Origin of the sequence: Pseudoalteromonas sp. EB27 (assembly GCF_001974875.1) — a bacterium.
GTDB lineage: Bacteria > Pseudomonadota > Gammaproteobacteria > Enterobacterales > Alteromonadaceae > Pseudoalteromonas.
Map to the genome: position 1 here is coordinate 1 of NZ_MTQD01000001.1, position 57,671 is coordinate 57,671.

The 57,671-nt window shown below is 39.2% G+C and carries 52 protein-coding genes (1 of these 52 running past the window's edge); 10 read left to right on the top strand and 42 right to left on the bottom strand.

Going from position 1 to position 57,671, the window contains the following annotated elements; genetic code table 11:
- Window positions 1–110: 110 nt before the first annotated feature.
- Genes BW142_RS00010 through BW142_RS00025 form a run of 4 tightly spaced genes read right to left on the bottom strand, consistent with a single transcriptional unit; the run spans window position 111 to window position 7,425 of the window.
- The gene (locus BW142_RS00010) at window positions 111–935 is read right to left on the bottom strand and encodes a hypothetical protein (RefSeq protein ID WP_076923482.1); all 825 of its coding nucleotides are present in this window, start codon (window positions 933–935) and stop codon (window positions 111–113) included.
- A 10-nt stretch (window positions 936–945) separates the two neighbouring features.
- The gene (locus BW142_RS00015; RefSeq protein WP_076923483.1) at window positions 946–1,710 is read right to left on the bottom strand and encodes a DNA topoisomerase; all 765 of its coding nucleotides are present in this window, start codon (window positions 1,708–1,710) and stop codon (window positions 946–948) included.
- On the bottom strand, window positions 1,707–5,771 hold the full coding sequence (locus BW142_RS00020) for an AAA domain-containing protein (RefSeq protein WP_076923484.1): 4,065 nt from the start codon (window positions 5,769–5,771) through the stop codon (window positions 1,707–1,709). The genes BW142_RS00015 and BW142_RS00020 overlap by 4 nt, the downstream gene beginning before the upstream one ends.
- Window positions 5,772–5,775: 4 nt before the next feature.
- Complete coding sequence (locus BW142_RS00025; protein WP_076923485.1) at window positions 5,776–7,425, bottom strand: hypothetical protein; 1,650 nt, start codon at window positions 7,423–7,425, stop codon at window positions 5,776–5,778.
- Window positions 7,426–8,989: 1,564 nt separating this feature from the next.
- Between BW142_RS00025 and BW142_RS00030 the strand changes: the two genes are divergently transcribed.
- From BW142_RS00030 to BW142_RS00045, 4 genes are read left to right on the top strand one after another with little or no spacing between them, the layout of a single operon-like run.
- Window positions 8,990–9,586, top strand: a complete 597-nt coding sequence (locus BW142_RS00030; protein WP_143475890.1) for a hypothetical protein — start codon at window positions 8,990–8,992, stop codon at window positions 9,584–9,586.
- Between the two features lie 5 nt (window positions 9,587–9,591).
- Window positions 9,592–11,571: a DDE-type integrase/transposase/recombinase gene (locus BW142_RS00035; protein ID WP_076923487.1), complete on the top strand. Its 1,980-nt coding sequence runs from the start codon at window positions 9,592–9,594 to the stop codon at window positions 11,569–11,571.
- Window positions 11,565–12,515, top strand: coding sequence for an ATP-binding protein (locus tag BW142_RS00040; RefSeq protein WP_076923488.1), 951 nt, complete (start codon window positions 11,565–11,567; stop codon window positions 12,513–12,515). Before BW142_RS00035 ends, BW142_RS00040 begins: the two co-directional genes overlap by 7 nt.
- The gene (locus BW142_RS00045; protein WP_076923489.1) at window positions 12,508–13,872 is read left to right on the top strand and encodes a TniQ family protein; all 1,365 of its coding nucleotides are present in this window, start codon (window positions 12,508–12,510) and stop codon (window positions 13,870–13,872) included. Before BW142_RS00040 ends, BW142_RS00045 begins: the two co-directional genes overlap by 8 nt.
- Window positions 13,873–13,933: 61 nt before the next feature.
- On the opposite strand, the gene BW142_RS00050 is transcribed toward BW142_RS00045, so the two are convergent.
- From BW142_RS00050 to BW142_RS00060, 3 genes are read right to left on the bottom strand one after another with little or no spacing between them, the layout of a single operon-like run.
- Window positions 13,934–16,123, bottom strand: coding sequence for a DEAD/DEAH box helicase (locus tag BW142_RS00050; RefSeq protein ID WP_076923490.1), 2,190 nt, complete (start codon window positions 16,121–16,123; stop codon window positions 13,934–13,936).
- On the bottom strand, window positions 16,120–17,427 hold the full coding sequence (locus BW142_RS00055; RefSeq protein WP_076918251.1) for an ATP-binding protein: 1,308 nt from the start codon (window positions 17,425–17,427) through the stop codon (window positions 16,120–16,122). The genes BW142_RS00050 and BW142_RS00055 overlap by 4 nt, the downstream gene beginning before the upstream one ends.
- A 2-nt stretch (window positions 17,428–17,429) precedes the next feature.
- On the bottom strand, window positions 17,430–19,862 hold the full coding sequence (locus BW142_RS00060; RefSeq protein WP_076923491.1) for a TerB N-terminal domain-containing protein: 2,433 nt from the start codon (window positions 19,860–19,862) through the stop codon (window positions 17,430–17,432).
- A 694-nt stretch (window positions 19,863–20,556) separates the two neighbouring features.
- Between BW142_RS00060 and dsbB the strand changes: the two genes are divergently transcribed.
- Window positions 20,557–21,075 carry a disulfide bond formation protein DsbB gene (gene dsbB / locus BW142_RS00065; RefSeq protein WP_076923492.1) on the top strand — a complete coding sequence of 173 codons (519 nt, stop codon included), beginning with the start codon at window positions 20,557–20,559 and terminating at the stop codon, window positions 21,073–21,075.
- A gap of 1 nt (window position 21,076) precedes the next feature.
- Complete coding sequence (locus BW142_RS00070; RefSeq protein WP_076923493.1) at window positions 21,077–21,379, top strand: DUF6170 family protein; 303 nt, start codon at window positions 21,077–21,079, stop codon at window positions 21,377–21,379.
- Window positions 21,380–21,403: 24 nt separating this feature from the next.
- Here BW142_RS00070 and BW142_RS00075 read toward each other — a convergent pair whose 3' ends face one another.
- Entirely contained in the window at window positions 21,404–21,700 is a 297-nt protein-coding gene (locus BW142_RS00075) for a helix-hairpin-helix domain-containing protein (RefSeq protein ID WP_076923494.1), read from the bottom strand.
- Between the two features lie 314 nt (window positions 21,701–22,014).
- On the opposite strand from BW142_RS00075, the gene BW142_RS00080 reads away from it, so the two are divergent.
- Window positions 22,015–22,332, top strand: a complete 318-nt coding sequence (locus BW142_RS00080) for a YebG family protein (protein ID WP_007584105.1) — start codon at window positions 22,015–22,017, stop codon at window positions 22,330–22,332.
- Between the two features lie 276 nt (window positions 22,333–22,608).
- Here BW142_RS00080 and putP read toward each other — a convergent pair whose 3' ends face one another.
- Complete coding sequence (gene putP / locus BW142_RS00085; RefSeq protein ID WP_076923495.1) at window positions 22,609–24,087, bottom strand: sodium/proline symporter PutP; 1,479 nt, start codon at window positions 24,085–24,087, stop codon at window positions 22,609–22,611.
- A gap of 332 nt (window positions 24,088–24,419) precedes the next feature.
- Between putP and BW142_RS00090 the strand changes: the two genes are divergently transcribed.
- Complete coding sequence (locus BW142_RS00090; RefSeq protein WP_076923496.1) at window positions 24,420–25,646, top strand: HDOD domain-containing protein; 1,227 nt, start codon at window positions 24,420–24,422, stop codon at window positions 25,644–25,646.
- A 62-nt stretch (window positions 25,647–25,708) separates the two neighbouring features.
- Here BW142_RS00090 and BW142_RS00095 read toward each other — a convergent pair whose 3' ends face one another.
- From BW142_RS00095 to ccmA, 10 genes are read right to left on the bottom strand one after another with little or no spacing between them, the layout of a single operon-like run.
- Window positions 25,709–26,440 carry a VacJ family lipoprotein gene (locus BW142_RS00095; RefSeq protein ID WP_007585858.1) on the bottom strand — a complete coding sequence of 244 codons (732 nt, stop codon included), beginning with the start codon at window positions 26,438–26,440 and terminating at the stop codon, window positions 25,709–25,711.
- A gap of 9 nt (window positions 26,441–26,449) precedes the next feature.
- Window positions 26,450–27,703 carry a c-type cytochrome biogenesis protein CcmI gene (ccmI, locus tag BW142_RS00100; protein WP_024599188.1) on the bottom strand — a complete coding sequence of 418 codons (1,254 nt, stop codon included), beginning with the start codon at window positions 27,701–27,703 and terminating at the stop codon, window positions 26,450–26,452.
- A complete protein-coding gene (locus tag BW142_RS00105) occupies window positions 27,704–28,165 on the bottom strand; it encodes a cytochrome c-type biogenesis protein (protein ID WP_024599189.1) in 462 nt (153 codons plus the stop codon).
- Window positions 28,165–28,734 carry a redoxin family protein gene (locus BW142_RS00110; RefSeq protein WP_024599190.1) on the bottom strand — a complete coding sequence of 190 codons (570 nt, stop codon included), beginning with the start codon at window positions 28,732–28,734 and terminating at the stop codon, window positions 28,165–28,167. The genes BW142_RS00105 and BW142_RS00110 overlap by 1 nt, the downstream gene beginning before the upstream one ends.
- Window positions 28,731–30,701 carry a heme lyase CcmF/NrfE family subunit gene (locus tag BW142_RS00115; RefSeq protein ID WP_076923497.1) on the bottom strand — a complete coding sequence of 657 codons (1,971 nt, stop codon included), beginning with the start codon at window positions 30,699–30,701 and terminating at the stop codon, window positions 28,731–28,733. The genes BW142_RS00110 and BW142_RS00115 overlap by 4 nt, the downstream gene beginning before the upstream one ends.
- Before the next feature lie 2 nt (window positions 30,702–30,703).
- Window positions 30,704–31,183 (bottom strand): cytochrome c maturation protein CcmE, encoded by a 480-nt coding sequence (gene ccmE, locus BW142_RS00120; protein WP_024599192.1) that lies wholly within the window; start codon window positions 31,181–31,183, stop codon window positions 30,704–30,706.
- Complete coding sequence (gene ccmD / locus BW142_RS00125) at window positions 31,180–31,383, bottom strand: heme exporter protein CcmD (RefSeq protein WP_024599193.1); 204 nt, start codon at window positions 31,381–31,383, stop codon at window positions 31,180–31,182. Before ccmD ends, ccmE begins: the two co-directional genes overlap by 4 nt.
- A 2-nt stretch (window positions 31,384–31,385) precedes the next feature.
- Window positions 31,386–32,123 carry a heme ABC transporter permease gene (locus tag BW142_RS00130; protein ID WP_024599194.1) on the bottom strand — a complete coding sequence of 246 codons (738 nt, stop codon included), beginning with the start codon at window positions 32,121–32,123 and terminating at the stop codon, window positions 31,386–31,388.
- Window positions 32,123–32,809, bottom strand: a complete 687-nt coding sequence (ccmB, locus tag BW142_RS00135; RefSeq protein ID WP_024599195.1) for a heme exporter protein CcmB — start codon at window positions 32,807–32,809, stop codon at window positions 32,123–32,125. Before ccmB ends, BW142_RS00130 begins: the two co-directional genes overlap by 1 nt.
- Window positions 32,809–33,429 carry a cytochrome c biogenesis heme-transporting ATPase CcmA gene (gene ccmA / locus BW142_RS00140; RefSeq protein ID WP_076915766.1) on the bottom strand — a complete coding sequence of 207 codons (621 nt, stop codon included), beginning with the start codon at window positions 33,427–33,429 and terminating at the stop codon, window positions 32,809–32,811. Before ccmA ends, ccmB begins: the two co-directional genes overlap by 1 nt.
- Before the next feature lie 113 nt (window positions 33,430–33,542).
- Between ccmA and BW142_RS00145 the strand changes: the two genes are divergently transcribed.
- Both BW142_RS00145 and BW142_RS00150 read left to right on the top strand, forming a co-directional pair.
- Entirely contained in the window at window positions 33,543–35,996 is a 2,454-nt protein-coding gene (locus BW142_RS00145; RefSeq protein WP_076923498.1) for a flagellar hook-length control protein FliK, read from the top strand.
- A 2-nt stretch (window positions 35,997–35,998) separates the two neighbouring features.
- Window positions 35,999–36,307, top strand: coding sequence for an EscU/YscU/HrcU family type III secretion system export apparatus switch protein (locus BW142_RS00150; RefSeq protein WP_076923499.1), 309 nt, complete (start codon window positions 35,999–36,001; stop codon window positions 36,305–36,307).
- A 31-nt stretch (window positions 36,308–36,338) separates the two neighbouring features.
- Here BW142_RS00150 and BW142_RS00155 read toward each other — a convergent pair whose 3' ends face one another.
- The 23 genes from BW142_RS00155 to BW142_RS00265 all read right to left on the bottom strand — a co-directional run.
- The gene (locus BW142_RS00155) at window positions 36,339–36,740 is read right to left on the bottom strand and encodes a DUF2802 domain-containing protein (protein WP_076923500.1); all 402 of its coding nucleotides are present in this window, start codon (window positions 36,738–36,740) and stop codon (window positions 36,339–36,341) included.
- A gap of 17 nt (window positions 36,741–36,757) precedes the next feature.
- Window positions 36,758–37,255, bottom strand: a complete 498-nt coding sequence (locus tag BW142_RS00160; protein WP_002959294.1) for a chemotaxis protein CheW — start codon at window positions 37,253–37,255, stop codon at window positions 36,758–36,760.
- 24 nt (window positions 37,256–37,279) lie between these two features.
- The gene (locus BW142_RS00165) at window positions 37,280–38,080 is read right to left on the bottom strand and encodes a chemotaxis protein CheW (protein ID WP_076923501.1); all 801 of its coding nucleotides are present in this window, start codon (window positions 38,078–38,080) and stop codon (window positions 37,280–37,282) included.
- Window positions 38,081–38,083: 3 nt separating this feature from the next.
- Window positions 38,084–38,854 (bottom strand): ParA family protein, encoded by a 771-nt coding sequence (locus tag BW142_RS00170; RefSeq protein ID WP_007585827.1) that lies wholly within the window; start codon window positions 38,852–38,854, stop codon window positions 38,084–38,086.
- A 12-nt stretch (window positions 38,855–38,866) separates the two neighbouring features.
- Complete coding sequence (locus BW142_RS00175; RefSeq protein ID WP_076923502.1) at window positions 38,867–39,826, bottom strand: flagellar motor protein MotB; 960 nt, start codon at window positions 39,824–39,826, stop codon at window positions 38,867–38,869.
- A gap of 1 nt (window position 39,827) precedes the next feature.
- Window positions 39,828–40,592 (bottom strand): flagellar motor protein, encoded by a 765-nt coding sequence (locus BW142_RS00180; RefSeq protein WP_024599203.1) that lies wholly within the window; start codon window positions 40,590–40,592, stop codon window positions 39,828–39,830.
- The gene (locus BW142_RS00185; RefSeq protein ID WP_024599204.1) at window positions 40,585–41,751 is read right to left on the bottom strand and encodes a chemotaxis response regulator protein-glutamate methylesterase; all 1,167 of its coding nucleotides are present in this window, start codon (window positions 41,749–41,751) and stop codon (window positions 40,585–40,587) included. Before BW142_RS00185 ends, BW142_RS00180 begins: the two co-directional genes overlap by 8 nt.
- Window positions 41,752–41,809: 58 nt before the next feature.
- Window positions 41,810–44,017 (bottom strand): chemotaxis protein CheA, encoded by a 2,208-nt coding sequence (locus BW142_RS00190; protein ID WP_076923503.1) that lies wholly within the window; start codon window positions 44,015–44,017, stop codon window positions 41,810–41,812.
- A 15-nt stretch (window positions 44,018–44,032) separates the two neighbouring features.
- Window positions 44,033–44,806: a protein phosphatase CheZ gene (locus BW142_RS00195; RefSeq protein WP_024599206.1), complete on the bottom strand. Its 774-nt coding sequence runs from the start codon at window positions 44,804–44,806 to the stop codon at window positions 44,033–44,035.
- 17 nt (window positions 44,807–44,823) lie between these two features.
- Window positions 44,824–45,207, bottom strand: a complete 384-nt coding sequence (gene cheY / locus BW142_RS00200; RefSeq protein WP_008132609.1) for a chemotaxis response regulator CheY — start codon at window positions 45,205–45,207, stop codon at window positions 44,824–44,826.
- A gap of 40 nt (window positions 45,208–45,247) precedes the next feature.
- Complete coding sequence (locus BW142_RS00205) at window positions 45,248–45,958, bottom strand: RNA polymerase sigma factor FliA (protein WP_024599207.1); 711 nt, start codon at window positions 45,956–45,958, stop codon at window positions 45,248–45,250.
- 26 nt (window positions 45,959–45,984) lie between these two features.
- The gene (locus BW142_RS00210; RefSeq protein ID WP_002959312.1) at window positions 45,985–46,845 is read right to left on the bottom strand and encodes a MinD/ParA family protein; all 861 of its coding nucleotides are present in this window, start codon (window positions 46,843–46,845) and stop codon (window positions 45,985–45,987) included.
- Window positions 46,838–48,322, bottom strand: coding sequence for a flagellar biosynthesis protein FlhF (flhF, locus tag BW142_RS00215; protein WP_076923504.1), 1,485 nt, complete (start codon window positions 48,320–48,322; stop codon window positions 46,838–46,840). Before flhF ends, BW142_RS00210 begins: the two co-directional genes overlap by 8 nt.
- Window positions 48,323–48,343: 21 nt before the next feature.
- Window positions 48,344–50,455: a flagellar biosynthesis protein FlhA gene (gene flhA, locus BW142_RS00220; protein WP_024599209.1), complete on the bottom strand. Its 2,112-nt coding sequence runs from the start codon at window positions 50,453–50,455 to the stop codon at window positions 48,344–48,346.
- A gap of 72 nt (window positions 50,456–50,527) precedes the next feature.
- On the bottom strand, window positions 50,528–51,658 hold the full coding sequence (gene flhB, locus BW142_RS00225) for a flagellar biosynthesis protein FlhB (protein ID WP_010553902.1): 1,131 nt from the start codon (window positions 51,656–51,658) through the stop codon (window positions 50,528–50,530).
- A 9-nt stretch (window positions 51,659–51,667) separates the two neighbouring features.
- Window positions 51,668–52,447, bottom strand: a complete 780-nt coding sequence (fliR, locus tag BW142_RS00230; protein WP_007585805.1) for a flagellar biosynthetic protein FliR — start codon at window positions 52,445–52,447, stop codon at window positions 51,668–51,670.
- A 2-nt stretch (window positions 52,448–52,449) separates the two neighbouring features.
- Entirely contained in the window at window positions 52,450–52,719 is a 270-nt protein-coding gene (gene fliQ / locus BW142_RS00235) for a flagellar biosynthesis protein FliQ (protein WP_002959325.1), read from the bottom strand.
- 40 nt (window positions 52,720–52,759) lie between these two features.
- A complete protein-coding gene (fliP, locus tag BW142_RS00240; RefSeq protein ID WP_076923505.1) occupies window positions 52,760–53,500 on the bottom strand; it encodes a flagellar type III secretion system pore protein FliP in 741 nt (246 codons plus the stop codon).
- A 4-nt stretch (window positions 53,501–53,504) separates the two neighbouring features.
- Window positions 53,505–53,888 (bottom strand): flagellar biosynthetic protein FliO, encoded by a 384-nt coding sequence (gene fliO, locus BW142_RS00245; RefSeq protein WP_007377952.1) that lies wholly within the window; start codon window positions 53,886–53,888, stop codon window positions 53,505–53,507.
- Complete coding sequence (fliN, locus tag BW142_RS00250; protein WP_024599211.1) at window positions 53,885–54,283, bottom strand: flagellar motor switch protein FliN; 399 nt, start codon at window positions 54,281–54,283, stop codon at window positions 53,885–53,887. The genes fliO and fliN overlap by 4 nt, the downstream gene beginning before the upstream one ends.
- Window positions 54,284–54,303: 20 nt before the next feature.
- Window positions 54,304–55,395 carry a flagellar motor switch protein FliM gene (fliM, locus tag BW142_RS00255; RefSeq protein WP_024599212.1) on the bottom strand — a complete coding sequence of 364 codons (1,092 nt, stop codon included), beginning with the start codon at window positions 55,393–55,395 and terminating at the stop codon, window positions 54,304–54,306.
- A 9-nt stretch (window positions 55,396–55,404) separates the two neighbouring features.
- The gene (gene fliL / locus BW142_RS00260) at window positions 55,405–55,938 is read right to left on the bottom strand and encodes a flagellar basal body-associated protein FliL (protein WP_076923506.1); all 534 of its coding nucleotides are present in this window, start codon (window positions 55,936–55,938) and stop codon (window positions 55,405–55,407) included.
- 57 nt (window positions 55,939–55,995) lie between these two features.
- Window positions 55,996–57,671 carry the 3' portion of a flagellar hook-length control protein FliK gene (locus tag BW142_RS00265; protein ID WP_083707532.1) on the bottom strand. Its footprint extends 421 nt past the window's final position, so only the last 1,676 of its 2,097 coding nucleotides appear in the window; the start codon falls outside the window, past its right edge; it ends in the stop codon at window positions 55,996–55,998.

The following is a 57,671-nucleotide window of genomic DNA, read 5'->3' on the forward strand; positions in this document are numbered from 1 at the left end:
GAAAACGAATACACCCTACGATGAATCGACGTATTTAGCGGCCTTAAAACGCAGAGGCTCACCACTTTTAAAATTTGCAGTTAATAGCTAAATTTTACTAGTCGTCCACCTCAGGGCGTGTTGTTAGTATCTTTTAGTTCTTCAAACTCGTTATCAAGATGAGTAATTCCACCTTTCATCCACCCATCAAAAATTGCTTTCCGTGCGTCGATAGATAAAGTGTTGAGGTTATCCACTTCACTTTCTAACTGTGACCGTTCAGCTTCCGAAATTAACTTATCCCTGTTGATATTTTTAGCACGTTCTTCGTGCTGTGTTATATCAACTTGTTCCAAGTCGGTCTCACGTAATATCTCACCGTACTGGTCGTGATAGTATTTAGAACCATTAGTATCAACTAACTCTTTAAAATTGTAGGGCTTAAAAGAAGAGTCATCTTCAAGCGGCTGATTTAGTTTATCCGCAATCGAACGCACGTCGTGACTAGACGTCAACAGCAATGTTGCAGTTTGGATTTCTAGCTTCAGTTCATTCGTGTCATTAATGAAATCATTATGTAGGGCGATACTGTGCAGCAGCGATGTTAACTGTGCAGCTAACATATTAACTTCGTTTCCAGCCTCGATAGCTGCTTTTCGTTGCTCTTCTAACTCAGCTTGTTTTTGGTAATAGGCATCTAGTTCTTGTTTAAATCGTTCCTCTTGCTCGCGTAATACCCTTTGACGTAAATCGTGTATCCGCCTAAGAGCTTTAAGTCTGTAGCTTCGAGCACCATAGGCCCAATTGATGTGACCAATTAGGGCAATTAACTCTTCGATCTCTGCTTCGGTTAAATGACCTTTTGAAAGCAAAGACTCGATACGTTTAATCAACTCACGACACTTACTCTGATTTGCACTTTTTGTTTGCGTACGTGGGTAGCTGATCTTACTCACAAACTATCCCCTAATACACTTCAATACTAATATCAGACAAGGTATGCCACGCGTTCTCTCTGAAGTCATCGCTCTCATTTTCATCCGCTACAAGAGGAAGGTACTTTATCAGGACATCCAGCGGCGACATTTTTCCTTGTTCGATTTTTTCTAAATCTTGACCAAGTATTAAACTGAAAGTCGGTGAAAACTCGTCTAACGTCTCACTGGCAAGATGTTCAGCTATCGACAGTCCTAAAGTCGTTAATCTAACGTTATCGCCATCAATATTTAACAAATTACTCTCTTCTGTAAGATCGCAAATAACATCGGCATAAGTCGATGGACGACCAATCATGTACTTGTCCATTAATGACAATAAGTCTTCAACTGTCAGATTCGATATTGCTTGTGGCTTGGAGATCTCAACACTAAAGTTTCCTTGCTTAAATGCCGCAAGATCAGCCTTGGTAATTCCGACGTCAACTGCGTTCTCTATGTCAATGGACAAATGTTCAGTCCAACCTGGCTCTACCAAAACATGAGTTTCAAGCTCAACTACAACAGAACCGCTTTTATTTGACTGTAAGACCACACGAGCAGTCTGATATTCACAATCACCTGTGTTGTTAGCTTTCTCAAAAGCTTCAAGAGTATTAAGTGTTTTACTCATATGTAGATATGAGTCGTTTGAACTAGATTTATGTTTTTGCGCAAGTAATTTATATGTTTCAGCTAACTCATTTTCATCTACAATAATTTCGATTGGTTCATGCGCACTATTTGACTGGATCATAAATCATTTCCCTCATAGAGCCCGGTTAATGCTTTATAGCTCTCAACGGGTTTGACTTGTTGTTCAATGGCATTCTGACGCATCACGTTAAGTGTTGATGCATCCGGCGGGCTTACCGTCCTTTCCTCAAATTCAGATTCGACTACGGTCCAGCCTGAACCTTCAGACTCGAATGGCGCTTTACTTCGAATATATTCTATGGACTTACCTACCTCTTGGGTCTCACTCATTGGTCTCTGCTGAATCAACCTTCCTCGAAGTTTCTTCCCGTTTACGATCACAGTTACTGGCGCTTCCGTGGGGTGAGTAATTGATGCTAGTTGTTCTTTAAGATGACCATAAGCGAGAGATAAAATAGCAGCCTTCACTCGCCCCATCCCCTTGACTTGAGATTCATCAACTTCGTGAATTAGTCGTTTCTCTAAAGCTAATCGAACACTTTCTCCTTGACCAACCGGGGGACACATTTTCGCAATTGCACTTAATTTTCTCCCTAGAATTAAATCCAGTGACTCTCTGACCATCTCAGCAGAAGCTCGCGCAATATCTAATGACTCTCGATTATCTACATCGAATGCCTCTTTAACAGCTTTAGGTGATAGACCACGAAGCCTAACGCGCTGAAGCTTTTCAAGAGAGCCTGGTTGGTGCTGCCTAAATAGTTCTTGTAAATGCCATGCGATGTGTTCACCAACATTGTCATCATCCGTTGCCAAAATAATTTCATCAATATCTGCACCACCACAGAGCTGTAAAATATCGCTAACCGCTTTACGAGCTGCGTTACCTTTGTCATTACTTTTTTTCTTTGGGTTTTTTTTGACGTTGTACTGGTATTTAGGGTGTAATCCGTTCTTTACCAGTAAAGCCTCTTCATCACTAAAGGGTAAACCTAATACTTTTCCTTTAGTGCTAACCACTATGTAGCGCTTACCAAGCAATGCTTCGAGCTTCTTTATCTTGTTGTCGGATTCAATGATAACAACGCTTCTTGGGAACAATCGCTCTCCACGTTTGCCGATGTAGTAACCTAAATACCTTACTGAATCAGATTTTGGGTCGGTGGGCAGTATTAACCCTTCTTTTACCGTGGGGATCCCAAATGTCTTTTCGCAAATAAATGCCACAAAGCATTCTTTCGCACGGGAAACCGCAACGTTTAAGATATATGCAGCAGCACGGTAATGAACATCTCCGCCAAACTTAATACTTTTAGTTCCGCTAAATAAAATAATTGGCTTTTCAGCACCTTGCAGTGCATTGACGGTACCGATCTTCATTTTATCTACATCATCAACCGTGATTTCATATTCAGTACCTTTAAACTTTTCAATTAGAAGGTTATGTAACATGCCCTGCGTTTTACCTTTACTCCCACTATCATCCTCGTCGTGACCAATAAAAACTAAGCTTTGTTTTTTGTATGGACTGATAATACCCACTAGGTCAGGTAAACGCTTTTCAGGCTTGCCTGGCTTATTATAGTGGTCATGAATCCTTGGCCATTGGTCAATAAGCCACTCTACAATTGTCCGAGCTTCTTTTTCATTCTTATGCGATGTACCTACCTTTTGAGTTTCCGATGCTGATGAAACCCAAGTAAGTGGTCGAAATGGTCCCCTCTCTTTAAAAAGAGGTGGGATAATAAAAATACTATTGTCATAGACCAATTCATTACAAAACTGACTCAAGACTTCTTGGCATCGATAATGACCACGCAGTGACATGCCTTGCCCTTGGTGGTTAAAACATGAGATCTGTCGAAGCACATGCAAAATGCTACCGCTGATACTAGGCAGTAGCTGGTTTTTAAATGCATGGACAAAACAACGCTTTGTATGAGCTTCGTTCACTCCCATACCCAATATCTGAAACAACCCTTGTTCTTGTATCGGAGTAACGTCTTGTATTACCGGAGGAATTTGAGCTATATCCCCGACTGCGATGGTTTTCTTTGCCAACGCAAGTAATGGTAACGTACTCCTTATATCTGCCTGCCCAGCTTCATCAATAATCAATAAGTCTGCTTTCCCGTATAAATATGGCTGCTCAGATATCCCTGAAGGCTTCTGATAAGCAAAAATTTTGGGCGCAGATTGTACAGTTGAGACCAGTATTGGCGTAATCATGCACATTCTTCGAAGCGCAGTTTCAAGGTTAGACGGAGATGCGTAGATTAAGAAATGTTCCGAACAAGAAAGCAGATAGCGCCCTTCCCAATAACGGGCTGCGTAATGGAACAGCTCTGAACGTATTAGAAGGTCTACCGCGCGATCAGCAAGAATGACTTTTGCCATACCGGAAAGAACGCCAAAGTTCTCTAATATAGCCGGATTGTTACCTTCCAAGTCATTATCTCGCAGGTACTCTCGACATACGTCTGAAATAATTTGAATTTTTTTCGAATCATCACCATGCAGTAAATCGTACATGGTTTCAATTTGGGCCGCCCCCTGACTATTACTGTGTTTTTCGTCAAAAAGTTTTGAAAATGATTTGTGAATATTAGGGTGTGTCTCAAAACCTTTGTCAAACTCTTCAACAAGCTGATAATACAAGGTATTAATCGCTTTAGAGTAAGCTGTGAGTGTATGATGCAATTGTGCAACGCAGCTTTCTAAATCACTAAATGTTGTAGCGTAATGTTGTTCACAGTAGTTCGTAAATTGACCGATGAGTTGATCTAACTTTGAAGGGTTATTTAAATTGGCGAGCTCTCCACTCCAACGTACCACCCCGCCTTTATTTGATTTATCTATCTCCCCTAACACCGCTGATTTGAGCAGTTCAGGAGACATATTATTTTTGATACTAGTTGATGGAAAGTATGTACCGTAATTAGTAGGCCCATCAATCCATCGTCTCATGTGCAACAGTGTTTTACTGTCCCCTTGATACAACACGTTAGGAAATGCATTAACAATGTTAGTAACAGACTGATTTGTTCCACCGACACCAATAACGATCGGGCAATCACCTTTAGCCAAAGCAGCTTCTACATATTGATGACTAATGATGGCTTTGAGCATCGCTGTTTTACCAGACCCTGGTGGTCCATTTACCGCCAAAACATCACCTTCACGCATGAACGTTGCAACACTAGCTGCTCCACGTTGTGTGTTATCTAGAGCAAACAGCTCCCTGTGTCTATAATCGCCTGTATCAGTACCGGTGCATTCGTCCATATGAGCCAGAAATGGCTTTTCACGAGATTGGAGCAAACGGATAAGGTAATCATCATTTAGTTTTTTTACGTTGCCATTCTCTTTATAAGCAGAATCTGTTTTACATACAGATGTTCCTTTCAATGAATCGTCACTGACAGTAAAGAGATCACGATAGAGGTTAATGATGTGTTGATTCGCGGAATTATCAGCCATCACACGACGCAACGTCACTGTGACATCTGGGTTATCAAGACTGAATGATTCATGGTGTTCCATGGAACCAAGTGTTGTATCACAGATTTTGTCAAACATTGCTTCAGAAACTGTAAACAGCTCATGCAAGTCTTCTGTCGGTTCTTTGAATACTGAATAATCAAATTTATCAAAGTTTTCCATTTTCCCGATACAATGTGGCGGTACATTTCCTTCTACCTCCAAAAGTTCTGGATTGATTATCGGAAATGAAGATGTATCTGGATAAAATACAAAACGATTATAGTTCCCACTAAGGTTTTTTATTCTCACAGGAATAGTCATTACCGTGATCGTTTTTCGCCCATATGCAGGATTGACGTCAATTGCTAAAACATATCTATTACCGCTGAAAGTGGGTAGTTTTTTGTCTGAACTTTGATTATCACCACCAGCGCCATCACTTTCTTTAGATTTAGAGGCCTTGACGTCATTTAACGTTTTCAATAAGTCTTTATTGTCTGTTTCAAACCCCTTATAAGGGTAAAGGCAGCTTAATTTTGAAAGTGCACCAAAAGCATTGGGTTTGATGTCGCCATGAGCTGCGATTAAAGTATCCTTATTACTCAATAATGGCTTACTGAGCTGACCAAATGGATGACCTTGTAATAAGTTATAATGCAGGGCTAGAGCTTTTTTCATATATTTACATCTCTATTAAATCGATACGTTTCACATGCAAAGTGTCATTAATTTGGAAGGCAGTAACATGACAATATTTATCAGTTACATCGATAAGATTCATTGCTTCCAAATAAGACAAGGGACGAGAAAACTCTTTTACTGTTATAGATTTAGATGTGGGATCAGAAAAAATTATTTTCAACATCTCATTGTTATTCTTGCTCATTGATTCTTCAACACTCTCAATTTTCAAACGGCGAGTCCTCGAGGTTGAAGGCGTTCTTTTTTCAATATCGACACAAATACTTGCACACCATATTTCGAAAACACCTTCTTCATTGATATCTTCAAAACCGCAACGTTGTGCGACACGTAACTCAATTTCTACTTGGCTGCCTGAAGGTATGAATGAGTGTGACTTTAGCATTGAAGGGTTGACTTGAATGGCGACCTTTCCGACTCCTTTAGCCTCTACAGTCACCCAACACTGAGACTGCGTAGATGGGACTAAACGGCACAAATGGTCATCATCTAGATCATGTTCGGCACCAATAGACGACCAATCGAATAACACTTCACCATTGAACTCCTTTCCATCAAGTGCCAAGACTCGCTGTTCATTGGGCTGTATATGCTTAATACGCCAGCGGTTATTGTAGTTATAAAATATCTCTGTTCCTTCGTCCGTTTCTCTTTGTTGCTTTTCCCAAACGTCTTCGAGCTGAAACTGAACAGATGTATTGATCTCTATATCTCTAAAACCATGAAGCATCATTTCATTGTGCTGAATACTTACGTCATATCTAACGCCCTCAGGGCGAAACCATGTAGAAGGAGCCTTTGCTTCGATGTCGGCTTCTATAGCAACACATGTTTGTTTTGAAAAGATTCTACGAATATGTGCCTTATTTAAATCAATACGGTTCTGCTCGTTTTTCCATAACTTGTAAACAACCGGGAAAGTGAACTCATTGTGTTGGGGGATATTCAAACGCAACCGATAATAATCTAATGAGTCTTTGAATTTGTGCCACAATTGGCCACTAAGTGGTGTGCAAATGCTCAATGTTCCAAATTGAAAAGTGACTTCATCAAAACCTTCATCTGGCACATGCGTTGTCTTTGGAAAGGTTAACTGTGGACATTCAATTAAATTGCCTACACATCCACCCACTAATTGGATGGCACTAAACGGCCACTCACTCTTTGAATTGTATTTAACAACAGCATGAACGCCATCCGAAGCGGACTTTTGGGATGGGAGAGTAAATGTATTTGTCCCTAGATCTATATTGATATAGCACCTAATTCCAGGCTTGCTATCTTGAGAAATAGTTACCCTACCTTTTACTTTATTATCATTCTTTGTGTCAGCGACAAGGTTAGTAACTGTCGTTGAAAACTTGTTTTCAACTTCAAAGTCTACTGTCTCAACTTCAAAATCGTATTCATAGTCATCGCTTTTTTGCACTCTTACCAGAGACACTGGTATTTCTGCTTCAGCTTCAAGTTCAAAAACCTTCCACTTGTTTAACAATGATGAATCCAGCATTCCGCTATATATCATATCGTCATCTGGAAAATGAATATCACCGACTATCTCATCTTCATTCTTATGGCTTTTAGTCCATGCCTCTATGGCAACAAACGTGCCTTTGTATTTTAGATCCATCTTTCTATTTCACTTTATATAAACAGATTAACCCATATAAGACCGCATGCAAAGGTCACTCTAGATTCTACAAGAGCACAATTAAAGCATGCCATGACTCACATTAATCGAATAAAAGTTCAGTAATGTAGCCTGGGATTATTAACGCAACACTATGTCTAAAATGATAATCTTTTTCAATAATCTAATTAGTAGTAGTTTGCTTAATTTTACCAAGCTCACCAGAGTCAAGCAGCGCGTAATAGGCTTCATTGATAAATAGTTAATGGCTTTTATAAACTCAAGTAATTAGTCATAAGTCAACAATGCTTAGTTAGTGACTTTTGCCGTTTCGAAAGCTTTGCCAATGCAAGTCTACTTGTAGTGTTCAACAATCCCCGGTACTTACAGCAAAGGTCATTGTTTCATTCAAATTACAGCACAGGCGCCCCATCGTTTTTAACTTACGTTGATTCGCAATTGGTTTAATCGTTTGAGGGGCTCATATATCACAAGTGGAGGCTTGTGATACCTGATAAAAAGTTGCTATACATTATTTCAACTTTTTATGGGCCGCACTTTAACATTTGTTTTCTTAACTTAAAGTCAATCATAAAACATCACTTTACAGTTCTACCCTACAGTAGAACATTGATTTTGGCATCCCCTGTAGAGATTCGTTATTAGGCATAATAGGAAAGTAATATCCTCATGGGTAGCCACATCAATCAAATTGACAAGACTGACATTTATAGTTTTGTCAATTTTCACTATTACATACCTAGCACTTAACATCATGAAAGAAAATTATTAACTGTATTCATTGCATTAAAAAACATCGAAAAGAAATCAATGAGAACCATGCTGGCTATCTTAACACCATTTTTACCGAGGCCTCTTATAGTTCCAATAAGCACTGGAGTAAATTTCATCTTGGCACTCCCTGAAAAACCAAATGAACGAAGGCTAAGGTCAGTTATGCTATTGACCAATAGCAACACAAAGCCATTCGTATCAATAAACAAAGTTATGGCTAGCGCTGATATTAGATATGAGTTTTATTAGGGAAAGCTTCATCAGCTAAACCCTGTGCTATCGTTGAGCGAAACTAACAATGGGGCAAATACGAGTTAGACGATAGCCGGCTTTGCAGAATAAAACTAATTACATAAAATTATCGTGACCGTCTCTTCATCATTCATAGTAGAGCTCCGCAAAGGCGCTAATAATGGAAATGTTAATACTCTAGATACCAATATTCGAATACAACAAGTTTTTCAAAAAGATTATCAACACCAAAAATTTCTCACTATTTAGACTAGTTAGCTGATTTATCAAAGAAAGTGCTTATTCATCTTTGTTTACTGCTTGGTTATATTATTTAAAGCATTGTTTTATTTGATTTTATTTCATACCAACGAAATCCATCTGGAAATTATCTGCTATGATCGTTAATGAAGGCTGAGTGCAATACGGAAATTAAATAGGTTAACTTAGCTAGTCTCAAGTATGCATCTTCAAATGATGACTTGCTCATCAATCACAAGGAATGACGCTGCTATAAACAGGATGTTTGGAGAATTTTATGCAACAGCGAACACTTCGTAGGATCAGGCGAGATAGGCCCGTAGACTACTTTTACAGTTTAAAGAACAATTGCCATGTATGGGTTGAATCAACATTAGAGCTAGATTTTTTGTATTGGCTTGAATTTGACGTGCGAGTGTCTGCTTATACAACCCAACCAGAGAGTGCGGATACACCAGCAGGTCGCTACACGCCAGATGTATTAGTTGAGCTTCAAAATGGTTCTAGTATTTACTTTGACCCGCATCCATACAAGTACGTGCATTCTAAAACTTTTATAAACAAGTTTACTGAAAAGGCGCAGTACATTGAGCGCTTAACTGGGCGTCCTGTTCGTATTGTCACTGAAAAGGATTTAAACCCAATTACTATTGGCAACTTTAAAACACTTTACCCTTACCTAAGAACAGAGACAAACGAAGTTCACAAATTATTACTTATAGGTAACTCATTCCCAGCTACTTTTGGTGATTTGAGGAAACAAGCTGAATCTATTGGCATTAGTCCATTTGTCCCTTTTGCTCTACTCGCTCACTCACACATAGTGTTCGACAATACTGTAAAGCTTTCTGATAGCACTCAATTGAGAAGTTAAGCTCGATGAATATATTTCCTTATTCTCAATTATTCGACGATCAAGCTCGCAAATTCGATATCTTGCTATGCGATCAATTAAACGTAGTTATTAGAGATATTAAAACCAAAGAGCTGCAAACTTTTACTCGTAATGAGTTTGCATTTGCCTTAAAAACTTACTTGATACCAATTACCCCTAATTCACCTCATTCAGTCTTAGATCCACTCCAAAAACTCATGATAGAAAAGCAAGCACCTTATCTTTCTGTAATGAAGAAGGTTTTTGAAGAAGAACACGCACATATGACCACGTTATCAATTTATAAACGGGTTATAGCTGAAGTGGAAGAGCAGCAAACAATAAATAACAAACCAGGGACAGTTGTTAAGGTAAAGCACCCAAGCCGATCAAGCTTATCAAGGTGGTGGAAGAAGTTTAAGGACACTGGGTTTAGTTATATTGACTCTCTCCCAAAACGTAAGTCTAAGAGAAATACAACAGACCCTCGCTCTGAACAAATCATGTGGATGGGTTACGAAAGGTTCATGATGGGAAAAATAACTCCCAGTATTGCTGTAGGACATGCAAAGTATGAAAAATGGGTCAACGAGATGAATGACCCCACCATTACCATTGTAAGTAGAGAAAAATTTAGAAAGCATCATCACAGTTTCAATGACCTAGATCGTGCCTTAGCTTCAGGCAACAGTGCTGAAGTAAATAAGCTAATGAGAACATACAAAGCTCGCATCAAAACAGATCGAGTACTAATGCGTATAGAAGCAGATAGATTAGCGCTTAATCTTCGCCTAATTGACGATACTACTGGAAAAGTTACTGGAAAAGTCGCTTTATATACTGCCATTGATTGTTACTCCCGTTATCCGATTGCAGTCACTGTGGAGCTTGGTGAAGCCGAAAAGGCTATCGGTGGCGTTAACCTACTTCGCAATATTGTTATACCCGCGAGTGAACAACTCGACGCATTTGGCATACCTATCAGGATAGTTTGCGATAATGGTCCGGGGTTCAATAATGAAACATTTGCGAAAACAGCTGAATCATTGAAGTGTGAACTGATTTACGCACCAAGCAATCAGCCCTACAGAAAACCTTTTGTAGAATCATTTAATAAAACGATCCGAAGTGAGTTTTTAGAAAGCGCTGAGCTTAAAGTTGGCAATAAAATCGTACATGGCGTGCCTGGATACAAAGGTAAGCGTTATGAAGGGAAAAGCACTAACATGAACCCTACAGATGAAACGCTCAAACAAGCTGCCTCCATGACTGTAGATAGTTTCGTTCAGAACCTTCACGACTTTTTAGTGCATTTTGTAAGTCAGCCACACAATGAACTCAGTGGCAAAACTCCCCAGGAAGTATGGAGCGCCTCTTGCCTAGAGTACCCATTGATTCCGTGCCACTATGAACATCTAAAAACCAGTTTCCATGTTTTTCTGGGAGAGACAACTTTAAACGAGACTGGTAAATTCAGATTTAACAAACAGGACTTTTTTGGTGAAGAGGTTCAAAACCTATATTGGCAGCTTAAAACTGGCAAAGGCTCAGGGAAAAACCCTAAAGTATCGGTATTGCATGATACACAAGATTGCAGGGCTGTAACCCTTGCGGTCACATTACCTGGCGACACTCATGTTACAAAAATCATTTCTTACAACATCGATTTGGTTGATGAACAGGTGCCAATTTCATTTGAGGTCGCCAACATGAATCACAGTACACCTATTCGTCGCTCAATATATTTTGGCGAAGCTGAGCTTATAAAACGCAAACGTCGAAAAATACGTAATGGCAAGCAAACGCAAAATATGGAGCAAAACTTCATAGATGAATGCTCAACTAAAGATATCATTAAGCAATCTAACAGCTCTATCCACGAACGCCAATCTAAACACAAAGATCCGTTACAAGGTACGGATATCTCACAAGGGAATCAGGATGATTCTCAATTCAGAAACAAGGAAGGTTATGAAAAATGGTAAGCACTACTCTTAATACATCACCAAGTTCGTTATATGTACCGCAAAGTGGCACATTTTATTGCCATACGTCTACAACGGAAGCATGGGAATACATTAGCAAGATTCATCAGAATAAAAACTACTCAGGCTTATTGACGGGTGTTTCTGGTGTTGGCAAATCATATTTGGCTAAGACGTATACCCAACAATTCCCTCAATCTGAGTTAGATGAAAAAAATATTATTCCAGTGCTTTACGTTAAGTTAGGTGCAACATCAACTCCAACTGACTTGCTTCATCAAATTTTAATGGCTTTAGGGTGCACTGTAATGAACAGCAAAGAAAGGCCTTATACTGCACTTGAGCGTTTGTTACATCTACTCAATGAACAAAGTGTTGAGCTTATTATTATTGATGAGGTACAAGAGTGCTTACCTGATACCGACGGCATCAGAGCTCAGCAAATGGCAAAGCAGTTTGCAGGTCTAGTAGACAAAGCTAGTATTCCTGTAATTTTAATGGGAACGCCATTGGCCAAAAGAATTATCGAACTCGCCTACAAAGGTGGAGATAAAGAAGAGCAATTAAGCCGGCGTTTTCTAGCCCCACATCAACTTAGTCCCTGTCCAAGCCAGTGCCAAGCTTGGATAAACATGGTTAATTTTTACCAACTTAAATATGGCTTTAATAGGCTAACGGCTCAGTCACATAAAGACTTACTTAACCGCATTTATATTGCAACAAATGGCATGCATGGGCTCCTTAATAAGCTTTATGCACAGATGTTACCCGCTGATTATAAGAATACAGCTCAGTACATTAGAGCATTCGAAGAAGCGTATAAATTTGCTATCAGAAATAGCGAAGACAACCCGTTTAATGCTGACATGATTAATGCACAGCAAACTGAACGAAATATTGAAGATTTAGATCGCAAGTTAAAGGAAACGTTCACACATGGCTAGGCTACCAATTCGAGTTAGGCCTTTCGTTGGAGAAAGCCAGGCTGGCTACATTCTTCGTCTTGCAATGCGAAATGGTTTTATGAAACCAGAAGACATTGTTAATAAGAAAGTATTTAACTTAGCAAAACGCAATAATCTAAAAAAAGCTGATATCAACAATATCAGCTCACTCATACAACGCCCTATTTCATTTTCAGAAACGGAGGGAAGTCCTTTTCCAAAAGTGTGTTCCAGTGCTCGAATTCTCCACGCTAGAGCATGTCTAAAATGCTTGAATGAAAACCCTATTCATAGAGATAATTGGCAAGACCCAAGATATACGCACTGTGCAAAGCACCAGGTCATGCTTATTGATGTATGCCCTCACTGCGAACACGAATTGGAATTTAACGCAAGTTTACTTCAAGGGTATTGCAGCAATGAATATTGTGGAAGAAAACTTCTTCAGCTTTCGGTAGATGAAAAGATCAAAAGGCTCACAACCGGTAATATAGAAGACTGTATTATTGCAGGTTTGTATGTTCTTGAAATTTCAGAGCTTAAAAGAAAAGCCTATTTTAATTATAAAGACATACCAACAATCCTAACCGCAGGAATTGACTTGTTAACTAATAATGAAGCATTAGGGCATTGGCTAGCAAAAATATCTAGCAAAGGGCTGCCAGCTGGTTATCCTAAAAACCTGGCATATCCTGAGCTTTATTCCTTATCATGTCATATACATAGAGATTGGAACTTGATAAAGCGCGCTCAAATCGGCAATAGAAAGCCTTCTCTCCAGCTTACTTCCACAAGCAAGCCTTTGGAAATAAGGATACTCGCATCTTGTCTAGGGCTCAACGCAGCTGATTTAAAGCCTCTGTGGTACAAAAATATTCTACGATTCAGCAATACAAACCGATATCAAGTCGATGGTTTAATTGATGCCAAGCAGTTAATAGAAGAGCTGGTAACTAAATCAACCTCTGAAGTCATAAATGAAGTCGATTTCATGGAAGCCACAAAGTTTGTCGAGCAATACCTGATGGAAAAATCAGATCTTTTATTAGCAATATTTTTGAAAGATTTACCTTTTTATTATCAAGGTAAGAATAACCTCCTTGATTCAATTTACTTCAACCGTGATGAGCTGATAAAAGTAGGCGAACGTCATTTGAAATCGTCTAAAGCCAGAACAATCAGTATTGATACATGTGCAAAAATTGCCAAAATATCACCCAACATCATCAAAAATGCAATTAGTAGCGGATTAATCAAATCCTCTGACTGGAAAGCAGATAACTCAACTTTAAAGCTAATTGAGCTGAAGAAGTTGCAAGAGCTGCATAAAAACAGACAACTCAACCTCCCTCTGTGAAGAGGGGGGGCATTGTTTTACAAATAATCTAAGAGGTTGCTATTAATAGCTTTCTACTGTCTTAGAGTAATTCTTTAACTAATACCTGTGCTTTCTCAACATCAAAAGTTCTTGCAGCATACCCTTGTGCAAGAATTTCTTGAGGTAAATACTCATCAAACTTATCTATAGTTTTTTCTGCAATAGCATCAGCTAAATCAATTGCTGATATGGTTTTATCATCTCGAAAGCTTTTAAGAGCCCCGATAACATGATCAATTAAGGTATTCTCAACTTCTATAATTCCTGCAAATGCACCCGCTCCAAACCCTTTGTGTATAAGTACTGCAACAAGTGTATTTACAACTTTATCACCGGCCCAAGGCAAAACAACGGCTGTATTGCCATGCTGTAAGAAATATGTACTTTCAAGTTTTGCAGTTTTAAAAAAGTCTGCCCCCTCTTTAAAAAGTGCTTGGGCAACTGCATCACCAAATTCAATTCTTTGTTCACCAACTTGAACTCTGTAGTCACTTTCTTTCAGAATTTTAAGCATTTCTTGTCTCACTACATCATGTACAGCCATCCCTGAACCACCAAATTTAGGTGGTTTCCCTCCTTTTGCATGCTGTACTGAAATCACTTTTTTGTCTGTATCGACTAGCTCAACCACCCAACGTTTACCCGCAAATACAATATGTTGGCCCTCTAAAATAAGGCTATCTACGGGTAATGTCCCTAGTGTTTTACTACCCGTTACAATTCTAAATTCTTCAGGGGTTTTAAAGACGGCATAAAACGTATAATGATTTGTTACTTTTTCACCCATAAAACCTAAAACCAGTTCACCACTTCCTAACTGGGTAATAAGATCTACCTTACCCATGTGAGATAGCAAATCTTTAAAATGAGTAACAGTAACTTGTTGGAATGGCCCGTCTTTACAAAGTAATACGTAGATTTGATCTGCTCTTATACCACCCCATTGCGCGATGAGAGCTAAAACTTGATGAAGTAATGTTGAAAAGTGATAGAGCGAAGTGTCTGCTGGTTCATACCATTTACTTGCAACCAATAACCGTATCATCGCTAGCGATTGAACCAATTCAAGCCGCAGTTTATCTACAATACTCGATTTTTCTGTAAGGTCAGCCTCAGTTATCAGCATTCGCAAAATACTAGCGCCACCACGCCTACCTGAACGACCCATGCGCTGCCGTAAACTTGCAATAGAATGCGGCGCAGTAACTTGCACGACAGAGTTAACCTTGCCTATATCAATGCCTAACTCCAAAGTCATAGTACACACTGCTGTCGTGGGAATTTGATCTTGCTGAAGCCGAGCCTCAAGTGATTCTCGCATTTCTTTGGCTAACGAGCCGTGATGTGGAAAAAACTCGTTAGGCACAGTGTTGCTCTCACACATCTCTGCAAGAGTGGTCGCAATACTTTCGGTGCGACTTCTGCTATTTGCAAACACTAGGTGGTTTCCACCACGGCAAAGACCATATAAATCGTTACATACGGTTTGCTCCGCAGTAACCGTCTCATCTGCCACAACAGCGCTCTCAATATATCCCTTCACTTGCATTTTTAACGATGATGAAGACTGCGTTTGCTTTATTATTTTACAAGACAGTGATTTATTAGGTCTTAAAGATGCTGGGACACTTTCTAAGTTACCTAAAGTGGCACTTAAAGCCGTTCTGGGTATTGGTGAGTTTACACGGCCTACAAGGTGTTCTAAGCGGTGCAGTAAGCTCAACAAGTGATGGCCTCGCTCTGTGCCAATAAATGCGTGAAATTCGTCTATAACTATGTGCTTTAAATTCTGAAAAGCAGACTTTACCCAGCCACTGTCTCTTATTAATAATGACTCTAGGGACTCTGGCGTTATTAACATAATGCCTGATGGATTTCGTTTCAGCTTATTTTTTCGACTTTGAGGACTATCACCATGCCAAGGTGTAACTTGTATGTTTAACAAATCTGACAAGCTTTCTAGCCTTCGGTCTTGATCGTTTATTAACGCCTTTAGTGGGCTGATATATAAAATGCCCACACCACTTACTTCATCTGCGATACTACTTATTGCAGGTAAAAAAAATGCTTCGGTTTTACCTGCGGCAGTAGAGGCACTAATAAGCACATCAGTATTGCCTGATAGGATAGGGTCAATTGCTAAACATTGAATCTCTCTGAGCCGATCCCAGCCTTGTTTAAAAATCCACTGCTGAATGCGCAAATCGAGCTTTTCGTGTGCGTCAATCATAATTTGAAGTCAGCTAGCTCATCGTCTTCAGATTCAATGTCTAGCTCTACATCGGAAGGTTTTTCCTCTGCAATATCAACATTTTTTATTAAGCTGTCCCACGAAATATTTGGATTTTGATCAATCACGGCAAGCATATCTAAAAACGCTTTGATCGTATTTCTTGGCGTTCTGAAGTAAGCGTCTCCAATTGTTTTACTGCAATGGACTAAAAATGCTTTGAGGGACTCGTCAGGTACTAAATATAACGATTCATCGCCTGATGCAAAAACATGTCTAAGGTTTTTAAGTAGTATAAATAACTCTTCTGGCGTTAAACTTGCCAAGTGTAATGCAGGGGATGAGTAATCAATAACACCGGCTTGTTTTGCAAATGTGTTGCCAGCTAGGCGAGATTGCAGCGCCTCATAGCTATATAACCCTTTTCTTGGATCAAGTAAAAACTCGGGTGTACCACCTAGTAAAAACCCTAAGTACTCAGCCGATCCTTGTAAGCAGTCGTTGAGTATTCTAAGAATTTGCTCGTAATTTGATAATCGTGCTTGGGTGCTATTGAGTTTGTATAAATTTACCATTTCATCGAGGTTAACTAATAACCCTTCGTAGCCAGCTTGCCTTACAAATAAACTCATAAGCTTTAGAGAGTCATAAAACGACGCATCTGAGATAATACTTCTTATACCAAGATCTTTGCGAGCATCTGTTTTTGTTGCATATTCTGCTCTTAACCATTTTACAGCGTTGTTCTTAAGTTGCTCGTTATCTGTTTCATGGCCAGTCCAGTATGCTTCTATAACTTTTGCAAAGTCGTAACCACCTACAAGCTCAGAGAGAGACGCGAGCCTTTCGTGAATCACTGTGGTTATTTCTTTGCTTGTATTATCTGCTTCTTTTCGTGCCTCGGTAATAAACTTTTCAACCACACTGGTCAATGCATTACCATCAGGCTTATTACGAGTAGACATGTTTCTCATTAACTCAGAATACAAGTTTCTGGCTTGTCCAGATGATGCATGAATACGACGATCGGGAGATAAATCTGCATTAACAGTAACTAACTTTCGCTCTAATGCGATCGCTCTTACAACACTTAAAAAGAATGTTTTACCTGAGCCGTATTCGCCAATAATTAACCGAAAAGCAGAGCCGCCCTCTGTCACTCTGTCGATATCTTTAATGAGCGCTTTAAGCTCATTACCACGACCTACTTGTATATGCTGTATGCCGACTTTTGGGGTAACACCCGATTTAAGAGACTGTATAATTGCATCGCGCTCTTTTGATCTAATTTTTTTTGCTGCCATTGTTATAACTCCCTTATCTCTTTGACTATTTCTTCATCAATGTATATATCACCGTCGTCATCAATTACTGGTGCATCCACTAAATCAAATGACCAGTCATTAATGGTTTCTATAGCACCATCGACCATTAATTTTAGCTCACTACACATTTGGGCTACCTCTTCGCGACCCCATTGCGCTTTAGCGCATAGCTTTTCAAACAACTGACTATGAGCCTGATCTAATCCATCAACTTCGTTTGTCAGCTCTGGGACTTCAATATAATCGCTTTCATCTTCATCTGAGGTAAAGATCTGTTCCAGCATGTTTTTAGCTTCTGTTGTTTGGCTTTCATGAAGGGCTAATATTGTTTCATCTAAGCTAAACTCTGATGAGCTTTGACTACGTGGCGCTGGCTGGTGACTACTTGTAGTAAGCTGATGAATATCACTCGTAACAGACTCTTTATCCAGTCCTAAATTTGTGTAGAGTTTTTCGATTTGCTTTACTTCTCTGTTATCGACATTGCCATCTGCTAGCGCAATAGACAGAATAAACCTTTTCACAAATTCTATTTCTTTTACACCTAAATTATTAAGTCTATTTTTTAAACCCGTATTATCCGATGGTGTAACTAGTCGCCATGTAAGATAAGCCTTTAGAGATCGCTTTTCTATATCCGTTAATTTTTCATCATGAGCAATTAGCTTTTCTAGCTCAGAACTTTCTGATTCATCCACAACCCCATCTATATTTGCAACCATAGCACCTAAACGCAGTGCGACACCCACTTGGTTAAACGCATGACTAGGGACGAATTCTTCCTCATGCCCTGGAGTAAATAGTACAAGTTTGCCATCTAATTTGGGTTTTGTATGGTGGTAACGTAAGTCAGGCGCAATACCAATATCAGCAAAGTTCGCTAAGTTATAAATGAGCTCACCTTCTTTTTTATTTATCGCTTTCGGTGTTGGTAAGCCTGTTTGCAACCAAAATTCAGATACATCTGTTACCCCATCATTTTCTAAAATGATGGCCTTAGCCCACGCTTTAAACTTTTCGATTAATGGTGACGGTTGACTGCTAGCAATGACACGAGGCAACAGCATTAATGCAGCTAAATCATCTTTGCTTGTATCAGCCTTAGCTAAATAACGGCTATAACTAGCTAGCTCCTCAGTGACTTTATCTGCTATTGGAATAAGCTTTTTTATAGGTGCTTTTAATATGCTCGGATCAGGCAAACCGTCGAGTAAAATTTTAATACTAGGGATACCACCGCTGGCGGCAAAGTACTCTGCGTTTAATTTGGTTTTATTGGGCTTCACTTGCATTCCCTCTGGGAATTTTTGCTTGTAGTAAAGTTTAAAAAGTGAATCAAACTCTATATCGCAGCGCCTAGCTGCGGTTTTTAAATTGTATTGGTCTGTATTTTTAATCCACTCAAGTGCTAACTCATCACTCACTCTTTCTGTAGCAACGATTTGCTCTGAAAGACGTAATTTAAAAAGTAGTGAATGACGTGTCTTTGGTAATTTATGCTTTCTACATTCAAATAATTTAGGTTTAACTAAATACATAAACTCTAAGAGATTTGCTGAATAACCAGCAAAAGAGCGATTTGAAGCAAACACTTTATGTAAACGAAGTACTTCATCAAAAATATCTTCAAATTGTTCCTCTTCAATTTTATTATCTTGACCATTCTCAACAACAAATCTTTCAAATCCGTAAAAGTACAAAAATACAAAGCCTATTGGGGTGTTGCCCGCACTTCTATCGGTTGCTAACCAATCAAGGTAGGCACCTCTAGACTCTTTAGATAATAAACCGTAGCTTGGCCAGTAGCCTAAAGATTCATCAGTTGGGAATTCGTTTGAATTAGTCCGTGGTGATATTACTGGTAAGTCTGCACAAATTAATGCTGGTTCAGAGCGATAACCAACCAATGATTCCATCACCCCACCTACGTACAGAAACCCTTTTAACTTTCGACTGTGAATAGTAACTTCTTGACCCTTGCTTAACCATTGAGCTTGTTTACCCTTATTGATATAGGTGTCTTCAGATACATTACTCTCAAAAATATTAAATGTGGCTAAATCGTCTTCAGAATTTCTCGAACTATCAGCACGCTCTATAATTGTGGGAGGTGTATTAACAACAGTGATGCGAGGTTTTGGACTAAGCTGCTTTGAAGTTGTTAATTCATTTGTTTGTTTGTGTAGCTCAACACTTACTGATGCATTATTAATTTTAATAGACTTTATTGGGCTGCTTTCGTCATTTGGAAGATCAGATATAGAAGACTTAGAGGCTGACTTATCAAGAGTGTCTTTTATGTTCGGGCTTGGATTACCTAGTGATCCAGATTTTGCTTTATTTGAATTTGAGCGTGGACTGGTAATTAACCAAATTATCAATATAACAACTGCGATTATAAAAATGAATTCCATGTAATATCCCTTTAAAAATGGTTGGTACCATTTTGGTATTTAAAACTCCATATGCTACTAACATACCACTAATAAATTCAGAAATGTATAATACTGCTGCTAAGTAGTTTCAATTATTCTTAATCAAAAAAATTGTCTTTAATGAAACCTCTTTTGTATAAGGTTCCTCGAACATCCCTATAGGATGTTAAGTTTGCGAAATATGAAACTAACATGGGCTTGGTTCATAATTAGTAACTGAACGCACATTAGGTCACCGCTATATCGTCTAAAAAAATCTCAACTTATACGTGTATATATAAAAAAAATCTCACGTTATGCGTGGTGTGAGATTCTCACATGGCTAATTAAAAGCTATAAATTGGCCTTTTTCAGTGTGTGAGATTCTTATGTGATGTATGTATGATCATAAGCAAATGAGTAGAAATTAAAGATTAATAAATAATAAAATTTATATTTTTATAATTTAGCTAAACTGCACAGTTCTACTGGTAATATTCATCGTAGGTACATTGTTATTTGTTATGTATTAATGAGGCCTAATAGATCATCATGTCGCCCCTATTGGGGCATTACCGAGTAGTCACTAATTTCATCTTAAAAAAAGTGACTTCGGTAGCTTTTTTTTCCTTTTTGTTGCTGCATACTTTATCCTGCGTCATAATCTAACGTCTTATTAAAACGCGGAATTTTTATGAACTGGCTTGCGCAATTACCCACCCAACGTACCCCATGGCTTTTATTTACAGCCATCGTTTTTTTACTGGAAGTGACCGCTCTTTTCTTTCAATACCAAATGGGGTTAGCGCCTTGCATAATGTGCATATACCAACGCACCGCTGTACTAGGCTTATTAGGTGCAGGAATTATAGGTTCGACTAAACCACAGAGCAAAACAGTTCGTATACTTGCGTATGTAATTTGGGGGGTATCGAGTGTTTGGGGATATTTAATTGCTCGCGAACATATTGATATGCAAACCACCACAGATCCTTTTGCATTCAGCTGTGAGTTTGAGCCAAACTTCCCGTCATTTATGCCGTTACATGAATGGATACCTAGCTTTTTTCAAGCGACCGGGGATTGTGGAAATATAGATTGGCAATTTGTTGGTTTGAGCATGCCTGCTTGGATGGAACTTATATTTGGGGTTTTCTCACTAACACTATTTATTATAGTTATTGGCCGTTTATTAATTAAAAAGTCGATTTGATATGTTTACATTTTTTTCAAGCCAATTAGATGAGCTTAAACATCTAAAAGTACGCAAGCGTCAGGACGTAATAGCACTTTCGTTAAGTATGCTATCGCCAACAGATAAAGTTTTACTACGTATTATAAAATTATTATTACTTAGCCCTTTATTTTTAATATTTACGGTATTTGAAGGCTGGATATTAATCCCTTTTTTGATACTTGGTGGGCTTTGCTATCCGCTACTAACAACACCTATTGAAATTAACTTTGCTAAAAAGCACTTAAGCGATGCGCTAAAACAACTTAATCAGGGCGTATAACGCCCTGATTATTCCTTACTCGCTTTAAAGTGATATTTTCCCTTCTAATTTGGCTAATAGTTTTTTACCAATTCCTTTAACTTGTGATAAATCACTGACGCTTTTAAATTCGCCGTTTTCCTCTCGGTAATCCACAATTGCCTGCGCTTTTTTCTTTCCTATGCCAGGTAGCTTAGCAAGCATCTCAGCATCTGCATTATTTATACTAATTGTCTCAACATGAGGCATTTTCTTAGTTACTTCCGATAATTGTGCATATACGGTAGTTGCAGGTAGTAGGCATAATAAGCTTATAATTAATAAATTTTTTAACGTTTTCATCAAACTTGTCCTTATTCTTCTTTTCTTAATTTTGAATGTTGCTCAGGAAAACTAAAAAATAAGGAACTGTAAAGCTCATCACTTAAAGTGTACCTAAACGCATTATCACTATGATCCGAAATCCTGAAAATGCAGCTGGTACAACAAAGTGATTGCTTAACTAAAGTAAAGTTACCGTTTTTTGTCAAATTTAAGACACCTAAAAATTAATACTTCGCGCTTGCAAATTTACGCCCAAACCATTACTGTACATAAAAACAGTAATCTAATGGTTTTTACAAACCACGGTGCCAAGCAATTTTGCAGGAGAAATCATGGCTGTTGTTGTTAAATATGTTGTAGAACGAAACGGAGTCGAGCGTATGACGTTTACTACCAAAAAAGAAGCTGATGCTTATGACAAGATGCTCGATATAGCAGAATCACTTGAGCTAATGCTAGAAAAGGTAGACGTACCGCTTAGTGAGCAACAAATTGAATCACTTGCTTTAGAAATAGCGAAAAGCAAAGATGACTTTATGACCATACTAAAGGGCGGTAAAGATCCAGTTGTTACCAAAGCACCAGCAAAAAGTAAAAAGTCAGATAACGTTGCATCAATTGAAGATAACAACGATAAAAAAGCAAGTTAACTCGTAGATTGCCCTTTCCTCGGTCGGGACAAACTAAATAAAAAAGGGAGCAACTAAGTTGCTCCCTTTTTTATTATACCAATTCGCTTTATTAAGTGATCTATTTTGAGGGTGGAAAAACGTATTGATAGCCAGTCAAAAAATTCGCTATTTAGTTGTTCTAAATGATAATTTTTCAACACAGGTAGTGACACGTTTAGCCCCGCAAAATGATTAAGTATTATTGCGGATTGGTATTAATTTACTACCCATTCAAAAATGGGCAGTAATTACTATTTAAAGCTCTTTTTCTACTTCATCAAATAAAGCGGTAATGTTTTTCTCAGGCTCTTTTGTAACTAAGCTAACAACAACAATTGCGATGCTCGCTAAAATAAAGCCTGGTACTATTTCGTACATAAAGCTGCTTAAGCCTTCACCATTTATAGTAAATGGTCCATATATCCAAATTAGTACAGTAAACGCACCTACTAACATACCTGATAAGGCGCCAGCAAAATTCATACGTTTCCAATAAAGGCTAAACAATACAAGTGGTCCAAACGCAGCTCCAAAGCCAGCCCAAGCATTACTTACTAAATCTAATATAGAGCTATCTCTGTCGTAAGCCAAGTAAATAGCAAACATAGCAACTATGGCTACACTAATACGGCCAACAGCAACTAGTTCTTTATCGCTAGCATCTTTACGTAAGAATGTTTTATAGAAATCTTCTGTTAATGAGCTTGAACTAACAAGTAACTGTGAAGAAATTGTACTCATAATGGCAGCTAAAATTGCAGCTAATAAAAAGCCAGCAATAAGTGGGTGAAACAATAACTCAGAAAGAATTAAGAAAATCGTTTCAGGATCTTCAACTACAATATTATTCTCATAAGTATAAGCAGCACCAAATATACCAGTACCAACAGCACCAATGGCAGCAACAATCATCCATGTCATACCAATACGGCGTGCTTTAGGCATATCTTTGACACTACGTACTGACATAAAGCGAACAATGATATGTGGTTGGCCAAAATAACCTAAGCCCCAGGCCATTGCAGAAATAATACCTAATGCAGAGCCTGCACCAATCCAGTTAAGCATATCTGGGTTTACGCTATGCAGAGTTGACTCTAGGGGTTGTTCTAGTAAAGAGTATGCAACGGTAGGCACAAGAATAAGTGCAATGAACATAATACAACCTTGCACAAAGTCAGTTAAGCTAACCGCTAAAAAACCGCCAAACAAAGTGTATAAAACAACTACACCTGTCGTAATGTATAAACCCATTTCATAACTTAGACCAAATGAGCTTTCAAACAGCTTTCCGCCGGCTACAACACCTGATGACGTATAAAGGGTAAAGAAGACGATAATTACTATAGCTGATACAACACGTAATAAGTTTGACTTATCATTGAAGCGATTTGAAAAGTAATCTGGGATTGTTATAGAGTCATTTGCTTTTTCAGTGTACACACGTAATCTAGGTGCAACTAACAGGTAATTTAACCAAGCACCAATCACCAAGCCAATTGCTATCCATGTACTACTAAAACCAGTAACAAACATCGCACCAGGTAGGCCCATTAAAATCCAGCCACTCATATCCGATGCACCTGCAGACAGTGCAGCAACGCTTGGAGATAGATTTCGTCCACCTAACATGTAACCAGATACATCGTCAGTAGATTGCTTATATGCATATAGTCCGATACCCAACATTACAACAAAATATAATGCTAGTGAAATAATCATTCCTGTTTCCAAATTAGCCTCCGCATAATTATTAATAACAGGCTCTTAATCCGAATATTGACTCTTAAAATATTATAATAAAGACACTATTAGGATAAAAACCATTCTCGCTGACTATATCATGCTTAATAATAAAATCTCCAACTTGTTGCCCCCAGCTGATACAAAAATACTCATGTTGAATGATTTTAAAGCTAATTGGTAAAATATAATAAATTAAATACAAGAAACCCCTTAATTTATAATGATAATTTATTAATCATGCAAATATACGTAATGCTATTTTGAATCTTTTGCCATATATTATTACAATACCTAATTACATCACTCTTACGGAACTGTTTATGTATTTTTACGCTGCACGTCAACCTATTTTAGACAGAGATAAAAAGCTCATCGGATATGAGCTTTTATTTCGTGATGGCGTTGATAACGTATTTCCCGATATAGATGGTGACGAAGCAACAACACGACTTATTGAGGGAAGCCAGTTTAATTTTGGTTTAGAAGATTTAACCGATAATAAACCTGCCTATATAAATTTCACCCTAGAAACGCTGTCAAAGGGTTATCCTACTCTGCTAGGTAAAGATACAATAGTTGTAGAAATACTTGAAACGATTCAGCCTGGTAAGCGTTTATTAGCTATTGTTAAAGATTTAAAAGATAAAGGTTACACTATTGCTCTTGATGATTATATTCATCAACCTGTATGGCGTCATTTTTACCCGTTCATTGATATCATTAAAATAGACTTTTTAACATGCGATATAGATACAATAAAAACGGTTCTTAACGATTTAAAACCACACTCGCATATTAAGTTACTTGCCGAAAAAGTTGAAACCTACGAAATTTACCAACAAGCTTTAGAGCTTGGGTTTGATTATTTCCAAGGGTTTTTCTTCTCAAAACCTGAAATGGTACAAAGTAAGGCTTTACCGCCTTCAGAAATGGCATTAGCTGAATTACTCTACGAAACATCAAACATTGATATGGATCTTAAAAAAATCACTGACGTGTTTGAACGTGATGTAAATTTGTCTTATAAGTTACTTAGGTATTCAAATTCTGCCGCATTTGCTCGCCGCGCTGAAATAAGTACCATTAAGCAAGCCCTTATAGTGCTTGGTGCCAATGAAATTAAAAAGCTATTGTCACTACTGTTTGCAGCACAAGTATCTGCAGATAAACCTGTAGAGCTAATTAGGCTATCGCTTACACGCGCTCGATTTGCTGAATTACTGGCTATATCCCACGGACAATTTAAAGACACTGGCATGGCGTTTTTAACCGGTATGATGTCTCTTATGGATGCAATTTTGGATGAGAGCATGGAAAGCGTCATGAAAAAACTTCCACTTTCTAATGATATAAAAGCAGCGCTATTAAACGACGAAGGCTTATTGGCAAAATACTTAAACTTAGTTAAGTATTATGAAAAAGCAAATTGGTCTGCCGCAAACGAACTAACGAAAGAACTAAACCTAGGTGAAAAAGTTCCCGATGCCTATCATGAAGCACTAGCTTGGGTTAATGAACAAATGCAGTTAATAGTTAACGAAAAATAAATATCTAAACAGCAAACAATAACGCCAGCATTTAGCTGGCGTTTTTGTGAGTGGCTTTTCAATTATAAACTTTCTAAAAAGTCTTCATCAAAATCAGCTGGCTCTTCTTTAATTGGCGGGTTGCCGTCGTACAGTTCATAAATTTGACGCTGAAAGTAAATATCTTTTACAAATAAGTACGGATCAAGTGAATCATTTAATAACCCCTCTTGTGGGATTAATGATGCACGTGCCTCAACTGCTTTTAAAACAAACACTAGAATAGTTTGTGGAGTCGTTAGCGCAACTTCAGGTAATACAAAGTTGTCGACTACATCACCAGTCAGATTACGTGCTGTTGTAGGACCCATGCCTGGTAGCATTAAATAAGCGCCATCCCCCACCCCCCATACACCCAACGTTTGTCCAAAGTCTTCATCTACAATTTCAAGGCCTAATGAGCTAGCAACATCAAAAATACCAAAAATACCAACTGTAGAGTTAACTAAAAATCGCGCTAAGCTCACACTTGCATTACCCGGCTTACCTTGCAAACCCGCATTAATCATATCGACAGGCGCTGTAATATTACCTGTAAAATTAACAATACCGTTTCTTACCGGTACAGGCGTTACTTCAACATAACCTACAGCAACGGGGCGCAATAAATAAGCATCCAATACATCCATATTAAAATCGTATAACGGACGATTAATACTTTGCAGCGGATCTCTGTCATCTACTTTGCTTTGTGGTACTTGAGCACACCCGGCTAGTATCAATAAACATAAAAAAGTAAAACTGTGTTTTAACATCTAACGTCCTTAAGGTATTAATGTATCAATTTGAAGTTGGTAGTCACTTACACTTTCACGCTTTAACGACTCTGAATGACCTTCTAGCTCACCAGAACTTGGCATAACAGAGTCATCTATAGAGATACGCGCTGAAATAATAATATTTTCTGCACTAGACAAGTTTAGCCCAGCAACCATTGCACTACTATCACTCAACTCAACTGTAATTGGAAATGAATATTTAGCGAGCTTAACAGCAGCTAGCGGCATTGGGGAACCACTTGCTGCTTTTGCAAATATAAACAAAATACCGTCTTTTGGCTGTTTATCTATAAGCTCTTTTGCAATGTCGACTGTAACTGCAATAGCACCCGTTGTATTAGTAACTGGCATAACAGAGCCTTCCGTTTGCATTTGCTGCTCAATATCACTAATACGCTCGGAAATCATGCTATAACGAGAATCATTTTTTTCCATACTGGCAAGTAAAACTTCAAATGCAGCTTTAGCTTGAGGCCAATCTTTACGTTCATAGGCAATAAGTGCTAATAACGAAATTGCATCTAAATTGGTAGGCTCAACTTTCAGTACTTTTGAGAGCATACCTGCCGCACGAGTCATATTAGCTTCGCTGCCTTCTAGTAATAAAACTTGGCTATAACTAATAAGTACCTGCATATTATCAGGATTCATACGTAGTGCTTTGTCAAATGACTGCTGCGCCATGTCAAATTCATTAAGCGACATAGCAACTCGCCCAAGTAGCATCCAAGCAACTTCATCATCGCCAGAACGACTAAGCTTAGTACGAAGCGCCAAAGCAAAAGCCTGCAGCTCATTTTGGCTAAGCGGCTCACCTTTTTGCATTACAGCCCGTTCACCATAATCAGCTAAATTATCCATTGCATCATGCCAAGCCGAAATTTGCTGCTGACTACCCGTTAGACCATAAAAAACGCCTGTTAGAGCAAGAACAAAAGCACCACCAGTTAAAGCAAAAATACGATTATTACCTTTGCTGTTTAGTGATTTTTCTGGTGATAACTCATTCAATAAGCGACGTTTTAATTCAACAATTGATTCTGCATGACTTACGCCATCAATACGTTGATTATCTAAATCAGTTTGTAAATCAACTAAACGCTGCTCATAAATGCTAATTAGCTCAGCATTGGCATTATGAGTAATTGTTTGAACGCGCTCTTTTTTTAAAAAAGGCAACATCACAAATCCAAGAGCAACCAGTGTGAGTAAAGCAAAACACGCCCACATTAATATCATTTAACTTTGCTCCTGACGTTTATTTTGTTCAATTAGCTTAGCTAACAGCATTTCGTCGTCGCTGCTCCACGTTTGTTTTACTGATGCTTTTCGCTGGCGAATAACAATAAAACCAAAGCCGACTATTACAATTAATACAGGTAATACCCAAAGTACTAAAGTAGCGGGTGTAACGGGTGGGTCGTAATGAACAAAATAACCAAAGCGGTCTATCATGTAATCAATCACTTCGTCTTTGCTCTTACCTTCTTTCACCAATACGAGTACTTTATCGCGTAAATCTTTAGCAACAACGGCGTCTGAATCAGCAATATTCTGATTTTGACATTTAGGGCAACGTAGCTCTTTAGTTAGCTCTTCAAATAGTATTGCTTGTTTATTGTTATCAAATTGATAGCGATCTTGCTCTGCAAACGCACCCATGCTCACAAAAAGACTAAGTGTAAGTAGAAACCACTTCATTATTTAAGCTCCTGCATAATTGGCGCAAATTTAGCTCGCCATACTCGCGGGTTTATATCACCTGTATGGTGCAGTAAAATAGTGCCGTTTTTATCAACTAAAAATGTCTCAGGCGCACCCGAGACACCTAAATCCAACGACAAAGTACGGTGTAAGTCTAAAATATTAAATTGATATGGGTCGCCCGCACGTTGTAGCATATCAGTCACCTCTGTACGAAGTGATTGCATATTAAATGGGCCATCAAAGTCAGCGTCGTAACCTTGTACGTAATAAAGCCCAATAATTTTAACGCCTTGCTCACGTAATTTAGTTAAATAGCCAAGTTCAACTAAACATGTCGGGCACCAAGTACCCCACACGTTTAATAAGTAAACTTCGCCTTTTAACGACTCGTTAGTCCACTCTTTATTGTCTTGCATCAAATCTGGTAAATTAAATGCGGGCATTTCTTGGCCTAACCGCCCCGTTTGAATTTCACGAGGGTTAGCAAAAAGTCCTTGGTATAAAAACACACAAACAAATGCAAATACTAAAAGCGGCGCGAGTGCTAAAATTTTACGGTTCATAAAACACTCTCCGGTGCATCTTTACGGGCTGTTTTAGCTGATGTACGGTAGCGTTTATCAAACAAAATCATGAAACCTGCAAATGACATAAGCACACCACCAATCCATATCCAGCGTACAAATGGTTTATGATAAATGCGAAGTGACCATGCATCACCACTTAACTGCTCACCTAACGCTAAATATAAATCACGTTTAAAACCGGCATCTATTGCTGCCTCAGTCATAAACTGCATACCTATATCATATTTACGTTTTTCAGCATGTAAGCGTGTTACCAGCTCATCGTTTTTAAGCACCGATACAACGCCCGCATGGCCGCTGTAGTTTGGTCCGCGAATAGTTTTAACACCATCAAAGCGATATTCATACTCATTAAGCTGTGCGGTTTCACCCGGTTTCATCGATACGTCACGCTCTACTGAATAAGCAGAGGTCAGTGTTACGCCCGCAATAATAAATGCAATACCAATATGCCCAAGCACCATCGCCCAGTAACTGACAGTAAAGCGTTTTAAACCTTCTTTTAATGTGCCGTGCACTGCGGCTTTGGTGTAAATATCAATCCCTGTTGATATTGCAATCCACACTGCAAGCGTTGTCGCTAATAATGTAAGAGGCTTTACTAAATCGTAACTTGAGAACAACCAAGCGCAGGTAATCACGACACTTGCTAATACACCCATTAATATTTTGTTTTGTAAGAAAGCCCATTTATTTTGCTTCCAACGTAAAAGTGGTCCTATTCCCATCAAAATAGCAAAAGGAACCAAAATTATTGCAAACATCTTATTAAAAAACGGTTCACCAATAGAAATACTACCCAGCCCCATTTCTTTATGAACCATTGGCAATAAAGTGCCTAACATAACAATTAATGTAGCAACGACTAAAAATATATTATTGAGCCATAACGCAACTTCGCGTGATACGAGCTTATATCGACCTTCACTGTGAACTTGCGACACACGCATTGCATATAATGCCAAGCCTCCACCTACAACTACGCCTAAAAAGGCGAGTATAAATAAGCCTCTATCTGGGTCAGTCGCAAAAGCATGTACCGATACAATAATACCCGAACGTACAATAAACGTACCCAGCAAGCTTAAAGAGAATGCTGCAATCGCGAGTAACACTGTCCATGATTTAAATATACCGCGCTTTTCTGTCACACTTAATGAATGCAGTAATGCAGTTGCAACAAGCCAAGGCATAAGCGCTGCATTCTCTACAGGATCCCAAAACCACCAGCCGCCCCAGCCTAGTTCTGAATACGCCCACCAGCTACCAATAGTAAGACCTAAACCTAAGAACCCCCATGCTGTCATCGTCCACGGGCGTGACCATTTAGCCCATGTATTATCAAGTTTACCGGTTAATAATGCAGCTATAGCAAAAGAGAAAGCAACCGAAAGCCCTACATAACCCATGTACAGTAATGGTGGATGAATAATCATTCCTGGATCTTGAAGCAGCGGATTCAAATCTCGCCCTTCTACCGGAAAATAAGGAAGTAGACGCTCAAATGGGCTTGAAAGCAGCAAGGTGTACATCATAAAACCTACACCTAAAAATCCAAGCACACCCAGTACGCGAGCACGTAGTACCCAAGGTAATGATTTAGAACGCGCTGCAACCGCAGCAGTCCAACCCGCCTGCATAACTAGCCATAATAAAATAGCACCTTCATGACCGCCCCACGTAGAGGTGATTTTATAGTACCAAGGCAGCGTACTACTTGAATGATACGCTACGTAAGATACGGTAAAGTCGTCAGTTAAACTCGCATAAATAAGGGCAGCAAAAGAGATTAGTACAAAGGCAAACTGTCCTATTGCTAAAGATGGAGCCGCACGCATTAATCGAAGATTACCGGTATGCGCGCCCCAAAGAGGAAAAATACACAGTAAAACGCTTAGCACCATGGCAAGCGTTAAAGAAAAATAACCAATTTCTGGGATCATAGCTAATTACCACTATCTAAGTTGTATTTTGGTTTTTCGTGTTTAATACCTTTAACTGCCTCTGCAACTTCTGCTGGCATGTATTCTTCGTCATGCTTTGCAAGTACTTCAAATGCTTCAATAACATTAGGTTCTATTAATACACCTTGCGCTACAATGCCTTGCCCCTCACGAAACAAGTCTGGCAATATGCCTTGATAACGCACGGTAACTAATGGACCTGTATCAATTAACTTAAAGCTTACTTGCAAGCTTTGTTCATTTCGCTCAACTGTACCAGGTACAACCATACCGCCAATACGTAACTTTTGGCCTATGTGTGGTTTTTCTTTGTTAGGACCTTTACCATCAATAAGCTCGCTTGGCGTATAAAATAAGTTTATATTTTCTTGAAGTGCATAAAGCACTAAACCAATCGATCCACCAATACCAAACAGTACGGCAATAATTACCAATAGGCGCTTTTTACGTCTTGGATTCATGATACTTGTTCCTGTTTAGCTTTTTTAATTCGCGCTTCACGTACTATTTGTTGCTCTACTGAAGCCATAATACGTTTAGTATCTCTCAAAGAGTTCACTAAAATACCAAGTAAAATAAGTGCGCATGTACCAAAAGAAAGCCATACATAAAACCCATAGCCTCCCATTGCAATAAAATCAGAAAAAGAGTCAAACTGCATAATTACCTCTTATTTAACAACGAGCGCACCCACGGTCGGTGCTTTTCGCGTTGCAAAATTTCATTTTTAAGACGAATCAAAGTCACTGTGCCTACAAAAGCAGCAAAGGCTAAAATATTAACCATAAGAGGCCAAAACATACTTGGGTCTATTGCTTTGGTGTCTAGTTTTGTAATGCTTGCACCTTGGTGTAACGTATTCCACCACTCAACAGAGTAATGAATAATAGGTAAATTAATTACGCCAACAATCGCCAAAATAGAAGCCGCACGCCCTGCTGACTTTTTATCTTCAAACGCATGGTAAAGCGAAAGCACCCCAAGATATAAAAATAATAAAATAAGTTCAGACGTTAAACGTGCATCCCACACCCACCAAGCACCCCACATAGGTTTACCCCATGCAGCGCCAGTAATAAGCGCAATAGCAGTAATGCATGCACCAACAGGGGCTATAGCAATAACAGCAAGTTCAGCATTTCGTAGTTGCCATACAAGTGCAACAATGGCGGCAATTGCCATTGAGGAGTAAGCGCCCATAGATAAAATGGCAGAAGGAACATGAATAAAAATGATACGGTAGCTGTCTTTTTGTTGGTAATCGGCAGGTGCAAAACCAAGCCCCCATACCCATCCAACAATCATACTAACCACGGTAACTACGGCAAAATAAGGCAGTAACGTATTGCATAACTGATATGCACGCTCTGCTTTAGCATAGGGATGTAACCACTTCCACATTAACTTACACTCACTTTTAAAGCTGACGATATGGCAATTGGTGCACTAATAATAGCAATAAGCAACATTGCACCAAGGATGGCAAGCTGCCCACTATAATCCAGCGACATTGTGCTGGTATCGATAGCTGACGTTGCAAAAATCAAAACAGGAATATACAAAGGCAGTACGAGTAAACTCATCAAAATACCCCCTTTTTGTAGCCCCACAGTAAGCCCAGCGCCAATTGCGCCAATAAAGCTCAATAGTGGTGTGCCTAATAATAATGTTAAAACGGTCGCAGTTAGCGCCGTACTTTCTAGGTTTAATAGCAATGCAAACAGCGGCGTCATTAATACAAGCGGAAGGCCTGTTACTACCCAATGTGCAGTAACCTTTGCGAGTACGGTTAACGATAACGGATAAGACGATGCAATTAACTGCTCCAATGAGCCATCATTAAAATCATCTCTAAACAGCTTATCCAATCCCAACATGGTAGAAAGTAATGCGGCGACCCAAATAATACCTGGCGCCATTCTTGCCAATAGACCGGGCTCAGGCCCTATTGCTAACGGGAATAATGAAATTACAATTAAGAAAAACAAAATAGGATTTACAATTTCGGCGCGCTGGCGAAACGCAAGTTTTACATCTTTGGTAAATACCGCACTAAATAGCAACCAATAAGAATGTTGACGAGTCATTAGTGGCGATACTCCAATGTAACCGTTTGCAAGTTACTAAAATGGGTCGTTAAATCTTGGTGGGTCGTTAATAAAATAGCACCACCGCTTTGTAAGTGTTCAGTAAATCGCTGCTGTAAAAAAGCAACGCCGCTTTTATCAAGCGCGGTAAATGGCTCATCAAGTACCCATAACTTAGCATCACTTAACCAAAGCCTTACCAAAGCTACACGTCGTTGTTGCCCAGCAGATAGCATCCTAACCGGTACATCTTCAAGCCCAACAAGGCCTAGTTGCGCTAGAATGGCATATAGGTCAGGCTCGTTTATGTAGCCATTAATTTGTAACCAATGGCGAACATTTTCAACTGCACTAAGCTGAGTATTTACACCTGTTTTATGGCCTATAAAGAGTAGTTCTCTGGCATACTCTTCGTAGTACTTAGATATGGGCTGTTCTTGAAATAAAACAGCCCCTTCATCAGGCACAGAGAAGCCTGCGATAATACGCAATAGCGATGTTTTACCAGCCCCATTAGGACCCGCTAATTGCATGATTTGACCGCTATTAAGGCTAAAATTAAGATCCGCAAACAAACAACGATCTTGCTTGATGCAGGTGACGGACTTAATGTGTAACAAGATGACGATTCTCTCTGCCAAAAATTAGGCGTTAGTCTACCATAATGATAGGGTAATACGAATATTGCTTTAAAATCGATTCACTTAAAATAGAGAAAACTTGATTTAAAATAATGAATACGCCAACGCAAATAACATTATCTAATTCATTGGTTATCAATCAGTCAACGACTCCCCAGCCCAATGAGTTATCACAATTACCTAATGAGGTACTTGCGGCTAAAAACATTCAATTTTCGAAAGACTCGATTACGCTTGATGTATTGATTGATAAGCATTGGCAAACATTAAGACTTGGCACTGCAAGCACACCTCAAAATTTACAAAAAATAGTCAGTGCTAACATACAGCTCAGCCCCGATGGCAAACAGCTCAACATCACGCCAAACACTACTACCTTGACTTTAAATCAACCAGTACAATTACAGCGTTTATTAAATTATGTAAGCACGGGCACTGAGGTACAAAGCAAACCACTGGATGTACAAGTCGTTGTATCCCCTGCTCCCAAATTAGTAATTGATAAGCTCAACGCCAGTATTGCCATAAATAAAGACGTAGCGCAGTTACTTTTAACCGAGCAGCCTTTAAAAGTAGTTGTTAGCACCACTAATAAAGGCACACAGCTTAATGTTATTAATCGCTTTGCTGATACAGTTCATACGCAACCACTTAGCCAAACTAAACTTACTAAATTACTCGTGGCTTTATTACCTAGTGCGCAACTGAAAGCAACGCCTAAGGTCGCTATTTTAACTCATCCTCAAAAGCCAGGTTCGTTTACAACGCCTATTACTAATCAACAAGTTAGTGAACTACCCAACACGCCTATTAAAGTAAATTTAATAAATCAGGCAGATAAATTACTTATTCAAACCGATGCTAACAATATAAAAGTGACGCTTAATAACTCATTTTCTAAACCATTTAACGAGTTACTTATAGCGCAAAAAAGCAACGCACCGGCAGTGCCATCGTCTGTTTCTAATGTAAAAGTAAACCCATTATTGACCCCAGATAGTCCAATAAAATCGTGGCTACAAAATAGCTTTAGTGATTTAAAAACGCGAATTAATGATGCGGTTAAATACTTTGAAAATAAGCCCTTTGCAGCAGCAAATAAACCTGAGCTAACACCACCATCTGTATTGTCTGCAATACAAAGGCCAGGCTTAATTGTACAAGTAACAGAATCACCGCTAACTAGAGTTAACATTACCCAACATGTAAGTACTGCGTTGAATAGCAATACGAGTAATATTTTACCAGAGCACTTTTCAAGACTCCCACCACTTGTACAATTAACTCAGCAAATAAAAGGAAGTGTTAGTGTTTGGCAATCACCTTCAAACACAGCAACAACCAACACGCCAATAACAAATAATATTACGCAAAGTGAAGTGGCGAGCGCTAAGCCAAGTAATCCAAACGCGAGTCAATTGAGTACTCTGAGTATTAGTACCAACAGTAAAGTTGATACGTTAATTAAGCCTACAAGTGAAATTGTTACTAAAGGGCAAACAACTTCTTCAGTGCAACAAGTAATAAATGGCAACAATCAAAACAGTGTAAACTCTGCCGCTATTAAAAACACGATCCCATTAGCAGAGCCGTTATCTAATATTGCCTCTCGTAGTCAAATGCTACAACCAATAGAAGCAAAGCTATTAAGCACATTATTAAAGCTTCCTGATACCACAATCCCTACGGATAGAGTGGCTGGTAACAAACAGCTTTTAAGTAGTCAAATTACTGACATTACAAATAGAATAACAAAAGATACGCCCGATTTAACTCGCTTAATTAACCAAGCATTTAATCGCATGGTCTCAAGTAATAATATTAACCCTGCGACCATACAGCGTGAAGTATTAGCCACCTTACAACCATCTCAATTAACGGGTGATATACTACAAAGTAGCTTCACTAAAGGACTTGAACAAGTTGCAGTGAGTATTTTAGCAGCCCCTATAATTAGCCAATCAGTAACACCAATAAGCTTTAATAACCAAACTGGCTTAGATGCACTTTTACAAGTTCTCATACCTACTTTTAAGACCGGTAACGCGGGAGCAAAAATACTTGAGCAACTGCAGCAAGCTCAAGTTCAAGCATTAGCTAGCGAAATCGTACAAGTTAAAAACACACTTACCCAAGTAAGTGTTTCAACACCAAATCAGCAACCTGACACAAACCCGCTTGCACAGTTTTTATTACCAATGAAATTGCCGCCGGAGACCGCCCAAACAGAAATAACACTGGGGCAATATAAAAAGCAAAGCGCAGATAAATTAGAAGATAAAAATGTATGGTTTGTCAGGTTAAACTTTGATTATGCACAGATTGGGCAGTTACAAATTACCGCTGAGTTAATGGATAAAGCGCTTGATTGCCAGCTATTAGCCTCGAGCCAAGAAATAAGCGCAATTGCTCACCCTCACTTAGATAATTTAAGATCCAAACTAGCTAAACATGGTTTACAAGTTGGAGAGCTCAACTTAAAGCGAGGCGATGCAAATAATCAGGCATTTTATAAATCTCATGCAATTATTAATATTAAGGTTTAGCTATGAGTGATACACCTATTAATAAGTCAGCCATTGGGCTTTTATATGAAGCTGGCAATACACCCACTGTAAGTGTAAAAGGGTTTGGCGAATTAGCTGACGAAATAATTGCGGCGGCAAAACTCAAAGGAATTATGATTCACGAAGATGCTGAGCTTGCTAAAACGTTGTCTCATTTGAGCTTAGGGGAGGAAATTCCTAAAGAACTTTATTATGTAATTGCAGAACTCATTGCGTTTTCATATGTATTAAGAGGTCAGTTTCCGCCAGGCTGGCAAGACTTTCAAGGTAAGTTAAATATTAAAGCATGAGCTTATTTATGCACTTGTAAACACAAAGGCGCTAAGCGCCTTTTTGCTTATGTAATGAAAATAGTAATTCAGCTTCTGCTCGCGGTAATTCGCATTCGCGTATCACCTCATCAAGATCGGCACCTAATTCAACCATTTTTACTGCACGAGAGTAAATTTTAGCATCAGGGTCATCGTATTTTTGCGCAGCTTGTTGTTGAACCAAATCTTGATTTTGTTGTTCAACCTCAAGCACTCGCTTACCAATGCTTAAGAGCCCTGTTCTAAGCTCTGAAATCTCACTTCGCAAAATATGAGTTTGCTCTGAGCTATCTTTGAGCTGTTGCGACACTGCATTAACTTCATTCGCTTGTTTATTTTTTAATGCAATAATTAACGCCAGCGATATGAGTCCTATCGCTAACGCTGATATAGCTATACTAAGTAACAGCATAATTTATTTGGTAAAGCTTATATATCGCTTAACTCATCCCATTCGTCATCACTGAGTAACTTATTTAAATCAACCAAAATCAGTAATTCATTATCACGATTACAAACGCCTTGAATAAACTTAGCACTTTCTTCAGTACCAACATTTGGTGCACTATCGATTTCAGAGCTGCGTAAATAAACCACTTCAGATACGCTGTCAGCTAAGATGCCGATAACTTGCTCTTCAGCTTCAATAATTAAGATACGAGAATTATCGGTTGCATCAGCAGCTAACAAACCAAAACGTGCACGAGTATCTATAACCGTTACAACGTTACCGCGTAAGTTAATAATACCAATAACGTAAGAAGGAGCACCTGGTACAGGGGCTATCTCAGTGTAACGAAGTATTTCTTGTACTTGCATTACATTTACGCCATAGGTTTCTTCTTCTAGCTTAAACGTAACCCACTGTAAAATTTCATCATTATTATCTGCGTTTTTATTTGCTGACAGTAATTTATCTTGATTCATGCTATTACCCCGTAATGGTCATTACTACTGACGGCTATCTAAGCCTTTCTCTAATAATATATTTAAATTATCTACGTCTATTAAAGCACACATTTTTTCTTTTATAACACCAGCAAGCCATGGGCGCTTACTTTTATTTGTACGCCATTTTACATCTTCTTTACTCAATGTAATGTTATTTATCAACTTTTCAGCTAATAAGCCCCACTGGCTATCACCTAAGGTAATTAAATACTGATAATCTAAAGACGCTTCTAATTTATCATCATACTTTTCTGGCATTACCCACCGAGCAGTATCAACAACATTAAGCTTTTCTTCTCTATTGAGCATAACGCCTTTAAACCACTTTGGCTTACCAAACAAATGATTAACTTCACCTAATTGATGTATACCGCCTAATGCTTTTAAGGGTACAGCCAATGTTAAACCAGCAACTTCAAAAAATAATGCCTGAAATTCACCATCAAAATAGTCAGATTGGCTAGTGGTTACAATCTGTGGTTGTGGCTCTGATTCTTCTATAGTAGTAGTTACAGGCTCTATTACTTCATCGTCAATGGCTTTATTAACTTTTTCGGCTTCAATAATCGGTTCAACTATTGGCTTAATTTCGGCATTAAGTAAATCTTGATCAAATATTTTTCCTGCCGCTTTTATCTGTTCTTTAGGTTTTAAATGAATATGTTCTTGCTGCGAGTCGTGCGGCATTTGCTCGAGTAATTTTGCAACTGGCTCAAGGTTATCTACAAGCTCGTCTTCACATAACAAAGCCCCTAGGTATTGTTTCATTACTTTTTCATTAGCAAATAATTGCTTACTCATTCATTAACCTTGTTCAATTAAATATTCTAGCAGTGCTTTATATGCGTATACACCACGCGAACGAGGGCAATACTCTACAGGCACTTTTTGCGCAAAGCTTGCATCTCTAAATTTAGTATCTACCGGTATTACACCTGGCCAGACTTTATCACCATACGTACTTTGCAGTGTTTTATATGCTTCTAACGATGCTTTAGTACGTTTATCATACATAGTAGGGATTATAGTATATTGATAATCTTTCGCTTGAGAGGTTTGCATTAATTCCATAGTGCGCATCATTCTATCAAGCCCTTTAAGTGCTAAAAACTCCGTTTGCACTGGCACTAAAATTCGCTCACTTGCTGCAAGCGCATTAACCATTAACACCCCTAAAACGGGAGGGCAATCTAAAATTGCATAATCGTAATGTTCACTGATTTTTGCAAGTGCTTTTTTTAGTATTAATCCCATTCCTGTTTTATTACCCATACTTCTATCAAGCGTGGCTATTGCCATTGTTGCGGGTAAAATATCCAGGTTTTCAAGCGTTGATGGGCATAAAGCTTGAAGTATCTCTTCACTTTGCATGCTTGTGCCACGAGCAAAAATATCGTACACACTCACTTCTAAATCTTCTGAGTCAATGCCAAAGTAATAAGTGAGTGATGCATGAGGGTCTGTATCTATAAGCAACACACGCTTACCCTGCAAAGCTAAAATACCGGCAAGGCTCACTGCAGTTGTTGTTTTCCCAACACCACCTTTTTGATTTGCGACAGTCCAAATCTTCACATTACATCCTAATTACTGTTCATTGCGCGTTGTTATGCGAATACCACCATGAGGCAAACGAATTATTTTTATTGTATCGTCATCTGAAGGGAGCTCAATTTCAGGCTTTGCCACTACTGGTTTATTAACTTGTTCATCACCTTTAATGTCTTGTATTGGTGGTAAACCATACTTAGAAAGTGCAATAACAACTTTACGATTTTCTGCTCGCCCTTGTTCTGTATCATTACTTACAAAAGGTGAATATTGACCATAACCTTCTATCGCCATTCTGGCAGAATTAATACCTAATGCTTCTAGCTCTACTAAGATAGACGTTGCTCTAGCAACCGAGAGTTCCCAATTTGAGCGAAATATCTCGTTGCGAATACTTTCATCATCAGTATAGCCACGCACCCTAATATAGTTATCTACTGGAGCAATAATATCTTTAACAATTTTGACGACTTGCTTTGCTCTTGAGTGTGCAACTGAGCTACCACTTGAAAATAACATACCTGAGCTAAGCTCTATAATCAGCCAATCTTGATTCAGCTCTAAGCTGGCTTCTCCGTCACGAATTTCATCAATAAGCGCTGACTGCAGCTTAGCAAGTAAGCTATCGAGTGGTTTTCCTAAATATTTCTGTTGTATGTTACTTGTATCACTTTGACCGTCGAGTAACTCTGGACCTTGTTCTTCTTTTAAAATACTTTCACCATAAAGAACTTCTTGTTCTGGGCTAACTCTATCTGTCAATATTCCATTACCATTGACGCCCTCACCTTGCTGGGAGTGCTGGCGGGCAGATTTATCAAAAACGTGTTCAAGGGAGTCTGACAATATTTGAAATTGTTCTTCTTTGTTAATCGCTATTGCATACAGCACCACAAAAAAAGCAAACATAATCGTCATGTAGTCGGCATACGATACAAGCCAACGTTCTGTATGCTGACTTTTAGGATCAGAGTGACGAAGTCGTCGGCGTAACATGTTATTCGTCCACTAAATTAGGACGCTCTACACGGTAGGCTTCAAGCTTTAATTCAATATTTACTGGGCTTTCGCCAACACTTATTGCAATCACGCCTTCGGCAAGCATTTCATGATAAAGCATTTTTTGCTCTACACGTTGTTTTAACTTATTTGCCATAGGTAAAAACAATAAATTAGCTAAACCAACACCATAAATGGTCGCAATAAATGCAGTAGCAACACCCGCACCAAGCATTTGCGGGTCGGTAATAAACGACATAGCCTGTATTAAACCAAGTACCGCACCTAAAATACCAATGGTAGGGCTGTAACCTCCCATTGCTTCATAAACACGTGCGGCTTCAAGTAAACGATCACGCTCTAACAGTAAGTCAATTTCAAGAGTGTCACGTAGCTTTTGCTCTGAGCAACCATCTACAAGTAGACTTAAACCTTTTGCAGCATACGCATCTGGATGAGCTAGCGCCTCATTTTCAAGCGCTAAGTAACCTTCTTGACGCGCCTTATAAGACCATCGTTTAACTTGCTCTATTGCGTCTTCAATATCGTATTGTGGCGCAACAAAAACCCAAGAGCTCATATTTAGCATTTTTTTGAATGTGCTGGCCGATGTTTGTAACATAACAGCGCCAAGCGTGCCGCCTAATACAATAATAAGCGCAGGGCCATTAAATAGTGCAGAAACAACGCCGCCTTCTAAAGAGTAACCTAGACCTATTGCACCTAGTGCTACAAATAGTCCAAATATTGAGAGCTTATCCACAACCCACCTCTCTCTTTATGCGCGCTGCAACATCATTCAGTGCTAAGCTTTCACTCGAAAGTCCCGCATTAGCGATAGCTTGAGGCATTCCATAAACAACACAGCTTTTCTCATCTTGCGCCCAAATAGTTGCACCTGTTTGTTTTAACATTCTTGCACCGTCACGTCCATCAGCGCCCATACCTGTTAAAACAATAGCAAGCACATCGCCTTGATACGTTTTTGCTGCACTGGCAAAAGTTACATCCACACTCGGTTTATAGCTTATTCTCTCACTATGATCTTCAAATACCCGCAGTGTTCTATTTGCGCCACGCCCTTCTACCATCATCTGCTGTCCGCCGGGTGCTAAATAAGCTGTCCCAGGCTGTAAACGGTCACCTTGTTGCGCTTCTTTCACTTTTATTTGGCACAGGCCATTTAAGCGTGCCGCAAATGCGGGTGTAAAAGCCGCAGGCATATGCTGAATAAGCAAAATAGGATGAGGAAAATTAGCTGGTAATTGAGTTAATATAGTTTGTAGTGCAACAGGACCACCTGTAGAAGTACCTATAGCCACAAGCTGGTATTGCTTTCCACTTGCTCGCATTGAGGCAATACTTGTACCTGACGGTGCTTTAGGTGCTGCTCTTTGAAAGCTTCTATCGGGTTGTTTTATCGAAGGCGTTAGTGTGCTTGTTCTTTGAGAAAGTGTACTTGTTGTTGGTTTGGCTGGAATTACTGACTTAGGTGGCGTTGCAGCTTTAAACGTTCGCGGTAAGCGTCTTCGCCCTATATCTTTCACTTTATTTTGCAAAAGCTTTATAGCGTCTTCATTATTGCGAGCGATGTCTTCAAATTTTTTCGGTAAGAAATCCATTGCTCCCGCATCTAGCGCATCAAACGTTGCTGTCGCGCCATCACGTGTTAAAGATGAAAACATTAAGATCGGCGTTGGATTACTCGCCATTATCTCTTTAACTGCGCTAATACCATCAAGCACAGGCATTTCTACATCCATAGTGATCATATCTGGACGTAGCTGAGCTGCCTTTTCAACAGCCTCTCTGCCATTAACAGCAAAGCCTATAACTTGTATGTCGCTGTCTTGCTCAAGAATTTCGCTTACTCTACGGCGAAAAAAGCTTGAATCATCAACAACTAAAACTTTAACGGCCATTTAGCTCTCTTATTAAATTTATGCGTAGGTATATATTAAATATATACCTACTTTATTATTAGCCTGCGTAATGTTTTAACATGTTTGGAACGTCTAAAATTAGTGCAATGCCACCATCTGAAGTAATTGTAGCACCTGCCATGCCTGGGGTACCTTGTAGTAACGCATCAAGTGGTTTAATGACAACTTCTTCTTGACCTATTAATGAGTCAACAACAAAACCAATTTGCTGAGTACCAATTTGCACGATAACGACGTGACCTTGTGATTTTCGCTTCGAACGATCTGACCCTTTAACTAACCAGTGCTCGAGGTAAAATAACGGTATTGCCTTTTTACGCACAATAATTGTTAATTGCCCATCTACCACATTTGTCTTCGTTAAATCTAAGTTGAATATCTCACTAACACCAGCAAGTGGTAACGCAAATGTTTGTGCGCCAACAATGACCATTAAGGTTGGTAATATAGCTAAGGTAAGTGGTACTTTAATCTCTAAAATAGTACCGACGCCTAACTCAGATTGAATACTTACAGAACCGTTTAATTGGGTGATTTTAGTTTTCACCACATCCATTCCAACACCACGGCCTGAAATGTCAGATATTTCTTCTTTTGTAGAAAAGCCGGGTGCAAAAATCAAGTTATATGCTTCAGTGTCAGAAAGTCGACTTGCTTGGTCGTGATCAAGCACACCTTTACTAATTGCTATTTTTTTCAGTTTTTCAGCATCCATACCTGCGCCATCATCTTTAATGGTAAGCAAGATATGGTCACCTTCTTGAGACGCTGATAAAGTTACATTACCTGTTCTCGGCTTTCCTGCAGCCTCACGAACAGCTGGCATTTCGATACCATGGTCAACTGAGTTTCGAACTAAATGCACAAGAGGATCGGCAAGGGCTTCAACCAAATTTTTATCTAAATCAGTTTCTTCACCTACAAGTTTTAGGTCAATATCTTTGTTTAAGCTGCGAGCTAAATCGCGAACCACGCGAGGGAAACGACCAAATACCTTTTTAATTGGTTGCATTCGCGTTTGCATAACCGCACCTTGAATATCAGCAGTCACCACATCTAAGTTAGAGATTGCTTTACCCATGGCTTCACTGTCTGAGTTAGTAGCTAAACTAACCAAACGGTTTCGTACCAGTACTAACTCACCAACCATATTCATAATTTGGTCAAGTCGTTTTGTGTCTACACGAACTGTCGTCTCTGCTGCTGGCGGTGCTGATTTTTTAGGCGTTACTGGCGCTGCTTTAGCTACCGGTTTTTCTGCCGGTTTAGAAACGGGTACTTTTGCAGGTTCAGGTTTGCTTGCAGGCACACTAGCTTTTTCAGCTGGTTTAGCAGGAATATTTGGCTGTTTCACCGCAGGAACGCTTTCTGTTGATTTAGGTGCAGTACCTTTGCCATGAAGTTCATCAAGGAGTGCTTCAAACTCATCATCACTAATTTCATCACCTGATGAATTAGAAGTGTTCGAGGCTGGTTTAGCTGCATCTACAGGCGCTTTAACTGCGTTATCTTGTTCAGGTGCTTCACTCGCAACCTCACCAAAACTGCCAACACCGTGTAACTCGTCTAATAAGCTGTCAAATTCATCATCAGTAATATCACCATTAAAATCACTACTACTTACTGCTGGCTTTTCAACTACAGGACTTTGACCTTTACCATGTAGTTCATCAAGCAAGTTTTCAAATTCGTCCTCAGTGATTTCATCTATCTCAGCGTCATTAACCGAAGGAGTTCCACTAAATAGTTCATCAAATGCAAACGGATCTTCATCATCAGCTATTGGCGTATCAGCTACTTCATTATGAGGCTGTTCAACTTCAGTTTGTGAAGAGAATCCATTAAGCTCATCTTCTGTTGGGGGTAAGCCCAAAATATGGAGGGTGTGAAGTAATTCAGGATCTGCAGGTTCTGGCTTATCCCTATTTTGAATAGTCGCGAACATTTCATTAATGGTGTCGAGCGCTTGTAAAATAACATCCATTAACTCTGAATTGACAGTTCGCACGCCTTGACGTAATAAATCAAATACGTTTTCAGCGCCATGGCAAGCATCAACAAGTTCTGTCATCGCTAAAAAGCCTGCTCCACCTTTTACAGTGTGAAAGCCTCTAAATATAGCGTTTAGTAACTCGGTATCTTCTGGATTATTTTCCAGTTCAACTAACTGTTCAGATAAAAGCTCTAGGATTTCTCCTGCCTCTACAAGAAAGTCTTGTAAAATATCTTCATCGACTTCAAACATGCAGTTACTCTCCTCTTAGAAGCCCAAACTTGATAAAAGATCATCGACTTCATCTTGATCAGATACAACATCATTACGCGATTCTTTATCAATAATAGGGCCTTCAGGACCTGCTAAAGTTTGTGTGGCAACTGGTTCTTTTATTTTTTGTTGTTCTACTTTATTCGCTGTGTTGTCACTATCATCTTGTTCAGCAAAAGCTGTTAAAAGATGAAGTAAGCTTTCTTCTACTTCTCTAACAAGTTCTATAACACGACGAATAACTTGACCCGTTAAGTCTTGATAATCTTGAGCCATTAGTACATTTGTCATTAAGCTTTGAAGCTCATCAGTTTTGTGATGAGAGTTATTCATAAACTTATCGATACTATGGCAAAGTTGTTTAAACTCACCAAGCTCAATCTCGCGACTCATTAAACGATCCCATGTCGGTTTGATATGAGATATTTCATCTGCCAGTTGTTGAGCTATAGGTAAACTAGCCTCAACAGCATCCATTGTTTTATTAGCCGCATTCTCTGTCATTTCTATGACATAATTAAGCCGCTTTTTAGCATCTGGAATAGCATCAGTCGTTATATTAGTTAAGCGAGTATCAAGCTCAAAGCTTTTAAGTGCTTCGTGCAGTTGACGAGTCAACTTTCCAACTTCAGCAAATAATTTAGACTGCTCTTGTGAAGCGGTCTCTAAAATCAACTCATTTGCTTTATCTTGCTCATCGTTTTCTAAAAAAATGACGAGTTGACGAGCTTGTTCTAACGTTATTTGAGGCGCAGCTGGTGCTGACATAAGCCTCTCCTCCATCATTAGCCTAAGCGTTCAAATACTTTTTCTAATTTAGTTTTTAATGTTCCAGCCGTAAACGGCTTAACAATATAACCATTAACGCCAGCTTGCGCTGCAGCTATTATTTGTTCTTTTTTAGCTTCTGCCGTTACCATCAATACAGGGATATGTTTTAACTTATCATCTGCACGAATTGCTCTTAAAAGGTCAATGCCTTGCATTCCAGGCATATTCCAATCTGTAACCACAAAATCAAATACTTGATTTTGTAACATAGGCAAAGCTGTAGACCCGTCATCAGCTTCTTGAACGTTAGTGAAACCTAAGTCACGTAATAGGTTTTTTATAATTCGTCTCATCGTTGAAAAATCATCAACTACAAGAATTTTCATGTTTTTATCCAAAACATCCCCCAGTGAGGTATTAACCTTAGTTTACTTACTACTAGTTTATCCAGTCATTGATTTTAGCTTTAAGCTTAATCATCGCCTGACCATGTATCTGACTTACACGCGATTCGCTTACATCGAGTATATGTCCTATCTCTTTTAAATTCATTTCATCGTTATAGTACAAAGAAAGTACCATTGCATCACGCTCCGGTAATGACTTTATCGCGCTTAGCAAAGACTCATTAAACCGGTCATTTTTAACATTATTAAAAGGTTTGTCTAGCGCTAAATCTTGGCCTACGGGAGTAATAACATCCTCATCGACACCAAGGTCTTCTATGCCTAATACTTTACTGGTATTAACATCATTTAAAATATGATGGTACTCATTGAGCGAAATTTCAAGTTTTTCAGCAACTTCTGTATCTGTTGGTTCGCGATTCAGACTGCTTTCGAGCCCAGTAATTGCTTCTGCAACTTGTCGGCTTTTACGGTGTACTGAACGAGGAGCCCAATCACCACGGCGCATTTCATCAAGCATAGCACCGCGAATACGAATACCAGCAAAGGTCTCAAAGCTTGCACCTTTTGTTGCATCAAAGTTTTTTGAAGCTTCTATTAAACCTATCATTCCTGATTGAATTAAATCATCAAGCTGAACGCTAGGTGGTAATCGAGCAATTAGATGACATGCCACTTTTTTCACAAGTGATGCATGTTTCTCAACAATCACATTTAAGTTTTGTGTTGATTGATATCCCATAGCTCTATTCACCAGTGTTGTCATAATTAGCCGTTTACTAGTTTCTCAATGAAAAACTCTAAATGCCCAGATGGTTGATTTGGTATTGGCCATTTAACTGCTTTTGTTGCCAGTGTTTTAAACGCAAGAGCGGCTGGCGAATTTGGAAAGAGTTCTACGATTACTTTTTGACGACGTGTTGCTTTGCGCATATTTTCGTCATAAGGAACCGTTGCGACTAGCTCCATTGATACATCTAAAAAGCGATCTGTTACTTTAGAAAGCTTTGCAAATAATTCGGTGCCTTCACGCATACTGCGAACCATATTGGCGACAATTTTGAACTTATAAACACCGTGCTCACGGCTTAATACTTTAATAAGTGCGTAAGCATCCGTTATTGATGTTGGTTCATCGCACACGACAACCATTACATCTTGTGCCGCGCGAGAAAAGCTCAGTACCATATCTGAAATACCAGCGGCGGTATCTACAATTAAAATATCAAATTCGGTATTTAATTCACTAAACGCACGAATTAGTCCAGCATGCTCAGATGGCGATAGCTCCACCATACTTTGCGAACCAGACGTAGCGGGTACAATTTTAATACCTGCTGGGCCTTCAACTAAAATTTCGTCAAGCTCACATTCACCAGACAAAACGTGTGATAAATTACGCTCTACACGTAAACCAAGCATTACATCACAGTTTGCTAAACCTAAGTCAGCATCCAGCACTAATACTCTGTTACCTTGTTGCCCTAGTGCAATAGCTGTATTTAGAGAAACATTTGTTTTCCCTACTCCACCTTTACCACCGGTTACAGCGATAACTTTTACGCCGTTGTTATTGTTTTGACTCATCTTGCGCAGGCCGCTTGCTTGATCTAATACTGTGTTAATCATACATCCCTACTGTACTTGGCGCCACTGCTTGGTGCCTTGAATGTTGTGCTTTTATTCTTTTTAAATATAATTGCTCAGCCTTTTTCACTAGTTTTTCAGCATTTGCAACACGAATATCTTCTGGTACTCGTTGACCGTTAGTAAGATACCCTATTGGAAGACGATTTTGAATCGCAATACTAATAATCTCACCCAAACTCAATGATTCATCTAACTTAGTGAAAATACAACCACTTAACTGTACTTTTTTAAAGTGACGTACTGTTTCTTGTAATACATTAATTTGTGCTGTCGCGCTTAGTACTAGGTAGCTGCGAATATCCACACGTTGGTTGCGCATTAACGTGTTTAACTGCTCAGTTAAACGTAAATCTCGTTGGCTCATACCTGCTGTATCAATTAATACTAGACGTTTATTTCGTAAATGATATAAAACTTCAGCTAATTCATTAGCATCTTTAACTTGTTTTACACCACAACCAATAATACGGCCATATGTTGCAAGTTGCTCATAGGCTCCAATTCTGTACGTATCAGTGGTTATTAACGCCACTTTATCAGCGCCATATTTTTGTGCGCCTAACGCTGCAAGCTTAGCCACAGTTGTTGTTTTACCTACACCGGTTGGACCTACTAATGCATATACACCACCTTGGCGAAGTATTTCATTATTGGTTGTTTGCATTTGATCTTCGACCATCGTTAACAATGCTTTCCAGCCTTGTTGACGAGACACATCATCAGGTACAAAACATGCCATTTGTTGTGCTACTTCTTTATCAATGCCCATACCGACTAAACGATCAACCATGCAAGCACGTGTTGGATCGCGACGCGCCATATCTTGCTGCATTAAACCCGATACTTGATGCTCTAATAACTGACGAATTGCGTTCATTTCTTCACGCATTGTTGTCATTTCTTCGCTTTCATTATTAGGTTTTTGCTGGCGAGCAGTTACTGGGCTGTCTAAATCATCAAAGTCGCTGTCTAAATCGTCAAAACCTAAGCTATCGGCTTGCGTATGTGGACGTGCAGGGGCTACATCATCACGTGCAAACATATTATTAGTAGGACGCGCTTTAGCTACAGGTTCCTGGTAGTTATCTGTAGTATCAATACCTGATTGAGAAAACATTGACGCAAGCTCTGGGGAGCGAGGACGCGGTGATTGACGCTCTAATAAGGCTTGTAAGCTATCTGCTACTTTTGCTTGAGGTTCAGGTTTGGCACGCTGAGGTTCTGATTTTACAAAGTTGTGCATACTTTGCTGTGGCGCTTGAGCACGCGGCTCTGCATTGCCTTGTGGTTGCGCTGTTGCTTTAGGGGCTGCTTTGTCATAATCAACTGCCGCTACAATTTCTACACCGTTAGCCAGCTTTTTATTTGACATAATAACCGCATCAACACCTAACTCATCTTTAACTTCTTTAAGTGCTGTGCGCATATCTTTAGCAAAAAAACGTTTAATTTTCATGATTCAACCCCTTTTAAAATCTTATTGTTGGCCTACTGAGCTAACAATCTTGATCTGTCTTTCGTCTGGTACCTCTTGATAAGACATCACTCTCAATCCTGGAATGGTGTACTTAACAAAACGAGATAACACAGTGCGTAACATTCCTGACGTTAGCAATATAGAAGGTTCACCGGCCATTTCTTGATTTTGATGAGCTTGTGTCAATGACACTTGAAGTCGCTCTGCAAGTCCTGGCTCAATACCGGCACCTTCATCGCCTGCATTTTGTAATGACTGATGCAACATCTGTTCCAACTCAGGTGCCAAGGTTATGACAGGGATTTCTGATGACATACCAACCGCATCTTGAACAATTAATCTACGCAGAGAAATACGCACTGCAGCCGTTAATACATCAGGGTCTTGGCTACGCGGGCCATACTCAACTAGGGTTTGAACAATTGAGCGCATATCGCGAATAGCAACGCCTTCATTCAATAAATTTTGCAGTACTTTTACAATTGCAGTTAATGGCAACACATCTGGTACTAGTCCTTCAACTAAGCGAGGGTGGCTTTTAGCAAGCATATCAAGCAGGTTCTGAACTTCTTCGTGCCCTAGTAGTAACGCCGCACTGTTAGTTAATAACTGGCTGATATGAGTGGCAACTACCGTGGCTGAATCTACAACGGTGTAACCTAGTGATTGAGCTTCATCTTTTTGATCTGGTTTGATCCATACTGCATCAAGGCCAAATGCAGGGTCTTTAGTTTCAACGCCTTTAATTGGACCAAATACTTGCCCTGGATTAATCGCCAGCTCGTCGCCATGTTTAAGTTCGCTTTCACCTGTTGAAACACCCATTAGCGTTATTCTGTAAGCATTAGGGTCAAGCTCTAAATTGTCGCGAATGTGCACAGGTGGTACTAAAAAGCCAAGCTCTTGAGAAAGCTTTTTACGTACACCTTTAATACGATTAAGTAGCTCACCACCTTGAGATTGATCTACCAACGGAATTAATCTGTAACCTACTTCTAGGCCAATTACATCAACTTGTTGAACGTCATCCCAGCCAAGTTCTTTTTGCTCTTGTTTATTAGCAATACCCGTTGCAGCGCTTCCACCACTGGCGGCTTCTTCAGCTTCTGCTGCAGCGGCTTTTAATTTACTTTGCTGCGTGTAGTAAGCTAAATAACCAAGTAACGCACCTAAACTTAAAAAAGCAAAATGTGGCATACCAGGCACTAAGCCCATGATGATCAAAATACCTGAAGCAATGAAGAGAGATTTTTCGTTACCAAGTTGCTTCTTAAATTGGTCACCCATATTGAGCGACTCATTTTGGCGTGTTACAACAATCGCAGTACCAATTGAAAGTAGTAAAGAAGGGAGCTGAGCAACTAAGCCATCACCAATGGTAAGTAATGTATATACTTCCATTGCATCGCCAAAACTCAAATTGTGCTGAATCATACCGACAAATAAACCACCAACAATGTTGATGATTAATATAACAATACCTGCAATAGCATCGCCTTTTACAAATTTACTCGCACCATCCATTGAACCGTAAAAATCGGCTTCTCGGGTTACTTCCTCTCGGCGGTCACGCGCTTGTTCAGCACTGATAAAACCAGCGTTTAAATCAGCGTCAATTGCCATTTGTTTACCCGGCATTGCATCAAGGGTAAAACGTGCAGATACCTCAGATATACGCCCTGCACCTTTAGTAATTACCACAAAGTTAATAATGATCAGGATTAAAAACACGACCAAACCAACAGCGTAGTTACCACCAATAACAACTGAGCCAAACGCTTCAATCACCTTACCTGCAGAATCTCCTCCGTTATGACCTTCAAGTAGTACAACTCGAGTACTGGCAACGTTAAGCGCTAAGCGCATAATCGTAGCGATTAATAATACAGAGGGGAATATACCAAACTCAACCGGCTTCATCGTGTAAACGGTCACGAGTAAAACCACTAATGCGAGAGCAATATTAAACGAGAAAAGGATATCGAGTAAAAATGGCGGTAACGGTAGAATCACCATTCCCAAGGCAGCAAGCACAAGCAAAGGAGTACCTACCCCTTTGGCATAGTCTTTTTTGTCTCTGTTAAGTTGTTGTAATACCGCTTTAAAACTCATAATTCTACAATTTCAAAAAATTGACACTACATAGAATTTGCAATAACTATTCCAAGTTATTAAGTTAGCGATTTAATACTTATAGGCATCGGGGATTGGGAGCTTATTATTAAGCTTAGTTGGGCGTTTACCGCGCCCTTTATTAAAGCGCTTAAGCTGAAATACATACGCTAAAACTTGCGCAACAGCAGTAAATAGCTGATCGGGTATTTGCTCTCCTACTTCAGCCGTATGGTAAAGCGCTCGGGTCAACATAGGGGATTCTAAAATTGGTACTTCATTCCCTATTGCTACTTTTCGAATTTGCATCGCCATTTCATCAATACCTTTAGCAAGCACAATAGGCGCTCCTGCACGCTCTGTATCGTATTTTAATGCTACTGAGTAGTGAGTTGGGTTGGTAACAATAACGTCAGCGTCAGGGACATCTTGCATCATGCGGTTTTGCGACATTTGCCTTTGTGTTTGCCTAATACGCGCTTTTATTTGTGGGTCACCTTCAGAGTTTTTATACTCATCTTTAATTTCTTGCATGGTCATTTTAAGTTGTTTGTTATGGTTATAACTTTGAAATGGCGCATCGATGGCGGCAATAATAATTAAAGTGCATGAAAGGCCTAAAAACATCCAGCCTAAAATCTCTAAGGCATGAATAATATTACCTGGTGCACTTTCTAAACTTAAATGCAGTATTTCATCAAAATAAGTATTAATTAAAAACACAGCAAAACTTGCAACCAAACCAAATTTTAAAAGTGACTTTACAAGCTCAATAGCCGCTTGCGGGCCAAACATACGTTTAAAGCCTTTCATTGGCGACATTTTACTTGCTTTAGGTGCAGCGGCTTCCCAGCTAAAATTAAAACCACCTAGTAACGTATTCCCAATAAATGCAGCCAAAACTATAATTAATACAAACATAGCCATAGGAAACATTAAAGCGTCTGCAACCTCTCCCCATACAGCAAACATTTTAGTGGTATCAAAGGCTTCGTTACGGTTTAAGCTAAGGGTTCGGCCCATTACATTGTATAAACCTTTGCCAATTTCAGGACCATACATCAAAAGCGATATAGCCGAAAAGATAAGTACAAACATGGTACCTAGCTCTTTTGAGCGTGCTATTTGGCCTTTCTTTTTAGATTCTTCAAGCTTTTTGGATGTGGGTTCTTCTGTTTTTTCTTGCCCTGAGTCTTCAGACATGACTTTCTCCTAAGGTGAGCAACCAACTAAAGTACACATTAGCTCAACCATTTTTAACCATTGAAACTCAAACTGAGTAACAAAGTTACCTAGTGTCGCCCAAATAATAATAAGTCCCGCTACCAAGGTAAACGGAAAACCAATAGAGAAAATATTTAATTGCGGTGCTGCGCGCGTCATAATACCAAACGACATATTAATAACGAGCATAGCCGTAAGCGGTGCAAGTGAGAGTACTAGTGCTGTCGTAAACATCCAGCCACCCCAGGTCACTATGTCCCAGTAATGATCTACAGACCACCATGTGCCATCAATGGGTAGAACTTGAAAACTATGCACCACCATTTGAATCATCATTAAATGACCGTTAAAAGCAAAAAATAACAGGGTGGCCAAAATAAGGAAAAACTGACCCACAGCAGGCACACTCGCGCCATTAGAAGGGTCAATAACCGAAGCAAAACCTAAACCCGTTTGCATCGCAAGTATTTGCCCTGCTAACACAAAAGTATTTAGTAAAAGTATAGATGCAAAACCAATAGCAACACCAATCAACATTTGTTGAATAACCACTAAAATCATCTCAAACGAAAATAGATTAGTGAATGTAGCTGGCGGTAAGACGGGGACAACAACAAAAGTTACAACAACTGATAAACCCATTTTTATACGCGTAGGAACATTTTTAGCCCCTAAGCCCGCCATAATCATAATCATTGAGCTAATGCGTACCAGCGGCAACAAAAAATCGCTCAACCATTGAATAACGACAGCAAAGGGATATTCCACATTTAACCTGCAATTTCAGGAATAAGTAATACTAGGCGAGTAAAAAAGTCCATTAGTTCTTGAGTAAGCCAATGCCCACCAACAATTAGCGCACTAATAGTAATTAATAAACGAGGTAAAAAGCTCAGTGTTTGTTCATTGATGGACGTTGCGGCCTGAAACACAGCAACCACTAAACCAATAATTAAGCCTGGGACTACAATTGCAGACACCAATTTAATAACTAAAAACAGCGCGTCACTTAGAATATCAACAAAAATTTCCGGTTCCATGTTGTACTCCTATTGTTGAGTCATGTTAATGCTTTGCATACTAAGTCCCTAAACCAAAGCTTTTGGCTAGAGTCCCCATCACTAAGCTCCAGCCGTCTACAAGTACAAATAACATAATTTTAAACGGCAAGGACACAATCATGGGTGAAAGCATCATCATACCCATCGCCATTAATACCGAGGCGACCACTAAATCAACAATTAAAAATGGGATAAAAAACATAAAACCGATTATAAATGCGGTTTGCAGTTCACTGGTTACAAATGCAGGTATCAATACTATTAATGGCGTATCTTGTGGCGAATCTAGCTGATCATAACCGGCAATTTTAGCAAATGTTTCTAAATCTTTTAAACGCACTTGTGAAAGCATAAAGGCTTTCATTGGCTCTTTAGCAAGCTCTAATGCCTCTACTGATGTAACCTGCTCATTTAAGTAAGGTTCTATCGCTCGCTCGTTTACCTGCTGATAAATAGGCGACATTATAAAAATACTTAAAAAAAGCGACATGCCTAATAACACTTGGTTTGACGGTGTTTGCTGTAAACCAATTGCTTGGCGCAAAATAGCGAGTACAACAATAATTCGTGTAAATGAGGTCATCATGATTATGGCAGCCGGTATAAAACTCAGCGCCGTCATAATGGCTAAAACTTGTAACGTTACTGAGTAATCTTGTGTGCCATCAGTGTTTGTTGTAATAGTAAGCGCATCAATTCCCTCTGCACTTACACTTGGTACAAACACCATGGCAAAAATAATAAGCAGCCACTTTGTCATAGGTTTAATTCTTTTTATTTTGGTTTGATTGCGGGTTTAAAAGTTTACCAAATCGTTTAGCGAGTTCAGGCAGTTCTTTTTCACTTAATGGGGTTTCTAACTTGTGTAAGTAATTAATACTGTGGGGAGTTACACCAAGTAAGTGCTGAGCATTATCTATCTCAACAACCATTAAACGCTCACGAGAACCCAAAGGCAGGCTTCTGACTACTTTAAATTCATCGCTGTTAGCTAAATTTGGATTAAGCTTTTTAACAAAAAATGCCAGCACAATAATCAGTACCAGCACCATTACAAGCGACAGCACCATAGAGAGTATATCTCCAGTTGGTGTTGCCACATCTGCTTTTGAAAAAACGGAACTAGTTAAAGCAACTAATAAGCTCATCGTAGTTTTTTGATCCGCTCTACTTGGCTTATCACGTCAGTTAAGCGAATACCAAACTTGTCGTTTACTACAACTACTTCGCCATGAGCTATCAAAGTACCGTTAACTAGTACGTCTAGCGGCTCGCCCGCGACACGGTCAAGCTCAACAACAGAGCCTTGGTTGAGTTGCAGTAAGTTACGAATATTAATTTTAGAGCGCCCTACTTCCATTGAAATAGTAACGGGGATATCTAAAATAGTGTCGAGTTTTCGTTTTTCATCGCCACTCATTTCGTGTTTTGAATCACTTAACTCATCAAGCTCTGCAACATGTGCTTCGCTACTATCATCTGGACCTTCGGCTTCTGCTAATGCTGCTGCCCATTCATCCATTGTATCTTGATCATCGCTCATACTTTTAACCTTTTAATCAATTACCAGTCTAAGTCTACACCGTCAGAGAGGTGTAAATCATCTTCTAGTTCTGCTAATTCTGCATCTGAGTCAATTTTCTTGCCGCCTTTGGTAAATACATGCAGCTCAGATTTAACTGAATCAGGTCGTTTAATTTTTTCACTAATTTGAAGCGCAACATTATCGCGAGAGCGGCCCATCTTGGCTCTAAATGTAGGTAATTCCTCAACAAATACGGTTATATGCTCAGGCATTTCAACCGGAATAATATCGCCAGTTTTGAGTTCCATAATCTGCCTTAAGGTTAAATCGACTTCAAGTAACTGAGTCGACATATCAACCTCTACATCCATTATTTCGTCGCGAAGTGCTTTGCTCCAACGTAAATCAGTGTCTTCAGTATCAGATTGAACACCCGCGTCTAACAGCTCTCGAATTGGCTCAAGCATTGAATATGGAAGTGCAATATGAAAATCGCCACCGCCACCATCGAGTTCAATATGAAAAGAACTAATAACCACAACCTCGGTTGGGCTTACAATATTAGCCATAGCTGGGTTTACTTCAGAATCGAGATATTCAAACGATACATCCATAACCGGTGCCCATGCTTCTTTATAATCTTCGAAAATGATCTTAAGGAGCATTTGCACAATACGACGTTCTGTAGGCGTAAATTCTCGGCCTTCAATTTTTGCATGATAACGCCCGTCACCACCAAAAAAGTTATCTACCAAAATAAACACAAGTCGTGCTTCCATGGTAATAAGGCCGGTACCTTTCAGCGGTCTAAAACGCACCATATTTAAGCTGGTTGGAACAAACAGAGTATGGATATACTCACCAAATTTAATCATTTGCACGCCATTAATAGACACCTCTGCGGTGCGGCGCATCATGTTAAATAGGCTAATTCGCATATGACGAGCAAAGCGTTCATTAACAATTTCCAGTGTCGGCATACGACCACGCACGATCCGATCTTGCGAAGAAAAATCGTACTGAAGCGTACTTCCCCCGCCATCTTCACCTTCGTGTATATCTTCCTCTTCAACGTCATCAACGCCGTGTAATAGCGCATCAATTTCGTCTTGGGATAATAAATCGCTCACGCTAACCCCTTATTGCATCACAAAGCCGGTAAACAATACCCGCTCAATTACTTTGCTGCCTTCAACATCCATCAAGGCTTTTTGTACCTTTTCAAGTGCAGAAAAACGAAGTGTTTCTTTACCAGAACTCGTACTTAACTCATCGGCTGTTGTAGTAGAAAACACACTTAGTAGCGTCCCTTCTATTAGCGGAATATGTTTTTTAGCGGTTTCTTCGTTTACTTCACCACGTACTAATAACTGTACTTTAATTTGCACAATTCTGTCGCGACTTGAGCCAGGCACATTAAATACAAATGGGCGTGGCATCGCAACATATAAAGCACTGCCTATCTCAGCTGAATCACTAGGCTCAGCTGAGGGGGTATCTGCTGATATTGCAGTCTCTTCATCCAAGGTTTCAACTGACGCATCCGAACCTGACATAAAAAAGTAACCCGCAGCACCACCTATTATAATAAGTAGTACAGCCACTATAATTATTATGAGTTTCTTTTTGCTTTTACCGGTTTCTTCAATTTCTAAACTTGCTTCTTCAGCCATCATGATTCCTTTAATCGCAAAGGTACTTGCTTGTTTTAACTATTATAATAGCAGTACTTAGGCATAGTAATCTATTGATGATGAAGTTTGTTGTCGAGAACTTTGTGCAGTGTTATTTGCTTGCTCGTCGTTTTCATCATTAACTGACTTATTATTAGCCAAATTACTTTGAGTTCCACCTTCACTGTGCTCGGCAGTTTCACCACCTGATTGCCCATAAGAAATAGTGCTTTCACCAAGCTCCAACCCCTGTTGCGCTAACATTTCACGTAAGCGCGGCATTGATTGTTCAAGTGCTTCTTTGGCTTGCTGATTTTGTACTACAAAGTTTATATGTGCTTGTTCTGCATCGCTACGAATACGTATTTGCATACTACCCATTTCGGGAGGATCTAAACGAATTTCTGCTTCTTTGTTATTAATGCTCAGCATTGAGCTAACGCGCTCTTGCAGTAATTTAGCTGCATCACTTTTAACAATATTAATTGCCTGCATTACACCAGGATCAATACTTACTTGCTTAACTTGCGATGTACTTTGTAATTGTTGAGTTTGTATTATTTGGGTATCAAGTAAGCTCTGCTCGTAACTTAATGAGTCGTATTGGCTTAATGTGCTCGTTTGCTGAGTATTTAAAGCAGCTGTAATTTGCGTAAATACTTGTGCTACGCGTGCAGGTGTTTGTTCTGCAGTTATTTTTTTAAGGCCATCTTTTTGTAATTCTTCAAGTGATTTTAATAAATCATCACCCTCAGTTGAGGTTGTTACGGCTTTATTTAAATCAGCCCCTTCGTTTGTCGATGTCTTTAAGCTTAACTTTTGTGGATTATATACTGTATTAGGAGTCTCTGACGCTACAAACGTTTTTGAGTCTGATTTAGCTGTGTCGGCAAGTCCTATTTCAATTGAAGCTTTTAACTCATTAACTGTTTGCTTAAGCGCTGACAACTGTTCGCCTTTAGGCTGCTCTGTTTTAATATAAGCGTTTAATTGCGTTAATAAGCTTTGTTTTTCAGCTGTATTAAGTGAATTTATTTCTGTGCTAAAAGAGTGTTTAGTTACTGTGCTCTGTACTTTTTCGTTATCAGTAATAAATTGCGCAAGCATTTGCTTAAGATCAGTAGTACTGCTAGTCGCGCCGTTCATTGAATCAGTATTTTCTAACATCTTAACTTGCGCATTAAGTTGTGAGCGCTGCTCTGGCGTTAAACTAGCAATAACATTATTAGATTTAATTAAGCTCGCATCTTTAGCTATTAAGGCGTCAATTGCTGCGCCTTTTTCGCTCTCAGATGTCTGTGAACTTGATTGTATCGTTTCTGATTCAGTTAAAGAAGGTGTCGCTACAGATGGAGCAGCTGGCGTAGGCACTGGTGTCGGCAACACTATATTTTTTGCACTTTTATCAACGGATTTATCTTGAGCTAATTGTCCCTTAATATCCATTGAAACTAATTCAGTGTCATCAACTATAGAGCCAAAACTGTCATCGGGTTTTTTACTTATAGGGTTTAATGGCCCTTCAATTGCCTCAGCAACACCACTTTTACGATGCTTGCCTTCATTTAATGGTAATGAATTTAAAGATAGTGAGCTAAAGTTATCGCTTTTTGAATCAGTTAATTTAGCCGCTTTAGAGTCTACATTAGTGGCAATTGGATTTTGCACTACACTCGCTGCATTCGCTTCTTCAGTCGATACTTCGCCACTTGCATTAGCTGATGCAATTCCTG

Coding starts and splice junctions, on each gene's coding strand:
- BW142_RS00015 (WP_076923483.1), bottom strand. CDS start 1,710: ATGATCCAGTCAAATAGTGCGCATGAACCAATCGAAATTATTGTAGAT.
- BW142_RS00020 (WP_076923484.1), bottom strand. CDS start 5,771: ATGAAAAAAGCTCTAGCCCTGCATTATAACTTATTACAAGGTCATCCA.
- BW142_RS00025 (WP_076923485.1), bottom strand. CDS start 7,425: ATGGATCTAAAATACAAAGGCACGTTTGTTGCCATAGAGGCATGGACT.
- BW142_RS00030 (WP_143475890.1), top strand. CDS start 8,990: ATGCAACAGCGAACACTTCGTAGGATCAGGCGAGATAGGCCCGTAGAC.
- BW142_RS00035 (WP_076923487.1), top strand. CDS start 9,592: ATGAATATATTTCCTTATTCTCAATTATTCGACGATCAAGCTCGCAAA.
- BW142_RS00040 (WP_076923488.1), top strand. CDS start 11,565: ATGGTAAGCACTACTCTTAATACATCACCAAGTTCGTTATATGTACCG.
- BW142_RS00045 (WP_076923489.1), top strand. CDS start 12,508: ATGGCTAGGCTACCAATTCGAGTTAGGCCTTTCGTTGGAGAAAGCCAG.
- BW142_RS00050 (WP_076923490.1), bottom strand. CDS start 16,123: ATGATTGACGCACACGAAAAGCTCGATTTGCGCATTCAGCAGTGGATT.
- BW142_RS00055 (WP_076918251.1), bottom strand. CDS start 17,427: ATGGCAGCAAAAAAAATTAGATCAAAAGAGCGCGATGCAATTATACAG.
- BW142_RS00060 (WP_076923491.1), bottom strand. CDS start 19,862: ATGGAATTCATTTTTATAATCGCAGTTGTTATATTGATAATTTGGTTA.
- dsbB (WP_076923492.1), top strand. CDS start 20,557: ATGAACTGGCTTGCGCAATTACCCACCCAACGTACCCCATGGCTTTTA.
- BW142_RS00070 (WP_076923493.1), top strand. CDS start 21,077: ATGTTTACATTTTTTTCAAGCCAATTAGATGAGCTTAAACATCTAAAA.
- BW142_RS00075 (WP_076923494.1), bottom strand. CDS start 21,700: ATGAAAACGTTAAAAAATTTATTAATTATAAGCTTATTATGCCTACTA.
- BW142_RS00080 (WP_007584105.1), top strand. CDS start 22,015: ATGGCTGTTGTTGTTAAATATGTTGTAGAACGAAACGGAGTCGAGCGT.
- BW142_RS00090 (WP_076923496.1), top strand. CDS start 24,420: ATGTATTTTTACGCTGCACGTCAACCTATTTTAGACAGAGATAAAAAG.
- BW142_RS00095 (WP_007585858.1), bottom strand. CDS start 26,440: ATGTTAAAACACAGTTTTACTTTTTTATGTTTATTGATACTAGCCGGG.
- ccmI (WP_024599188.1), bottom strand. CDS start 27,703: ATGATATTAATGTGGGCGTGTTTTGCTTTACTCACACTGGTTGCTCTT.
- BW142_RS00105 (WP_024599189.1), bottom strand. CDS start 28,165: ATGAAGTGGTTTCTACTTACACTTAGTCTTTTTGTGAGCATGGGTGCG.
- BW142_RS00110 (WP_024599190.1), bottom strand. CDS start 28,734: ATGAACCGTAAAATTTTAGCACTCGCGCCGCTTTTAGTATTTGCATTT.
- BW142_RS00115 (WP_076923497.1), bottom strand. CDS start 30,701: ATGATCCCAGAAATTGGTTATTTTTCTTTAACGCTTGCCATGGTGCTA.
- ccmE (WP_024599192.1), bottom strand. CDS start 31,183: ATGAATCCAAGACGTAAAAAGCGCCTATTGGTAATTATTGCCGTACTG.
- ccmD (WP_024599193.1), bottom strand. CDS start 31,383: ATGCAGTTTGACTCTTTTTCTGATTTTATTGCAATGGGAGGCTATGGG.
- BW142_RS00130 (WP_024599194.1), bottom strand. CDS start 32,123: ATGTGGAAGTGGTTACATCCCTATGCTAAAGCAGAGCGTGCATATCAG.
- ccmB (WP_024599195.1), bottom strand. CDS start 32,809: ATGACTCGTCAACATTCTTATTGGTTGCTATTTAGTGCGGTATTTACC.
- BW142_RS00145 (WP_076923498.1), top strand. CDS start 33,543: ATGAATACGCCAACGCAAATAACATTATCTAATTCATTGGTTATCAAT.
- BW142_RS00150 (WP_076923499.1), top strand. CDS start 35,999: ATGAGTGATACACCTATTAATAAGTCAGCCATTGGGCTTTTATATGAA.
- BW142_RS00155 (WP_076923500.1), bottom strand. CDS start 36,740: ATGCTGTTACTTAGTATAGCTATATCAGCGTTAGCGATAGGACTCATA.
- BW142_RS00160 (WP_002959294.1), bottom strand. CDS start 37,255: ATGAATCAAGATAAATTACTGTCAGCAAATAAAAACGCAGATAATAAT.
- BW142_RS00165 (WP_076923501.1), bottom strand. CDS start 38,080: ATGAGTAAGCAATTATTTGCTAATGAAAAAGTAATGAAACAATACCTA.
- BW142_RS00175 (WP_076923502.1), bottom strand. CDS start 39,826: ATGTTACGCCGACGACTTCGTCACTCTGATCCTAAAAGTCAGCATACA.
- BW142_RS00185 (WP_024599204.1), bottom strand. CDS start 41,751: ATGGCCGTTAAAGTTTTAGTTGTTGATGATTCAAGCTTTTTTCGCCGT.
- BW142_RS00190 (WP_076923503.1), bottom strand. CDS start 44,017: ATGTTTGAAGTCGATGAAGATATTTTACAAGACTTTCTTGTAGAGGCA.
- BW142_RS00195 (WP_024599206.1), bottom strand. CDS start 44,806: ATGTCAGCACCAGCTGCGCCTCAAATAACGTTAGAACAAGCTCGTCAA.
- BW142_RS00205 (WP_024599207.1), bottom strand. CDS start 45,958: ATGGGATATCAATCAACACAAAACTTAAATGTGATTGTTGAGAAACAT.
- BW142_RS00210 (WP_002959312.1), bottom strand. CDS start 46,845: ATGATTAACACAGTATTAGATCAAGCAAGCGGCCTGCGCAAGATGAGT.
- flhF (WP_076923504.1), bottom strand. CDS start 48,322: ATGAAAATTAAACGTTTTTTTGCTAAAGATATGCGCACAGCACTTAAA.
- flhA (WP_024599209.1), bottom strand. CDS start 50,455: ATGAGTTTTAAAGCGGTATTACAACAACTTAACAGAGACAAAAAAGAC.
- flhB (WP_010553902.1), bottom strand. CDS start 51,658: ATGTCTGAAGACTCAGGGCAAGAAAAAACAGAAGAACCCACATCCAAA.
- fliQ (WP_002959325.1), bottom strand. CDS start 52,719: ATGGAACCGGAAATTTTTGTTGATATTCTAAGTGACGCGCTGTTTTTA.
- fliP (WP_076923505.1), bottom strand. CDS start 53,500: ATGACAAAGTGGCTGCTTATTATTTTTGCCATGGTGTTTGTACCAAGT.
- fliO (WP_007377952.1), bottom strand. CDS start 53,888: ATGAGCTTATTAGTTGCTTTAACTAGTTCCGTTTTTTCAAAAGCAGAT.
- fliN (WP_024599211.1), bottom strand. CDS start 54,283: ATGAGCGATGATCAAGATACAATGGATGAATGGGCAGCAGCATTAGCA.
- fliL (WP_076923506.1), bottom strand. CDS start 55,938: ATGGCTGAAGAAGCAAGTTTAGAAATTGAAGAAACCGGTAAAAGCAAA.